Origin of the sequence: Mycobacterium sp. (genome assembly GCF_044223235.1) — a bacterium.
Classification (GTDB): Bacteria; Actinomycetota; Actinomycetes; order Mycobacteriales; family Mycobacteriaceae; genus Mycobacterium.
This window is the reverse complement of the sequence record NZ_JBGAME010000029.1, coordinates 1-51,083: the sequence shown is the minus strand read 5'-3', so window position 1 is coordinate 51,083 and position 51,083 is coordinate 1. Positions and strand designations below refer to the sequence as shown.

The 51,083-nt window shown below is 68.5% G+C and carries 39 protein-coding genes and 6 pseudogenes; 26 read left to right on the top strand and 19 right to left on the bottom strand.

Features of this window, described 5'->3' with window-relative positions; all coding sequences use genetic code 11:
* A partial coding sequence (locus ADBZ6K_RS23630; RefSeq protein WP_526351270.1) for a peptide chain release factor 3 occupies positions 1-1,616 on the bottom strand: 1,616 nt, incomplete at its 3' end.
* 232 nt (positions 1,617-1,848) lie between these two features.
* Between ADBZ6K_RS23630 and ADBZ6K_RS23625 the strand changes: the two are divergent.
* Together ADBZ6K_RS23625 and ADBZ6K_RS23620 are read left to right on the top strand one after the other, a co-directional pair.
* Positions 1,849-2,555: pseudogene (locus ADBZ6K_RS23625) on the top strand (ANTAR domain-containing protein).
* A gap of 27 nt (positions 2,556-2,582) precedes the next feature.
* Positions 2,583-3,345 (top strand): annotated as a pseudogene (locus ADBZ6K_RS23620) (GAF domain-containing protein).
* Positions 3,346-3,355: 10 nt separating this feature from the next.
* Here the strand turns inward: ADBZ6K_RS23620 and ADBZ6K_RS23615 are convergent.
* The 4 genes and pseudogenes from ADBZ6K_RS23615 to ADBZ6K_RS23600 all read right to left on the bottom strand — a co-directional run.
* Positions 3,356-4,141: pseudogene (locus ADBZ6K_RS23615) on the bottom strand (ANTAR domain-containing protein); the annotation flags it as partial.
* Between the two features lie 48 nt (positions 4,142-4,189).
* Complete coding sequence (locus ADBZ6K_RS23610; protein ID WP_526351268.1) at positions 4,190-5,824, bottom strand: fatty acyl-AMP ligase; 1,635 nt, start codon at positions 5,822-5,824, stop codon at positions 4,190-4,192.
* A 280-nt stretch (positions 5,825-6,104) separates the two neighbouring features.
* On the bottom strand, positions 6,105-7,400 hold the full coding sequence (locus ADBZ6K_RS23605; RefSeq protein WP_526351266.1) for a DEAD/DEAH box helicase: 1,296 nt from the start codon (positions 7,398-7,400) through the stop codon (positions 6,105-6,107).
* Between the two features lie 377 nt (positions 7,401-7,777).
* Entirely contained in the window at positions 7,778-8,398 is a 621-nt protein-coding gene (locus ADBZ6K_RS23600) for a hypothetical protein (protein ID WP_526351264.1), read from the bottom strand.
* A 298-nt stretch (positions 8,399-8,696) separates the two neighbouring features.
* Here ADBZ6K_RS23600 and ADBZ6K_RS23595 point away from each other — a divergent pair, with 298 nt between their 5' ends.
* The 4 genes from ADBZ6K_RS23595 to ADBZ6K_RS23580 all read left to right on the top strand — a co-directional run bounded on the left by ADBZ6K_RS23595 (position 8,697) and on the right by ADBZ6K_RS23580 (position 13,092).
* Positions 8,697-10,406, top strand: a complete 1,710-nt coding sequence (locus tag ADBZ6K_RS23595) for a DEAD/DEAH box helicase (RefSeq protein WP_526351262.1) — start codon at positions 8,697-8,699, stop codon at positions 10,404-10,406.
* Positions 10,403-12,307 carry a hypothetical protein gene (locus tag ADBZ6K_RS23590; RefSeq protein ID WP_526351260.1) on the top strand — a complete coding sequence of 635 codons (1,905 nt, stop codon included), beginning with the start codon at positions 10,403-10,405 and terminating at the stop codon, positions 12,305-12,307. Before ADBZ6K_RS23595 ends, ADBZ6K_RS23590 begins: the two co-directional genes overlap by 4 nt.
* 141 nt (positions 12,308-12,448) lie before the next feature.
* A complete protein-coding gene (locus tag ADBZ6K_RS23585; RefSeq protein ID WP_526351258.1) occupies positions 12,449-12,703 on the top strand; it encodes a type II toxin-antitoxin system VapB family antitoxin in 255 nt (84 codons plus the stop codon).
* Positions 12,703-13,092: a type II toxin-antitoxin system VapC family toxin gene (locus tag ADBZ6K_RS23580; RefSeq protein ID WP_526351256.1), complete on the top strand. Its 390-nt coding sequence runs from the start codon at positions 12,703-12,705 to the stop codon at positions 13,090-13,092. The genes ADBZ6K_RS23585 and ADBZ6K_RS23580 overlap by 1 nt, the downstream gene beginning before the upstream one ends.
* A 123-nt stretch (positions 13,093-13,215) precedes the next feature.
* Here the strand turns inward: ADBZ6K_RS23580 and hepT are convergent, their stop codons facing one another.
* Complete coding sequence (gene hepT, locus ADBZ6K_RS23575; RefSeq protein WP_526351254.1) at positions 13,216-13,605, bottom strand: type VII toxin-antitoxin system HepT family RNase toxin; 390 nt, start codon at positions 13,603-13,605, stop codon at positions 13,216-13,218.
* A gap of 16 nt (positions 13,606-13,621) precedes the next feature.
* A complete protein-coding gene (locus ADBZ6K_RS23570; protein WP_526351252.1) occupies positions 13,622-14,002 on the bottom strand; it encodes a nucleotidyltransferase domain-containing protein in 381 nt (126 codons plus the stop codon).
* Between the two features lie 229 nt (positions 14,003-14,231).
* Here ADBZ6K_RS23570 and ADBZ6K_RS23565 point away from each other — a divergent pair.
* Positions 14,232-14,708 (top strand): annotated as a pseudogene (locus ADBZ6K_RS23565) (hypothetical protein); the annotation flags it as partial.
* 600 nt (positions 14,709-15,308) lie between these two features.
* Here ADBZ6K_RS23565 and ADBZ6K_RS23560 read toward each other — a convergent pair.
* The 3 genes and pseudogenes from ADBZ6K_RS23560 to ADBZ6K_RS23550 all read right to left on the bottom strand — a co-directional run.
* Positions 15,309-15,723: pseudogene (locus tag ADBZ6K_RS23560) on the bottom strand (YdcF family protein); the annotation flags it as partial.
* 109 nt (positions 15,724-15,832) lie between these two features.
* Entirely contained in the window at positions 15,833-18,454 is a 2,622-nt protein-coding gene (locus ADBZ6K_RS23555) for an SEC-C metal-binding domain-containing protein (RefSeq protein ID WP_526351250.1), read from the bottom strand.
* A 43-nt stretch (positions 18,455-18,497) separates the two neighbouring features.
* Positions 18,498-19,580, bottom strand: coding sequence for an aldo/keto reductase (locus ADBZ6K_RS23550; protein ID WP_526351248.1), 1,083 nt, complete (start codon positions 19,578-19,580; stop codon positions 18,498-18,500).
* Between the two features lie 153 nt (positions 19,581-19,733).
* Between ADBZ6K_RS23550 and ADBZ6K_RS23545 the strand changes: the two genes are divergently transcribed.
* Complete coding sequence (locus tag ADBZ6K_RS23545) at positions 19,734-20,657, top strand: helix-turn-helix transcriptional regulator (protein WP_526351246.1); 924 nt, start codon at positions 19,734-19,736, stop codon at positions 20,655-20,657.
* A 236-nt stretch (positions 20,658-20,893) separates the two neighbouring features.
* Here the strand turns inward: ADBZ6K_RS23545 and ADBZ6K_RS23540 are convergent, their stop codons facing one another.
* Genes ADBZ6K_RS23540 through ADBZ6K_RS23530 form a run of 3 tightly spaced genes read right to left on the bottom strand, consistent with a single transcriptional unit; the run spans position 20,894 to position 22,912 of the window.
* Complete coding sequence (locus ADBZ6K_RS23540; RefSeq protein WP_526351244.1) at positions 20,894-21,556, bottom strand: FMN-binding negative transcriptional regulator; 663 nt, start codon at positions 21,554-21,556, stop codon at positions 20,894-20,896.
* A 1-nt stretch (position 21,557) separates the two neighbouring features.
* Complete coding sequence (locus tag ADBZ6K_RS23535; protein ID WP_526351242.1) at positions 21,558-22,301, bottom strand: B3/B4 domain-containing protein; 744 nt, start codon at positions 22,299-22,301, stop codon at positions 21,558-21,560.
* An 8-nt stretch (positions 22,302-22,309) separates the two neighbouring features.
* Positions 22,310-22,912: a helix-turn-helix domain-containing protein gene (locus ADBZ6K_RS23530; protein WP_526351240.1), complete on the bottom strand. Its 603-nt coding sequence runs from the start codon at positions 22,910-22,912 to the stop codon at positions 22,310-22,312.
* A 118-nt stretch (positions 22,913-23,030) separates the two neighbouring features.
* On the opposite strand from ADBZ6K_RS23530, the gene ADBZ6K_RS23525 reads away from it, so the two are divergent.
* The 13 genes from ADBZ6K_RS23525 to ADBZ6K_RS23465 are packed head-to-tail and all read left to right on the top strand — an operon-like array spanning position 23,031 to position 36,590.
* On the top strand, positions 23,031-23,828 hold the full coding sequence (locus tag ADBZ6K_RS23525; protein ID WP_526351237.1) for an IclR family transcriptional regulator: 798 nt from the start codon (positions 23,031-23,033) through the stop codon (positions 23,826-23,828).
* Positions 23,829-23,833: 5 nt separating this feature from the next.
* The gene (locus ADBZ6K_RS23520) at positions 23,834-24,268 is read left to right on the top strand and encodes a MaoC/PaaZ C-terminal domain-containing protein (protein ID WP_526351272.1); all 435 of its coding nucleotides are present in this window, start codon (positions 23,834-23,836) and stop codon (positions 24,266-24,268) included.
* Positions 24,265-25,383 carry a substrate-binding domain-containing protein gene (locus ADBZ6K_RS23515; RefSeq protein WP_526351235.1) on the top strand — a complete coding sequence of 373 codons (1,119 nt, stop codon included), beginning with the start codon at positions 24,265-24,267 and terminating at the stop codon, positions 25,381-25,383. The genes ADBZ6K_RS23520 and ADBZ6K_RS23515 overlap by 4 nt, the downstream gene beginning before the upstream one ends.
* A gap of 13 nt (positions 25,384-25,396) precedes the next feature.
* Positions 25,397-26,422, top strand: coding sequence for an ABC transporter permease (locus ADBZ6K_RS23510; RefSeq protein ID WP_526351233.1), 1,026 nt, complete (start codon positions 25,397-25,399; stop codon positions 26,420-26,422).
* Positions 26,419-27,951, top strand: a complete 1,533-nt coding sequence (locus ADBZ6K_RS23505) for a sugar ABC transporter ATP-binding protein (RefSeq protein WP_526351231.1) — start codon at positions 26,419-26,421, stop codon at positions 27,949-27,951. The genes ADBZ6K_RS23510 and ADBZ6K_RS23505 overlap by 4 nt, the downstream gene beginning before the upstream one ends.
* Positions 27,944-28,654, top strand: a complete 711-nt coding sequence (locus ADBZ6K_RS23500) for an SDR family NAD(P)-dependent oxidoreductase (protein ID WP_526351229.1) — start codon at positions 27,944-27,946, stop codon at positions 28,652-28,654. Before ADBZ6K_RS23505 ends, ADBZ6K_RS23500 begins: the two co-directional genes overlap by 8 nt.
* Positions 28,651-30,216, top strand: coding sequence for an acyl CoA:acetate/3-ketoacid CoA transferase (locus ADBZ6K_RS23495; protein ID WP_526351227.1), 1,566 nt, complete (start codon positions 28,651-28,653; stop codon positions 30,214-30,216). The genes ADBZ6K_RS23500 and ADBZ6K_RS23495 overlap by 4 nt, the downstream gene beginning before the upstream one ends.
* A gap of 3 nt (positions 30,217-30,219) precedes the next feature.
* Entirely contained in the window at positions 30,220-31,365 is a 1,146-nt protein-coding gene (locus tag ADBZ6K_RS23490; protein ID WP_526351225.1) for a Zn-dependent alcohol dehydrogenase, read from the top strand.
* Positions 31,365-32,519 carry an acyl-CoA dehydrogenase family protein gene (locus ADBZ6K_RS23485; protein WP_526351223.1) on the top strand — a complete coding sequence of 385 codons (1,155 nt, stop codon included), beginning with the start codon at positions 31,365-31,367 and terminating at the stop codon, positions 32,517-32,519. Before ADBZ6K_RS23490 ends, ADBZ6K_RS23485 begins: the two co-directional genes overlap by 1 nt.
* A gap of 9 nt (positions 32,520-32,528) precedes the next feature.
* Positions 32,529-34,004, top strand: coding sequence for an aldehyde dehydrogenase family protein (locus tag ADBZ6K_RS23480; RefSeq protein WP_526351221.1), 1,476 nt, complete (start codon positions 32,529-32,531; stop codon positions 34,002-34,004).
* Complete coding sequence (locus ADBZ6K_RS23475) at positions 34,001-34,711, top strand: enoyl-CoA hydratase/isomerase family protein (protein WP_526351219.1); 711 nt, start codon at positions 34,001-34,003, stop codon at positions 34,709-34,711. The genes ADBZ6K_RS23480 and ADBZ6K_RS23475 overlap by 4 nt, the downstream gene beginning before the upstream one ends.
* Positions 34,711-35,433: an SDR family NAD(P)-dependent oxidoreductase gene (locus ADBZ6K_RS23470; protein WP_526351217.1), complete on the top strand. Its 723-nt coding sequence runs from the start codon at positions 34,711-34,713 to the stop codon at positions 35,431-35,433. Before ADBZ6K_RS23475 ends, ADBZ6K_RS23470 begins: the two co-directional genes overlap by 1 nt.
* A complete protein-coding gene (locus ADBZ6K_RS23465; protein WP_526351215.1) occupies positions 35,433-36,590 on the top strand; it encodes a DUF993 family protein in 1,158 nt (385 codons plus the stop codon). The genes ADBZ6K_RS23470 and ADBZ6K_RS23465 overlap by 1 nt, the downstream gene beginning before the upstream one ends.
* Positions 36,591-36,638: 48 nt before the next feature.
* On the opposite strand, the gene ADBZ6K_RS23460 is transcribed toward ADBZ6K_RS23465, so the two are convergent.
* Together ADBZ6K_RS23460 and ADBZ6K_RS23455 are read right to left on the bottom strand one after the other, a co-directional pair.
* Positions 36,639-38,156 (bottom strand): putative alpha/beta hydrolase, encoded by a 1,518-nt coding sequence (locus ADBZ6K_RS23460; protein ID WP_526351213.1) that lies wholly within the window; start codon positions 38,154-38,156, stop codon positions 36,639-36,641.
* Between the two features lie 5 nt (positions 38,157-38,161).
* Entirely contained in the window at positions 38,162-38,473 is a 312-nt protein-coding gene (locus ADBZ6K_RS23455) for a DUF2563 family protein (RefSeq protein ID WP_526351211.1), read from the bottom strand.
* Positions 38,474-38,877: 404 nt separating this feature from the next.
* On the opposite strand from ADBZ6K_RS23455, the gene ADBZ6K_RS23450 reads away from it, so the two are divergent.
* The 3 genes from ADBZ6K_RS23450 to ADBZ6K_RS23440 are packed head-to-tail and all read left to right on the top strand — an operon-like array spanning position 38,878 to position 42,247.
* Complete coding sequence (locus ADBZ6K_RS23450) at positions 38,878-40,614, top strand: GMC oxidoreductase (RefSeq protein WP_526351209.1); 1,737 nt, start codon at positions 38,878-38,880, stop codon at positions 40,612-40,614.
* The gene (locus ADBZ6K_RS23445; protein ID WP_526351207.1) at positions 40,611-41,207 is read left to right on the top strand and encodes a hypothetical protein; all 597 of its coding nucleotides are present in this window, start codon (positions 40,611-40,613) and stop codon (positions 41,205-41,207) included. The genes ADBZ6K_RS23450 and ADBZ6K_RS23445 overlap by 4 nt, the downstream gene beginning before the upstream one ends.
* A complete protein-coding gene (locus tag ADBZ6K_RS23440; protein ID WP_526351205.1) occupies positions 41,204-42,247 on the top strand; it encodes an alpha/beta fold hydrolase in 1,044 nt (347 codons plus the stop codon). Before ADBZ6K_RS23445 ends, ADBZ6K_RS23440 begins: the two co-directional genes overlap by 4 nt.
* 7 nt (positions 42,248-42,254) lie before the next feature.
* Here the strand turns inward: ADBZ6K_RS23440 and ADBZ6K_RS23435 are convergent, their stop codons facing one another.
* The 3 genes from ADBZ6K_RS23435 to ADBZ6K_RS23425 form a co-directional block, all read right to left on the bottom strand.
* The gene (locus ADBZ6K_RS23435) at positions 42,255-44,882 is read right to left on the bottom strand and encodes a helix-turn-helix transcriptional regulator (protein WP_526351203.1); all 2,628 of its coding nucleotides are present in this window, start codon (positions 44,880-44,882) and stop codon (positions 42,255-42,257) included.
* 188 nt (positions 44,883-45,070) lie between these two features.
* Positions 45,071-46,426 carry a flavin monoamine oxidase family protein gene (locus tag ADBZ6K_RS23430; protein WP_526351201.1) on the bottom strand — a complete coding sequence of 452 codons (1,356 nt, stop codon included), beginning with the start codon at positions 46,424-46,426 and terminating at the stop codon, positions 45,071-45,073.
* A 56-nt stretch (positions 46,427-46,482) separates the two neighbouring features.
* On the bottom strand, positions 46,483-47,964 hold the full coding sequence (locus ADBZ6K_RS23425; protein WP_526351199.1) for an FAD-dependent oxidoreductase: 1,482 nt from the start codon (positions 47,962-47,964) through the stop codon (positions 46,483-46,485).
* 91 nt (positions 47,965-48,055) lie between these two features.
* On the opposite strand from ADBZ6K_RS23425, the gene ADBZ6K_RS23420 reads away from it, so the two are divergent.
* Both ADBZ6K_RS23420 and ADBZ6K_RS23415 read left to right on the top strand, forming a co-directional pair.
* Positions 48,056-48,613, top strand: coding sequence for a TetR/AcrR family transcriptional regulator (locus tag ADBZ6K_RS23420; protein ID WP_526351197.1), 558 nt, complete (start codon positions 48,056-48,058; stop codon positions 48,611-48,613).
* Between the two features lie 234 nt (positions 48,614-48,847).
* On the top strand, positions 48,848-50,884 hold the full coding sequence (locus ADBZ6K_RS23415) for a glucose PTS transporter subunit IIA (RefSeq protein WP_526351195.1): 2,037 nt from the start codon (positions 48,848-48,850) through the stop codon (positions 50,882-50,884).
* A gap of 4 nt (positions 50,885-50,888) precedes the next feature.
* Here ADBZ6K_RS23415 and ADBZ6K_RS23410 read toward each other — a convergent pair.
* A pseudogene (locus tag ADBZ6K_RS23410) lies at positions 50,889-51,083 on the bottom strand (TVP38/TMEM64 family protein); the annotation flags it as partial.

Here is a 51,083-nt window from a genome sequence, read left to right as displayed (position 1 = left end):
GCCGCCACCAGCGACCGCAGCTTCACGGCGGGGTTGTCCCGCTGGAACCCTTCCAGCCGCCACGGGGTGGAAAACAGCACGAGCATCACCCCGTCGGTGCGGGTCAGGACTTCGGCGGACACCTGCTTGTTCATGAACTCGGCGTCCTCGGGGTCCACGATCCGCGCGACTTGGTAGGGCAGTGGCTCCAGTGCGATCGGTGCGCTGAGCTCGGTGGCCATCCGGTGTGCTGCCACCTCGAACTGCATCGGTCCGACCGCTGCGAAGACGGGGGCCTGCTCACCGCGCTTATCCGAGCGCAGCACCTGCACGACGCCTTCCTGCTCCAGCTGTTCGATGCCGCGGCGGAATTGCTTGTGCTTACTGGGATCGGTGCCGCGTGCCACCGCGAAATGCTCGGGGGAGAAGCTCGGAATCGGCGGGTATTGCACGGGGGTATCGCGATACAGCGTGTCGCCCGGGCGCAGCGCGGTGGCGTTGGCCAACCCGATCACATCACCCGGCCACGCGGTGTCCAGGGTGGCGCGTTGCTGGCCGAACACCGATTGTGCGTACTTGGTGACGAAGGGCTTGCCGGTGGTGCCGTGGGTGAGGACTTCTCCGCGTTCGAAGGTCCCTGAGCACACCCGCGCGTAGGCGATGCGATCGCGATGGGCGGAGTCCATCCCGGCCTGCACCTTGAAAACGAAAGCGCTGAACGGTGATTCGGTGGGGCGCCGAGCCCCGTCGACATCCGTCCCTCCGCTGGGCGGCGGCGCCAGATCGACGAGCACATCGAGGAGCTGATTCACCCCGAAGTTCAACGCCGCGGAGGTGAACAGCACCGGTGTCGCCGCACCGTCGAGATACTGGTCACGGTCATAGTCGGCGCCGTCGGCGCTCAGCAGGTCGGACTCTTCGACAGCCGTATCCCAATCGTCGCCGGCCGCAGCATGCCCATCGGCGGCGGCGATGTGTTCCTCGGGAGCCGCGGTCGCACCCCCCGCGGTACGGGTGAACCGGATGAAGTTTCCGCTGCGGCGGTCCAGCACGCCTTTGAAGTCGCCGGCGATGCCGACCGGCCACGTCAGGGGAGTGGGGCGCAACCCGATCCGCGCCTGGATCTCGTCCATCAGTTCCAGGGCGTGGCGACCGGGGCGGTCCCACTTGTTGATCACCGTGATGATCGGGATCCGACGGTGCCGGCACACCTGAAACAGCTTGAGCGTCTGCGGCTCAAGGCCTTTCGCGGCATCGATCAGCATCACCGCGGAATCGACGGCCGTCAGCACCCGGTAGGTGTCTTCGGAGAAGTCGGCGTGGCCGGGAGTGTCGAGCAGGTTGATGACACAGGTGCGGTACGGGAATTGCAGCACTGTCGAGGTGATCGAGATGCCTCTGGCCTTCTCCATCTCCATCCAGTCCGACACAGTGGCACGGCGACCCGCCTTGCCGTGGATCGCACCGGCTTCGGTGATGGCCCTGGCATGCAGCGCCAGAGCCTCGGTCAGCGTGGATTTGCCGGCGTCGGGATGGCTGATGACGGCGAAGGTTCTGCGGCGGCCCGCTTCAGCGGAGATACGACCATTTGGCGGGGTATCGGCGGTGGCGGGCGCAGCCAGGGCGTTGTCGGTCATTTCGCCAGCGATGGTATTGGCCCCGGGAGCAAATCAACGCGAGCGCCACCACGCATATGAGTTGGTGACCACCATCGCCGCGATCGCCATGCCATCGAGACGGTACTGAGCATCCTTGTCGCGTCATAGGCGTCACTCGCAAATTGCCCGTCACCAGTGGAGGCTGGAGGTATGACCCGCCACCACGACCCCCGGGCAAGCCCACCGCTGCCCGACTCCCGTCCGGTTAAATGTGGCGATCCACGAGCAGCTCCTCGCCGCGGTCGACGGTCGGCGGGGGGTAGCGGCCGCCGACAGTCTGTGCGAGGCCTGCGTGCTGCTCTTCGACGTTGACGCTGCGGCCATCTCGCTGGTCTTCGACGGCACCAGCAGCGGAACCCTCGGATCCAGCGGGGGACCCGCGCGCATCTACGACGAACTCCAATTCACCCTCGGCGAAGGGCCCTGCCTCGACTCGTCGCACAGCGCATCCCGATCCTCGCCGCCGATCTCACCGACCCCGGCGAGGCGCGGTGGCCCGTCTACGCACCCGCCATGCTCTCCCACCACATCCGCGGTGTGTTCGCCATGCCCGTCGTCGTGGCCGGTGAGCACGTCGGCGCCCTCGACCTTTTCCGCGCCCAACCCGGCCGCCTCGGGGGCGAGCAGTTCGCCGGTGCCATTGCCGCGGCCGAACTGGCCGGTATCCCGTTACTCGACCTGCTGGACGCTGACCTGCTCGCCGCCGTCAACGATCCCTACAGCAACGCCTGGGCCGAGCTGAACGCGCTGTCCCGCGCCGAGGTCAGCCAGGCCACCGGCATGCTGGTGGCACAACTCGGCGTCGAACCCGCCGAGGCCTTGGTGCGCCTTCGCGCCCACGCCTACGCCACCGGCCGCATCGCTACCGACGTCGCCCGCGACATCCTCGACCGTCGACTCCGGCTTGAAGCCGATTAATGCATGCAACCAGGGACGGAGTGTGAAATGACCGAAACGCCTCGTGAAACCCGCGTGCTGGACGCGGTCGGATCGCTTGTCGACAGCCTGCTCTGCGACTTCGACGTGGTTGACCTGCTGACCGAGCTCACCGAACGTTGTACCGAGCTGCTCGATATCGAATCCGCCGGATTCCTGCTGGCCGATCCGCTCGGGCAGCTCCGGTTGTTGGCCGCCACCTCCGAGCGGCTCCGCGAACTGGAACTCTTCCAGTTGCAGTCCGACGAAGGCCCCTGCGTGGACTGCTATACCTCCGGCCAGCGCGTCTCCGTCGCCGACCTGCACACGGCGGCAGAACGGTGGCCGCGGTTCGTGCCCGCCGCGCTCGACGCCGGATTTGCCTCCGTGCACGCGGTTCCCATGCGGGCGGCCGGCATCGTGCTGGGGGCGCTCGGCTTGTTCGGCACCCGCCCCGGCGACCTGGACGAAGCCGACCCTGGTCGGCCAAACGCTAGCCCACATCGCGTGTGTGGCGATCTTGCAGGAGCAGCCACCCACGCCCGTAACCGTGATCCCGCGACTGCGCGCCGCGCTGACCCGCCGCGTCGTCGTCGAACAGGCCAAAGGGTTCCTCCGCGAATCCCTCGACATGTCCGTCGAGGATGCCTTCACGCTGCTGCGCACCTACGCGCGCGCCAATGACGACCACCTGACCGATGTTGCCCGGCGGCTGATGTCCGATCCGCGATCCCGCCCGGTCCTATTGGCGGCCATCGCCGAATTCGCCACGGCGCCACCGCATCAAGGATGATTCCGCGCGCGGCGCGCCGAACCGCCTCTTCGATGAGCCGCTCCGCCACGAGGTACAGCTTGATGTTCTCGGCCTGGCTCATCCGGACCAACCGGTCGAACGCCTCCTGCGCGTTGCCACCCGAACGGCTACGGATGATGCCGATCGCCTGATCTATCACCGCTCGGCTCCGAAGCGCCTGCTGCAGTTGGTGCGTCCGCTCTTGCGCCTCCGCCAGCAGTTGGGCGTTGTAGACCGACACCGCCGCGGGCGTGGCGAACCGTGAACCCAGTTGCACGGCGTGCTCGGCGAATGCGTCGCGGCGGTACGCGTAGGTGTTGATCGCACCGATCACCTGGTCGCCGACCAGCAGCGGCAGCGCCAGGGCGGAATGCACGCCCATCCGCGCCACCCGGCCACCGAAGCGCGGCCAACGGCTGTCACCTCCCAGCGATCCGCTGACGGTGGCACGCCGCGACTGCATACACGCGATGCAGGGCCCCTCGCGCAGATCCACATATTGAACCTTGTCGATGTCCTCGACGAAATCCGCCGTCACCGCCCAGGTTTGAATAGACGGCACGGCTTGGCGGGGGTCGATCAACGTGACACCGGCGCCGTCGACGCCGGGGATGGCCTGAACCGCGAACTCGGCCACCTCCGCCAGCACCGCGATCACGCCGCGTGCGCCGGCCACGATCCGGGCCACCCCACTCAGCCCGGCGTGCAGATCGACGTCGTCCGCATCCCGTTGTGCACGGGACAGTTCGGGCTCCGGTGGCGCGTCGCGCCCGGGCTGGGCGTCATAGTCGGCCATGATGCGCACCAATGTACTCACTGTTGGGCGACCTGTAGACCCGTTGGATCAGGTGACGAGCGACAGGGCGTGCGCGCGCCGCAACTTTCCTGACGGCGTCTTCGGGATCATGCCCGGCTCCAGCACCACCACGTTGCGGGGCCGGACGTCGACCTCGGCGAACACCTCGTGGGCCACCTGGCGCTCGATGCGGCGCACCTCGTCGTGGCTCTCATAGTCCTTGGACTCCACGGCGACGGCGAACGTCTCCCGCGAATGCCCGGCATCCAGCCGCACCGCGACGGCACAGCCCGGCCGCACCCCCGGGACGCGGGCGGCGGCGCGCTCGATGTCGGTGGGGTAGATCTTGCGGCCGGCCATGATGATGACGTCCTTGAGGCGCCCGCAGACGACGACGTTGCCGGCCTCGGTGAGGTAGCCCAGGTCGCCAGTGTCGTACCAGCCCTGGTCGTCCTGTGCTGCGACGAATCCGGCCTCCGTGGTGTAGCCCTGGGTGACGGGTTCCCCGCGGACTTCCAGGACGCCGACGCCGCGGGCCGAGAGCACGGCGCCGTCCTCGTCGACGACGCGGACCTGCAGGCCCGGCAGCGGCGGGCCGAGGGAGACCAGCCGCCGGGTGTGGCCGCGGGTGGCGGGGACCGCACGGTGCAGGAGGGCCAGCAGGTCGGCGTCGACCTCGTCGATGACCATGCCGCCGCCGCACTCGGAGAAAGACACGGCCACCGTCGTCTCGGCCATGCCGTAGGCGGGGATGATCGCCTCGGGGCGCAGGCCGAAGGGCGCACCGGCGTCGCAGAGGTCTTCGACGTCGAGCGGGTCGACCTGTTCGGCACCCGACAATGCCCATCGAAGCGAGGACAGATCGAACTGGCCCGGCGTGGCCTGTCTGCGCAGCCTCTTGGCGAACAGGGTGTAGGCGAAGTTCGGTGCGGCGGTCATGGTGCCCTGGTACTTGTCGATCAGCTTGGCCCACAACAACGTATCCCGCAGAAAGTCCAGCGGGGTGACCTTCACCAGCTCGGCGCCGAAGTACATCGGCACCGTCAGGTAGCCCGTCATACCCATGTCGTGGAAGCACGGCAGCCAGCTGATGATGACGTCGGTGTCGACGTCGAAGTGGCAGCCGACGGTCATCGCCTCGGCGTTGGCGACGATGTTGGCGTGGGTGATCTGAACGGCCTTGGGTGATCCCGTCGATCCCGACGTCAGCTGCATCAGCGCGACATCGTCGTCATCGGTGTGGATCGGCGCGACCGCAGCGCTCGCCAGGAGTTCGTCGATGGTCAACACCGTGATGCCCAGCCCGGACAGCACCGGTGCGGCGGCCATGAACGGATCCGAGATGACCACGGCCTTGGCCGCGATCATCGTGATGATGTCGGTGGTCTCCTCAGCCCAGCGCGCCACGTCGGTGCGGGGTGTCGGCTGATGGAGCATGGTCAGACTGGCTCCGCGCATCCAAATACCCTGGGCGGTCGGCGCGATCTCCACTGGGGCGCCTGCCAGCACCGCGACCGCGTCCCCGCGCCTGATCCCCGCGGCGGCCAGCCCGCCCGCCACCCGGCTGGCGCGTTCGTGCACCTGGGCCCAGGTATGCCGCACGGGCGTATTCGGCTCACCGGTGGTCATCCCGTTGAGACTCCACTGGGCGTTGCTGAACATCGTCTCGGTGAATCGGCTCACGACAACCCCTTTGGGATGTGAAGCGACGGTGCCGGGCGCCGGGCCCGAGAAAGTCGCAGGCCCGCCAGGCCTTGATGGAGCCGCTGGGGTGCGACCGTCGTGCCGGGTGGTGGACCACGACCGACCGCGGAAGTGCTTACCCCCCTTGGTTAAACCCCAGATGTTCCCCGCTCCGGCTGAAGCGGGGAAGAAGCACATCAGACGCCCAAACTGTACTGTCCGGGGCGCACAACAGTAGCGCGGCACGCCGGGAATGGCGTGCCGCGCATCGTGCTGACTGTCAGGCGGATCGGGCGTCGCCGTGCCTGCGGGCGGGACGGCGGCCGCCGCTGCGTCGGCGAGACGAACCCGACCGGGGAGCCTGCTGGGCGGGCGGCGGCGGCGTCACCTTGGGCGCGGGAGCCCGGTAGGGCGCCACCTCGCCGGCCACGGCGTGCACCGCAGCCGAGTCGGCGGTGACCTGCTGCGGGGCGACATGGATGCCGGCGCGGCGCAGCAGCGCCTGGGTGTCCTTGCGTTGCTCGGGAAGCACCACGGTCACCACGCTGCCGGCGTTACCCGCCCGCGCCGTCCGTCCCGAACGATGAAGGTAGGCCTTGTGTTCGGCGGGCGGATCGATGTGGACCACCAGTTCGATCCCGTCGACGTGCACACCGCGAGCGGCGATGTCGGTTGCCACCAACACCCGCGCCTCACCCGTGCTGAACGCGGCGAGGTTGCGGTCGCGGGCCGGCTGAGACAGGTTGCCGTGCAGGTCGACCGACGGAATCCCCGATTCGGTGAGCTGTTTGGCGAGCTTGCGTGCGTGATGTTTGGTGCGCATGAACAGGATCCGGCGGCCGCTGCCTGAGGCGAGCCGGTGGACCAGCTCCTTCTTGGCCTGGGCCCCGGAGACGTGGAAGACGTGATGGGTCATCGCAGGCACGGGGGACTCGGAACCGTCGACCGAATGTAGCACCTCGTTGCGCAGGAACCGCTTGACGAGTTTGTCGACCTCGTTGTCGAGCGTCGCCGAGAACAGCAGCCGCTGTCCACCGGCGGGTGTGGCGGCCAGGATTCGGGTGACGGCGGGCAGGAAGCCGAGGTCGGCCATGTGATCGGCCTCGTCGATGACGGTGATGTCGACCGCGTCGAGGCTGATCAGGCGCTGCTTCATCAAGTCTTCGAGCCGGCCGGGGCAGGCCACCACGATGTCGATGCCGGATTTCAGCGCCGACACCTGCCTGCCCTGCGGGATGCCGCCGAAGATGGTGGTGACCCGCAGGTTGTTGGCGGCGGCGAGCGGCTCCAGCGTCGCGGCGATCTGGGTCGCCAGCTCACGGGTGGGGGCCAGGACCAGACCGGATGGCCGCGACGGGCGGCGCGCCTGGCCGCGCAGGCGGGAAACCAGCGGAATCGAGAATGCGAGGGTCTTGCCGCTGCCGGTCTTGCCTCGGCCGAGGACGTCGCGGCCGGCGAGTGAGTCGGGCAGGGTTTCGACCTGGATGGGGAAGGGTTGGGTGATCCCGCGGTTGGCGAGCACCTTAATCAGGGGCTCGGCCACGCCGAGATCGGCGAACGTGCTTTCGTTGGTCATCGGTTCGGTGCCTTTCGGGCATCGGGTGTCTCGACCGATCCGCGATGGTGTGCGCTCGATCGACACAAGGTGGCGAGATTGCCGGTGGGCAAAATCGATCGCCGCGATACGAGCTGTGCTGGGGCACGGGGTCATCTGAATCGGCTGCGGCCACGATTTTCGGGGCGGCGCCGGAACGATGAACGAGCGTTCCACGACGTGTTGGCCGCTGTCAGGCAGCCAACGTTGCGCTCAGCATATCTCACCGCACGCTCGGGGACGTCGTCGTGACCACGAACTGCCCAGACAACGTGGTGGTAATGGCGCGACACCTGAACGCAGACGAGTGTGACGGGCCGCGCCGTCGGCAGGCCCGGCGGGATGACACGCCTGCGCGGTCAGGCCATCTCGGGGACGCGCAGGTGGGCGATTGCCAACTCGAACTCGCACTCGTCGAGGATCTGGGCGCCGGCGTCCTGAGAGGTCGCTTCCCGCAGCCGGTCCAACTGGTCGCGGTTGCGCTCCATGGCCGCGACGGTGTCGTAGGCCGCCGAAGACACGGCATGGCCGGATGCGCGGTCCACCAGCAGGCTCGCGCTGCAGAGCCCTTCGAGATCCTCCAGCGCGGGCAATACGGTCATCCTGAAAATATCGATGCCCCGCTCGACCTGGTTCGGCTCGACCTTGACCCAGGTGACTCGGACGCAGGTGTTCTCACGGGCCTGATGTTCGCGATGCATCACCGCGATCTCCCATTCGGCGACGTCGGGGCTGCCACCGAACGCCTCCGCCGCGCGGTTACGGATCTGTCGGACAGCGCCGGCGCTGGCGCGCATCGCCTCCTCGGAGCGCCATGCGGTGGTGGCAATGCAGCGGCCCGATGACCGGTCGACCAACAGGGACAGGCCGATGTATCCGTCCAGGGCTTCGACCGCGGGCATCACTGTGTCGCGGATGTGGGCGATGCCGGCGTCGATCGACGATAGCTGGGCTTGGATAGTGGTGGTTCGTGCATACACGTCTGCCTCCTCGGTGACGGGGCAGCGTCTCGACGGCGCCGCCGTCAGCGTTCATCGTCCTCTCCCCGAAGGTGTGCGGCAATGGCCGATCGGAGCTCAGCCGAGGGCGCCGGGGGCTTGCTCGAGTTCGGTCGTCGGCGGCCTGCCGGGTGTGTGCCCGTCGAGGGCAGGATTGCGCGCGTCGCGCCAAATCGCATCCGCACCATTCGTAACACATCGGCGTGGGCCTTCGGCCGTGTCGGTGGTGGGCGGTAGCGTGCGGCCCACTCGCATCCGGACCAGGCCGTTGGGAGGCCGAATGACCGTCACGATCGCCGCGGGCAAGACGTCGAATACCGACCTGTCAGCCTACCTGCCGTTGTTGGCGCGTCTGCGCAATGGCGTACGGGCGCGGCCGGATTGGTCCCCGATCGTCGATGACGCGGTCCGGGTCTGGGCACGGCCAGGTTTCGATACCTTCCTGGCGCTACCGCAGCTGCGGTTCGAGCCGTTCGACTATCAGCTCCAGGCTGCACGGACCGTGCTGCGGCGGATGCGCGGCCGCGGCATCCTGGCCGACGAGGTGGGTCTCGGCAAGACGATCGAGGCCGGGTTGGTGCTGTCCGAGCTGCGGATGCGCGGGCTGGCCAACCATGCGCTCGTGATCGTTCCGGCGGGACTCGTCGACCAATGGCGCGACGAGCTCGAGCGGAAGTTCGGGTTGCCGACCACGATCGCTCGATCCGGACCGACACCTGCCCCCGAGACGGGGATAGACCGGCCGGTGACCATCGTCTCGCTTGCCGCCGCCCGCCGCGAGCCGCTATTGGGTCGGCTGACCGACGCCGAATGGGACCTGGTGGTCTTCGATGAGGCGCACCGGCTCCGCAATCCGCGAAGCGCGTCGGGCAAGCTCGCGCGCATGCTCCGTGCCCGCTATCTGCTGATGCTGACCGCAACCCCGGTGGAGAACAGGCTGTCGGACCTCTACCAGCTGATCAGCCTTGTGGCGCCCGGACTGCTCGGGACACCTGCCGAGTTCCGCGCCAAACACGGTGCGGCGTCGTTGGACTCGCGGCCGCACAACGTCGAGGAACTGCGGGCACGGACCCGAGACGTGATGGTCAGACATCGCCGCAGCGAGGTTGCCGTGATGCTGCCGCCGCGCCTGGCCGAGACGATCTTGGTGACACCTGACATCGACGAGGCCGCCCTGTACAGCCACATCATCCGCCGAGTCAGAGGGGCGGCAACCGGGGCGGAACGCACCCGGTTGACCCTGCGCGGCCTGACCCGGCTGGCCGGTTCCAGCCCCGCCGCCGCGGCGCCGACGCTGGCTAAGCTCGGCTGGAACGACCTCGCTGAACGCGCCCGAGCCATCGGGGAGCCGGCCAAGGTGGTCGTGCTCGTCGAACTGCTTCGCCGCCACGTCGACAGGGGCGAGAAAGTGCTGGTGTTCACCGGATTTCGGCAAACCCTTGATGCGCTCGTCGCGGCGGTTGAGCGCGCCGGGCTGTCGTCGGCGGTGTATCACGGTAGCCTCACACGGGCGCAGAAGGAGTCGGCGATCGCGGAGTTCCGCTCCGAAACACCGATCCTGCTGTCGACCGAGTCGGCGGGTGAGGGTCGCAACCTTCAGTTCTGTCACATGATGGTGAACTTCGACCTGCCGTGGAATCCGATGCAGATCGAGCAGCGGGTCGGCCGGCTGCACCGGGTCGGGCAGGAACACGACGTGACGCTGACCAACCTGGTCTGTCGGGGCAGCATCGAACAGCGGGTCATGCACGTGCTCGAGGCGAAGATCAATCTGTTCGAGCTCGTCGTCGGTGAACTCGACATGATCCTCGGCCGGGTCGACGACGACTTCGATTTCGAGAACGAGGTTTTCGATGCGTTCGTCGATGCCGTCGACGATGACGAGTTCGAGCGACGACTCGACGCTTTGGGCGACGCGCTCGCCGAGGCGAGACGCAGCTATGTTCGGAGCAGGGAAGGTCTCGACCTCCTCGTCGGTGAGCCGTCATGACGAGCACCGAGGTGGGGCTGCACTTCTGGCTGCGGTATGTCGAGGCCAGCGGCGGGCTCACCGAAGTCGGCATCGACACCACCACGGTGATGCTTCCCGCCGCCCTGCAGACCATGTTGGAGCTGCCGGAGGTGCTGCAGGTCACCGCCGATCCCGATGTCGCTCGAGAGGACGGCGCGGCCTTCCTCTCGGCCGGGCATCCCGCGCTGCGTCGCTCCGCCGACGAGGTGTTGGCGGAGGGCGACGTCGCCGCGATGGCCGTTCCGGTGGCCGCCACGCCGCCACCCCCGGCCGAGCAACTGCAGGCGGTGGCGCGCGACCAGTTCGTGGTCGACCACGGCCGGATCGACGCCACGGGCGCACCCACCCGGTCGGTTCGCGCGTTTCTGCGAGTCGGAGCGCTGGTCGACTACACGCTGTCCAGCGACGACCACTACCAGGAATGCGCCGAGTGCTGGGTGGATGTGCAGTCGCAACGTCAGCTCGCAACCCACGTCGGTACGAAGCTCGGGGCGCTGCCGACGGTGCACAAAGACGGTCCGCCGTCGCTGACCGGCCTGACAACTGCGATCGGATATGCGGACCGGGTTATCGAGCAGCGCGCCGAGCGGCGGCGATCCGAACTCGGTGATGGGGTCGACAAGGCGCGAGACGCGGAGCTCGATCGCGTCGAGGCGTACTACCGTGACGCGCTCGCGACGATGGAACGTCGGCGCGAGCAAGCACCAGCGGATCGTCGGGAACTGCTGGACGCACGCGTCAACAGCGTACGGAACGAGCGCGCCCGGCGGATCGGGGAGACGCGGGAGAAGTACCGGGCGAGCCACCAGCTCCGGCCCTACCGGCTACACCTCTACGAGGTGCCGGTATGGCGCTTGCCGGTCGACGTTCGCCGCGGTGACCGGCGCTACCCGCTCACGCTCGACTGGCTCATCCCGCTGCACCGTTTCGCCGACATCAGCTGCCCACACTGCGGCGCCGACGGGCGATTGGTCGCGACGAAGACACGGCTCGGGTGCGCAGGGTGTGTTCTCCGCCCGACTGTCCCGCTCGCGCCCGAGCCGACGAGACCGACGGCTGAACCGAAGTCCGGGCCGGCGGTGGGCACGAAACACGTTGTCGCGCAACCATCGACACCGAAGACACGCCCGTCGCCGGTGCGTACCGCACCCCGCGCGATACCGGCCGACGTCGGCAAACGCGGAGACAAGCTGATCAGAAAGGTGTGGGACGCGGTGGCCCGCAACGACCGGCGGTTGGCACGTCTCTGCGCGCCCGATTCACCCGCGGCCGCGGCGATTCGGCTGTATGGCCCGTCGGGCGCCGCGTGGGCCGTCGGTATATCGCCGGCCGAGGACCTGGTCGCTGTCGCCGCCCGCGTGACCACGGTTTCGTCGGGAGTACGCCATGCGTCCAACGGCTATGTGGAGACTGCGGCGGGACATCGCTTCCCGTTCTTGCTGCGGTGGCAGGCGCTCGGGAGCGCCGCGCTTATCGACGAGATCCTGCCCTACGATCGGCCGCTCGAACCGGCGCACCTGAACCGATGGCTGCTGGGACCGGGCTGGACGGGTGTGCACGCACCGCCGGAACCCCGGATCCCGTTCGGCCCTGTCGGCGAACTGCTGTGGCGGCGCGTCAATCCGCTGTTTGGGATGCCGTGCGTGCTGCGCTGCCTCGCGGCGCTGTGGCGGCTGCCGAACGAAAGCCTGTTCCTCGATTCGCACGGCCCCGCGGCGGTCGCGGCCGGAATCGAACGAATGGTGTGCCACCGAGCGAATCTGTCAACGGGCCGTTTCGCTGAGGTCGCCGGCGCCTACCACGTCAAGGAAGCCGCGCTGCGTGTCGCGGGCGCTGATCTGCAGAAGTTCCTCCGACTCGGCCCCGAGAGGTGGTGGTAGCCCGCGACAGCACCGCCATCTGTCCGTGAGCTCAACACGTTCACCGGCGTGACGATCCCAGGACGGCGGGCAGAAGCAGCGCTGTCGGTGAGCAACGAATGTGCGCCGTCTAGAATCCAGAACCACGTATATAATCTCGACATGGCGCTGAGTATCAAAGATCCCGAAGCCGACCGCCTCGCCCGAGAGTTGGCGGCTCGGACAGGCGAGACCCTAACGGAAGCAGTAGTGGTAGCGCTGCGTGAACGGCTCGCCCGCGAAACGGGGCGTGCAAGGGTCATCCCGATGCGTGAGGAGCTGGCCGCAATTCGCCGCCGGTGCGCTGCGTTGCCGGTCATCGACAGCCGACACGCGGACGAGATCCTCGGCTACGACGACCGCGGACTGCCCACGTAATGGTCATCGACACGTCGGCGCTCGTCGCGATGCTCACCGATGAGCCGGACGCCGAACGGCTCGAGGCCGCAGTCGAACGGGACGCCGTGCGGCTGATGTCAGCCGCCTCGTACCTAGAAACGGCAATCGTGATCGAAACGCGATTCGGCGAACCCGGTGGACGCGAACTGGACCTGTGGCTCCATCGCGCCGCAGTCGATCTTGTTGCGGTTGACGCCGACCAAGCCGAGATCGCACGGGTTGCTTATCGCACGTATGGCAAAGGAAGGCACCGTGCCGGCCTTAACTATGGTGATTGCTTCTCCTACGCTCTGGCCAAAGTCAGCAACCAGCCTTTGCTGTTCAAAGGTGACGACTTCGCAAATACGGACATCGGCAGAGTTCAGTAGATCTGGTGCTCCCTGCCCGGCATCGCTTCCGATCGCCTGGACGCCACCGGGCGATCGGCGTCGGCGCAATTGGCCGGCACGTTGGCCCTTGCTGCGCACCGCGAAGCTGCTGCCGCGGGGACGTCATCGGCGCGCGACGAACGCCGCCACCTGCGCAACGAATTGGTCGATGTCGCTGAGATCGTCGAGCCGGCCGAGGACGATCTCGTCCGAAACCTGAATGTACTCGTGCACAAGCACATTGCGGAAACCGACCGCCTTGCGCAGTGCGGCCGCGAGGTCGGCCGTTAGTACGCCGTGGGTGCCGAGGAGGCGCATCGTGTCGCCGTTGTCGGCGGGCGGTCCCCAACCTTCCGATGAGCAGATGTGCTGTGCGATATCGATGCCGGCCTCGATCGCCGTCACGAACGTGTACTTGACACCGCGCAACCACATCGGATCCGCCCGGCGGGACTCATCGGCGGCGGATTCGCGACGAAGAACTGCCAGGTCGTCGGTGATAGCCCGCAGCAAACGAAGGATACGGGTCTCATCGACCACGGCGCACCGCGTCTGCGAACTCTTGATGAGCCCGGGTGATCCGCGGGAGTTCGTCGAGGTAGATCTTGCGGGTGGTCGCCTCCCACACCACCCGGGCCCTGGGGTCAGCTTCGAAGAGGAGCTTTCCGTGGAGCGCGACACGGCCGGCGAGTTCGAGGGGAGCGTCGTCGAGGACGAGCAGGTCAATCCCCGGGGGCAGCAGAATGTCGAATGCCTTCGGGGGCGGCCCGCCGAAGAAGGCGGCGATATCGATGTCGGACGCGGGCCGATGGGTGCCGGCCGCCTGGCTCCCGTGCAGGTAGGCGAACAGCGCCCCCTGGCGGCGCAGCGCCTCGATCGCCTCGGCGGTTCGAGTCGCGACATCGGTCACGGGCAGATTGTCTCATCGTTATCCCGTGCACGACGGAAGGACGACCTCACACGCGTCGATGGGGCCAGGGACACAACTCCCGCTCGCCGCGGGTTCACTGCGCAATGGCCCGCTCCACCGGCAGATCACCGCGACGCGCCCGGCGAAACGCACAACCTGACACGCACGGGCTTCGGCGTGTCGCGGGCGTACCGCCACGCCGAACGGGGTTGTCGGCATAATTCCCCTGATGCCGGCCAAACGGATGGACCGCGAGCAGTTCTTTCGGGTAGTGGCCTCGTTCGACGAGGAGCGCCTGCAGAAGGCGCTGTGGAACGTCTACTGGCGCGGCACGGCCGACGTGCGGGAGCGGATCGAGGGTGAGCTGGCCAGTGACGGGCGCGCTCGCCCGCCGCGTCGGGTGTCCACCCCCGTCGATCCGGAGACGGTGCGATGGGAGGTCGACGAGTTTGTGTCGCTGGCCCGATCGGGGGCGTACCTGGCAGGGGACCGGCGGGTCTCGCCGCGCGAGCGAACACGTTGGCGGTTCACCTTCAAGCGACTCGTCGCCGAGGCCCAGGAAGCCTTGCGCGCCGAGGACGCCGGGCCCGGCGCACACGCGCTGGAGCAGCTGATCGATCTCGCGTGCGCGGTCCACGGCTACGAATACTTCCGCTCCGAGGACCCCGTGGCGGCGGCGGGCTTCGTGGTGTCCGATGCCGTAGCGGTGTTGTGGGCATCGACGTGGGAACGCCATGGCTTCCAGGCGTTCGCCGAAACCGCCGCGCCGCAGTTGATTCGATGGGAGTCGCGGTACGGCTGGACCCGCTACGGCGATGGGCCGGTCGCAGCGAAGGAGACCTCACTCGCCGTTGTGCTGGCGCGCGTGCTGCGCGTTGCGGATACCTGGGAAGGCTTCGCCGATCAGTACGCGCGGGCGCTGGACGGACTGGTCGAGCGCAGCTCATCGCATCGCTTTGGCGTACACGACCGGGCCAGCGCATTGGCGGAATGGCACGGCCTGTTGTTGGAGAACCTGGTGGACAGTGAGGGCGGTCCGCTCGACAGGATCGCCGGGCATGGCGCCCTGGGCGGCCCGGAGCAGATGTTTCTCGCCGCGCGACTCGCGCACCGACGCGGCAATACCCGCATTGCTCGCGATCTGGCGACACAGTGCTTGCGAAAGCTTCCCGGTCACAATGGTTTCCGTGCGTTCGCCGCCGAGATCGGTGCGACGGCCGCGCCATGAGCACCGCCAAGTGGCGACACCGGCCCCTACCGTAACGTTGACGAACGGGCTGATGGCATCACGCGCAAGGGATGAATCGGAGGTACTGGCCTTGCGGGCCAACGGGCCGAGAACTGCGCGTTTTGGATGGTGCTGTTTTGCCTTGTCCTCCACAATGATTCGGTTGTCCGGGAAACTGAGAAGCAGGATTCTGCGCATCTGGCCTGCTTCCGTCTGCCAGCTCTGCGGGTTCCCGCCGGTCACGATGATCGGCGATTGCGGAAAGGCCTGCGCGACAGTCAAACCGTGAGGACGCGACGGTGCAGGATCGTACGCATGGTGCCGTCGGGCTTGAGCCCGTAGCCGAGGACAACGATGGCAGGCCTCGAGAAGCCTTTCACCGCGATAGCGGGCTCGGCTGCCGACACAGCGGGGGAACGGGGGACAGCCCGCCCAGCACGGTGGCGACGGCGACGGCCAGTGCACCGGCTGCGGCTCTCCATCGACGTCGCATGCGTTCTGCACCTTCTGTGACCAACGGGTGGCGCCGCTGCCCGTGCGATTGTGCCGATATCGCCGCATGTTACGTCGGAAGCGGCATCATCGAGAATGGCCCTACGCCCTCAGCGCAGGCCGAGGGCGGCGCGCAGTCGGTCGACGTCCATGGCGCCACCGGGGAACGTGTCGAGGAGCTTGATCAGGTCGCCGCGCCGGGTGGGGTCGTCGGCGGCCTGCCTGGGCGTGTGACCGTCGAGCGCGGGGATCGGTTCATCGAGCCACCGGGTCTCGTAGCTGCGGATGAAATCGTCGAGAGCGGCGGCCATCACGGGGTCGTTGGGATCGACTTCGCCCTCGCTGGCGGGCGGCATCAGCGCGGCCAGTGCGGCCGCCTCGCGTGCGTCGCGCACCGGCCGGCGGGTTTGGTCGAGCACTGTCGCCGACGGGTCGAGGCGTGCCAGCGTGACCAGCACCCGGTCCATGCGCTGCTCACTGTTGGTTTCCACCTGCAGCGTGTCCCCGCGGAGAACCAGCGTGGCCCGGATGTGCGGTATGCCGTGGGTGGCGACGTGCTCGTGCCACCGCGGCGGCTCCTCCCCATCGGCCCGGTCGTAGGCCTCGTCGAGGGCTGCCTCGATCTCTGAGGCCTCGCCGATGCCGACGGTGGCCTCGCACAGGGCCAGCGGCTCACCCTCGGTGTTGGTCAGCGTGGGCGGTGCGAACCGGCGGCTGAGCTCCGCCACCAGGACCTCTGGGTCGGAGCCCTCGTCGAGCAGGTCGATCAGCGCATCGCGCTGGTGCAACGCGACCGGTTCGATTCCACCGAAGAACTGCATCGAGTCGCCTGCGGGCAACACGCGGGTGCAGACCAGCATCCCCGGCTTCAGCTGGCGGCTGGCGGTCCTCTCCTGTACCTCGTGGACGTCGCCGCTGCGCACGTCCCGCACCGTCATCCCGTGGCCTCGCCGAACCTGCTCGACCTCGAACACCGACCGCTGCGCCAGTAGCCACTGCTGCGCCAGCAGCCGCTCGTCGTCCGGCAGCAGCGAACCGCGGACGTCGAGGAAGTCGGCCAAGGCGCCACCCTCGAACAGCACGGCATCCACCACCAGGGGATCGTTCATCGCCGTGTCCAGCGCGTCGTCGACACCATCATCGAAGTCGTAACGCGCACGTTCGTAGGCCACCTCGGTGGTCAGATCCCGCCAGTTTCCATCCATCGCGTGTTGGGCGGCCTTGGTGTAGAGCCAATTCACCCGCTCGGCCAGCGGCAGCTCCTCGCGCCCGAGATGGCACTTCTTGTACTTGCGACCCGACCCGCACCAGCACGGTTCGTTGCGGCCGATATCGCCGCGCGGCTGGGCACGGTGCCGCTCGAGCAGCGTCACGAGTGGGTGATTGGGCGGCATGCCGGCGCGGCGCAGCAGCGACAACCCGCGCTCGGCGTCGCCGCGGTCGCTCGCGTAGCGGGCCAGGCCGACCAACGGCAGCGGCCAATCCGGATTCATCGTCTCCGCGGCCAGCAGCTCGCGTTCGGCGCCGGCGATGTCGCCGAGGCGTTCCAGCGCTACGGCTTGGAGCCATCGAAAGGCGACCCGCGCCGCACGGGGCACCTTCGGCTCCTGCGACTCCGCGAACATGCCCAGTGCGGCGGGGCGGAAGTGGCTCTTGCCGACCGTCTCGAGGGCCAGCAGGTCGGCCAGCAGCGGGTCGGCGAGGCTGGCGCCGACATCGGCGACCAGGTCGCTGAATGCACCGTCGCCCTGCGCGACCTCGGCGGGTTCGGCCCACGCTTCGTCTGCGCCTTCGGCGTCATCGGTGTCTGTGATGTCGGTGACCGTCAGCGCCTCGGACAGCTGGTTGCACACCTGAACCAGCGTGTACAGCGCGAAGGCGTCGTCGGGATCGAGGCCGTGACGCAATGCCAGCCGCGCGCATCCGTTCTCGAATTGCCAAGCGTCGATATCGAATCCGGCCGGTGCCAGCCAATCACCGTGGCGAGTCAGACCCTGCTCGTCGGCGATCTCGCTCAGCGGCGGCAGCGGCTCGGTGAACGCCGCCGGGTCCTCGACGCACACCGTCCACACCGCGGCGTCGAATAACTCCGGTACTGGCATGTGTTCGGCATTGTCTTCGGGGTCGTCCCCCGAGTCCTGCCCCGCGTCTTCCCCCGTGTCCACCACCGCGGCCAGCCGGGGGCCGACCGCGGCCTGCGCGGGCGCGGTGACCCGTTCGAGCACCAGTCCTTCCGCGCTCAGCCGCAGCGCGATCAGGTCACCTTCGGCCACGCCCAGCGCCGCCAGCGTCCCCGGCTCCAGCAGCAGCCCTCCGGCCCGGTCGACCGCCTCATCGGGGATGCCCCGCGCCTCCAGCAGCTCGTCGTCGAACCCGGCCAGCACGATCCGCACCGACGATCCATCGGCGAGCGACCGGTAGGGATCGTGGTCGCACAGCGCGGTGATCGGGTCCAGGTCCGGCGTCACGGCGAGCAGATCGTGGGCCGCCTCGCCGGCCGACAGGCGATGGGTGAACACTCGTCCGGCCAGCACCGCCGGCAGCCAGATCCATCGCTCATCGACCAACTGACCTGCCGGACAAGATATTTCGTCGAGAGCCTGCTCCAGAGCACCGGCCGGGTCGGCCACTCCGGCCTCGCGCAGTCGTTGCGCGATATCGTCCTCGTCCAGTGGGCCGTATTCGCTGAGCACCCGCTCGAGCGCCTCCACCGGGTCGATAGCATCTGCCACGGCGACCACCTTATGCCCCCGCTTCTGCTGCGCGAGGACCGCGTCAATACACATTCTCGCGCAGCAGAAGCGGGGGATAGACGCCGGATGACTGCCCGTCGACGGTTGTGCCTGCGAATTGCAGCGTCGCCCGCATCTCGCCGTTCAGGTCCGCCGGATAGTTCAGGGTGGGGGTGGAGACCTCGTCGAGGGCACGGAGCTGCTCAGGGGTCAACACGACGCCGAGGCTGTCGAGGTTGTCCTCGAGCTGCTGGACGCGCCGGGCCCCCAGGATGGGTACCACGGTGCCCGGCCGGGCTTGCAGCCACGCCAATGCCACTGCAGCTGACGATGTTTCGAGTCCATCGGCGATCCTTGTCACCAAATCGATGACGGCGAAATCGGCTTCGGAAGGCCCGCCGACGAACGCCGCACGGGCGGAGTCGGTGACGCCGCCGTCGCGGCGGTACTTGCCGGACAGGAAGCCGTTCTTCAACGGACTCCACGGCACCAGGGCCATGCCCTGATCCAGTGCGAGCGGCCCGATCTCACCCTCGACAGTCCGCGCCAACAGCGAGTACTCGACCTGCAGGGCGATCAGCGGGGTCCAGCCCTTCAGCAGCGCGGTGGTCTGGGCCTGACTGGTGACCCATGCCGGGGTGTTCGAGAACCCGATGTAGCGGATCTTCCCGGCGCGCACGAGGTCGTCGAGCGTGCGCATGGTCTCCTCGATCGGGGTGTGGCGGTCCCAGTTGTGCAGCCAGTACAGGTCCAGATAGTCGGTCTGCAGGCGGCGCAGCGATTCGTGCAGCTGGGCGATGATCGACGAGCGGCCCGCCCCGCCGCCGTTGGGGTCGCCCGGGAACATGTTGGCGAAGAACTTCGACGCCACCACGACGTGTTCGCGCCTGCCGGGATTGCGGGTGAAGAAGTCGCCGAGGATCTTCTCCGAGTGCCCGTTGGTGTAGAAGTTGGCGGTGTCGACGAAGTTTCCGCCGCGGTCCAGGTAGCTGGTGAGGATCTTCTCGGAATCCTCGACGCTGCAGCCTGCCCCGCCCGGATCTTGCCCGAAGGTCATCGCTCCGAGGGCGAATGGGCTGACCCGCAGACCCGAGCGGCCGAGTGTGACGTAGTGCTGGAGTGACATGGCAGGTGTCCTTTCTTTCTGTGTTCATGACACTTTCATCGAATCAACCGGCAGGCTCCTTGGGTAGATCGATCAGCGCGAGCTATTGCATAATCCTGCTCGATTCGGCTGGATTGGATTGTCTTGGATGACCGGACCTGGTTTGGTCGAACCATGAACACAGTCGACGGCCTGCTGGCCGAGATCCGTGACCGCGTCGCGGCGCATGCCCGGCCGGATCTGCGCACACCGATCGACGGGCTGCTGCTGTCCCGGGTTGTGACGCCGTCGGAAAGCCCGGAGTATTCACTGACCGAGCCGCTGCTGGTCGTCATGGCACAGGGCGGCAAGCAGCTGCTGCTCGGCGAGCAGGTCCACGAATACCATTCGGGGCAATGCCTGGTGGTGACCGCCGACCTGCCCGTCACCGGGCACTACATCGACGTCGAACCGGGCGCGCCGGCCCTGGGAATGGGTCTGGTGCTGCGGCCCGCCGCGGTCGCCGCCCTGGTGCTGCAGGCACGCATGGGACGCCTCTTGCGCGGCTGGCCGAGTCCGCCTGCGATGGCGACCGCCGATGCCGACGCCGAGTTGCTCGATGCCGTCGCGCGGATGCTGCGGCTACTCGACCGCCCGGCCGACGCGGTCGTGCTTGCCCCGCTCATCGAGCAGGAGATTCTCTGGCGGTTGCTCACCGGTCCACTCGGGGAGACCGTCCGGCAGATTGGGCTCGCCGACAGCGATTTGTCGCAGATCAACGTGGCCATCGGATGGATCCGGGACAACTATGCCGAGCCGCTGCGCATCGACGACCTGGCGCGGCTGGTCGGCATGAGCACCTCGGCCTTCCACCGGAGATTTCGGACCGTCACCGCGATGAGCCCGCTGCAGTTCCAGAAGCGGATACGGCTGCAGCAGGCTCGCTCGATGCTGCTCGCCCATCCGGGGGATGTCGCGGGTATCGGGCACTCGGTGGGCTACGACAGCCCCTCGCAGTTCAACCGTGAGTACCGCAGGCTGTTCGGCAGCCCGCCGGGGCAGGACGCCGCACGGCTACGCGGCCTGGCCGAAGCGCCGGGACTCGCGGCACTGGCTTGAGCCCGGAAACTTCCGCTAGGGTCACGCCCGCCCAACGAGACGGCCGCTGCCGACCCCTCGCCGAGGGTGACGCCACGGCGAGATGCCCGCGGCCAACCCTTCGCCGACGGTAACGCTACGGCGAGATCTCGGCGAAAACGGCGCCCTCACGTTACTTTCGCGACAGCGGAGGGGTGAGGGAGCGGGCGACAGAGGAGGGACGGGCGGGCGGCAGAGGAGGGACCGGCGGGCAGCGGCTACGACCCCCGGTGGGTCTTCCAGTCCCCGATCGCGGCGAGGCGTCTGCGCTGCTGGTTCGCGACGCCGATGTCCAGACCGTGATGGCGTTCCTCCAGGCGGCCGATGACGCGCTGCCGGTGCTCCACGGGATTGGCGTCGTCGTACTTGAACTTGGCCTCCACCCTCAGCACGGCGAGTCGGATTCCGCGGATACCCGACAGCATCCGCCCATAGGGATCTTCCCCGACGGCCACGGTGGCGTGCCCGCCCTCGGGTTGGAAGTCGTTGAGCTGGGCCGTCAGGATCGCCACCTTGTCCTCGGGATCGTCGACAATCGTTGGGCGGCAGACGAACTGCACCGCGGAGTAGTAGCTGGTGGGCACGCCGTCCTCGTCGGGGCCACCGGCCTTGGCCCGCCAGTAGGTGGGAATATAGGCGTAGTCGCCGATCACCGCGAGGCGGACCTCGGTGGCGGCTTCAAGATGCGCCCAGACGGGGTTCGGGCGGGCCAGGTGCAGCAGCAGTTCCTCACCGGCGGGGGTGAAGTGCGTTGGCAGCAGCAGCGGGGCTTGGGCCGGATCGACATTGTTGACCGCGAGCAACCCGAATCTGTCCGTACCGGTCAGCCAGTTCTGCCATTCGGCGGTATCCAAGGCGGCGTCCCACGGGTGGATGAGCACGTCAGCCTCCTCCGGTATGCATCGGGCCGCCGTTGGCCAGCAGCCTGCTCACGAGATGGACATCGGGGCCCAGCCGGCGCAGGTGGGTGGCCAGGTCGTCGGCGGCGGCGTTCATCTGTCGATCGGTCATCGGATCCAGGACGTCCAGGATGAACAGGGCGGTAGTGGTGTCCTCGCGCAGTTGGGTGCGGCGGGCCTGGCGCCAGTTCCACCGCCGGCACGTTACGCCGGCGTCGTCACACCACACCACCTCACCGGCTTCGGGGTGGTCGACGATGTCGGCACCGTCCGCGGTGGTGTCGAAGGGCTCTGTGCCGGTGGCCCGGATCAGCTGTGGCGCACCGGAATACCGGGTCAGATCCTCCCCGCCCACGGGCAGTTGATGCAGGACAGAGATCGCGTTGTAGATGTCGGTGAGCCGGTTGACCCGGGGCAGTTCCGCCTCGGCGCGACGGGTCAGTGCCTCCACGCTGTTGCGGGTGCGTTGTGGTTTGGCGCCGAACGCGCGGTAGGCCTCCCGCCAGGCCGCGATGTTCGGCAGCTGTTCGACCGGTTGTTGTTGAAGTGCTTGTCGCGCAACAAATTCAGCCTCGCGCAGCAGCGCGTCGCTGTCATCGGTGCCGGGTCCGGGCTTCACGCCGTCGACCGCGATCAGCAGGGCACGATAGTCCGGACGCAACGCGAACACGGCGTCGTCGACGCGCGCTTGGCCGAGGAACGCCTCGAGTGTCGTTGTGTCAGTCATGAGTTGTGTCAGTCATGCGTTGCCTCCGCTCTCGGCGAGTGTCGCCCGGGTTCGAACACTGTCAAGGAGAAGCGTGCGGGTTCCTCACCGGGATTGGAGTAGGTGTGGTCGACGTCGCCGGGGAAGACGACCGCGTCACCGCAGTCGAGGGTGACCAGCTGATCGTCGACCTCGATGGTCATCGAACCCGCGAGGACGTGCACGAGCTCCTTGGTGCCAGCGGCGTGGGCCTCGCTGGCGTGCCGGTCGCCGGGCCCCAGCGACCAATCCCACAACTCGACGACATCCGGTCGGGCAGTGGCGGCCACCAGCACTCCGCGGCTACCGGCCGAACCGCTCCACAGCTCTGCGCCCTCACCGCTGCGGGTCACCTTCACCCGATTGGATCTCGGCGGTTCGACCAGCGCAGGGAGCCCTACGCCGAGTGCGTCGCTGAGCCGAAGCAGTGTTCCCACACTGGGATTGACTGTCCCCTGTTCGACGCTGACCACCATGCGGCGACTCACCGCGGCCGCAGCGGCGAGCTGATCCAACGTCCAGGCCCGCGCCAGGCGCTCCTGCTTGACCCGCGCGCCGATCGCGGTGGCGAGCTTCGCGGCCTCCTGATCCACGTGGTGCACTATAACGCATTTCTAGTGCGGCACGGGACGACAGTTGGTGTCTTGACGCGAACGACGAGGGCGCCTATGGTCTAGCTCACATCCACAATATGGATAGGAGCTCCACAATATGGAGATCTCTGGTGCCCAGAGCGCTTACCGGGTCCTCGACATCCTTACCGAGGTGTCGCTGAACCCCGGCGCGACCGCGGGCGAAGTCGCCAAAGCGACCAACCTCACCGCGCCGACCGCGCACCGGCTGCTGCGGGTCCTCTGCGACCGCGGCTTCGCGGTGCAGAACGACGAGGGCAAGTACGTCCCCGGTCCGCAGATGCGTGTCCTCGTCGGCGACGGTGTCGACCACACCGTTCTGGAGGAGATCGCCCGGCCCCTGTTGGCCCAGCTGCGCGACGGCACCACCGAGACCGTCTTCCTCTCGGTCCGCGAAGGCCTGCAACTGGTCTACCTGGTGGTGATGCGGGCCCCGCACTCCGTTCAGATGTACGGCGAAGTGGGACAACAGCTTCCCTTGCACGGCACCAGCCAGGGCAAGGTCATCCTGGCCTTCCTGCCACCTGGTGTCGGTGACCGCATCATCGACCAGCTCGCGATGCCCCGCTACACCCCGTCGACTATCACCAGCCACGCCGAACTCCATGAGGCCATGTACGGAATCCGCCGCGACGGCTACGCACTGAACCTCGAGGAGCGTGAGCTCGGCGTGCGGTCCGTCGCGGCCCCGGTGCTCGACGCAGCGGGCAATGTGGTGGCCTCCGTGTGCGTCGGCGGCCCCATATTCCGCGTGACGGAGGACGATCTGCGCGGAAAGTTCGCCGAACAGGTCACCTCCACGGCGGCGGCCATCAGCGCCGAACTGCTGCGCCGCTACCAGCCCGTCGAGCCGACCGACCAGCGCGAGGCGCAGTGACCCCGATGATCCAGGGCATCAAGCACTTCGACGACATCCGGCTCGGCGCCAGCGCGACCCACACCGTCACCGTGGGTGCCGAGGCCATCGCCGCCTACGCGGCCCTCACCGGCGACCACAACCCGATCCACGAAGACGCCGCGTATGCCGAGGCGACCCCATTCAAACGCCCGGTCGCCCATGGGCTGCTCGTCGCCGGCTACGTCCAGACCGCGCTGACGAAGATCGTCGCACCGGGCGGTATCTCGACGACCTACGAGATCCGGCTCACCGCCCCCACATTCGAGGGCACCACCATCACCGCGCAGGCCACCTGCGCCGAGCTCGACCGGGTGACCCGACGGGCCACCTTCACCATCACCGTCGTCGACGACACCACCCGCGCCACCCTGATCAGCGGATCCGCCGTCGTCGCGTTCGCCAAAGGAGAGAACCGATGAAGATCCGTGCCGTCCTGCCCACCGTCGTGTGCGCTGCGACCGCTGTCGCGGTGAGCGCATGCAGCGCCGGCGTCAACAACAACGCCGACGCGTCCGGCACCGCCGCCCCGGCCGACGTTCAGGTCGATGACGGCGGCTGCACCAAGAACCACGACCAGATCGCCTCGATCCAGCAGGATCTCGCCAAGAACCTCTACGGCATCGCCGCCGCGAACTCGGACAAGGGGACCAGCACCAACCCCGACCCGAAGGCCCCGGGCGACCCGATCACGATCACGTTCTCCGTCGAGGGTCTCAGCCATCCATTCCTGGTCAAGCAGAAGGAACTCGCCGAACAGGCCGCGGAGAAGCACGGCGTGAAGATCAACGTCGTCAGCGCCAACGACGACGTCAACCAGCAGTTCAACGACATCCAGACCGCCGTTGCGCAGGGCACCGACGCGTTGATGATGATGCCCGCCACCACCCAGGGTCTCGATGCGGTACTCAAGCAGGCGCAGGACAAGGATGTCCCGTACTTCTTCACCCAGAAGGGCATGCTCGGCGTCGACCCGGTCTCCCAGGTCCTCGCCCCGTACGCCAACGAGGGTAAACAGCTGGGGGAGTGGGTCGTCGAGCATTACCAGGGTCAGGACAACGTCAACGTCGCCGTGATCTCCGGCATCCCCGGTGACCAGTCCAGCGACGCCCGCGTCAACTCCTTCCTGCTGCCGCTGCTGCGCGCCTGCACCTTCAACGTGGTCGCCAACCAGCCGGGCAACTATCGGCGCGGCGACTCCGAGAAGGCCGCGCAGAACATGATCGCCGCCAACCCCGACATCGACCTGCTCTTCGGCGCCAACGACGAGGCGGCGCTCGGCGGCATCGCCGCCCTGACCTCCAGCGGTCGCACCGGCGTGGACGTCGTCGGTCTGGACGGCGAGACCGACATGTTCACCGCCATCAAGAACGGCCAGGCACTGGCCACCGTCATCCACAAGCCCACCGCGGGAATCGTCGTCGACGAGATCGTCGAATACCTGCAGGGCAAGCCGGTCCCGGAGTACAAGGTGCTGCCCGAGGATCTGGTGACCAAGGAGACCATCGACGCCGGCTCCGCCGAACCGGCGTTCTGACATCGGAGAACTGATGACCACCACCACGGCACCGCCTCAGCCGGCCGGCACCGCAGAACGGCCGGAGCCCCGCTCCGGCCTGCGGGGCCACAGCCTGCGCGAACTCGCCCAGCTCGGGCCGGTCGTCGCACTGGTTCTGCTCGCCACGTTCTTCGCCTTCGCGGCGCCGAATTTCACCTCGGGGAGCAACCTCACCAACGTCCTGCAGCAGGTGTCGATCACTGCCGTCGCCGCCGTCGGCGCCACCGTGGTCATCCTGGTCGCCGGCATCGACCTGTCCGTCGGCTCGGTCGTCGCGCTGACCGGCAGCGTGGCGGCCCTCTACCTGCAACACGCGATCCTGTCGACCGGCGCGTCGGCCCTCGTGGCCGTCCTACTCAGCCTCGTCGTCGGCACGGCCTGCGGGTTCGTCAACGGCCTGCTGGTCACCGTTGCCAAGGTGCCCGCATTTATCGCCACCCTGGCCACGCTGACGGCGCTGCGGGGCATCGCGTTGCTGGTGACCAACAGCTATCCCATTTCGATCAACAACCCGGCGTTCACCACCATCGGCATCGGCAAGGTCGGTCCCGTACCGATCCCGGTGATCATCATGGCGGTGACGTTCGCGGTCGGCTACGTCATCCTGCACCGGCTGAAGATCGGCAGGCGCATCTACGCGGTCGGGGGCAACCGGGAGGCGGCCCGCCTGTCGGGCATCCGGGTGTCACGAGTCCTGCTGTTCGCCTTCACCTTTGCCGGGCTGTGCGCCGGCATCGCCTCGGTGATCCTGACCGCGAAACTGTCCTCCGGGCAGCCCGCCGGCGCGGTCGGCTTCGAGCTGGACGTGATCGCCGCAGTGGTCGTCGGCGGAACGAGCCTGTTCGGCGGCCGCGGCAGGCTCGCAGGCACGTTCCTCGGCGCGCTCGTGATCGCCGTGCTCGGCAACGGGCTCACCCTGATGAACGTCCCGTTCTACTGGCAGCAGATCGTCACCGGCGCCGTCGTCGTCGCCGCGGTCGTGCTGGACCGGGTCACCCGAGGGGAGCCGGGCGAATGACACCGGCAGCGGTGGCCACCGCACCCTCGCGCACCGGTCTGCTGACGGCGGAGGGCGTCTCGAAACGCTATGCCGGGGTCGCCGCCCTGGAGGACGTCTCGATCATCCTGGAGCCGGGCAAGATTCACGCCCTGGTCGGCGAGAACGGCGCGGGCAAGTCCACCCTGTCGAAGATCCTCTCCGGATTCGAGACGGCCGACGCGGGTGCGATCACCCTCGACGGAGAGCAGGTCCATCCCAAGAACCCGTCGCAGGCTGCCGCCCTCGGCATCGCGATCGTGCACCAGGAGCTGTCGGTGATCGGCAGCATCTCGGTGGCCGAGAACGTCCTCGTCGGTGCCGAACCCTCCCGGTGGGGTGTCATCGACCGCCGGGGTATGGCCGACCGGGCCACGGACTATCTGCGGCGGGTCGGCCTCGACATCGACCCGCGACGGAGGGCAGGTGAGTTGTCCATCGCCGAGCAGCAGCTCGTCGAGATCGCTCGCATCCTCGCCCAGGACGCCAGGGTGCTGTTCTTCGACGAGCCGACCTCCTCACTGCCGCACGATGATTCGCTGCGACTGCTCAACCTGCTTCGCGAGCTGCGGGACGGCGGCGCCGCGGTCGTGCTGATCAGCCACGACCTGCCGGAGGTCCTCGAATACGCCGACACGATCAGCGTGCTGCGCGACGGCAGGCACATCATCACCGGTCTGGCCGCCGAATTCACCGAGGAGTCGTTGATCAAACACATGATCGGCCGGAACCTCGACGTGCTCTACCACGGCCACGGTGAGCACCCGCAGGCCTCCGCGCCGCTGTTCACCGCCGAGAACATCAGCGCCCCCGGAGTCCGGTCGGCGTCGCTGAGCGTGCGCCCTGGCGAGATCCTCGGTATCGGCGGCCTGGTCGGCAGCGGGCGAAGCGAACTGCTCGCCGCCGTCTTCGGCGCCACCCGAACCACCGGTGGTGCAATGCAACTGAACGGAAAGCCCCATCGACCCCGCCACCCCGGCGAGGCGCTGGCCGCCGGGGTGGCGCTGGTGCCCGAGGACCGCAAGAACCAGGGTCTGCACCTGCGGCTACCGATCGGCACCAACATCGAGCTGGCCAGCCTCGCCGAGATGAGCAGCGGACCGTGGCTGCGCCGCCGCCGCGGTACGGCGATCGTCGATCGCTTCTTCACCGAGCTGCGGATCAAGGCGGCCAGCCCGGCCATGCCGGTCGGCGCGCTGTCCGGCGGCAACCAGCAGAAGGTGGCGCTGGCGAAGGTGCTGGCCACCCGGCCGAAGGTGCTGCTGCTCGACGAACCCACCCGCGGTATCGACGTCGGCGCGAAAGCCGAAGTGCACCGCCTCATCCGGGGTCTGGCCGACGACGGCATGGCCATCGTCATGGTGTCGTCGGTGCTGCCCGAACTGCTCGGCGCCTCCGACCGCATCGTCGTGATGCGTGCCGGCCGCACCGTCGGCGAGCTCGACCGCGCCGAAGCCAGCGAGGAGTCCGTCATGAAGCTCGCCTTCCAGGGGGCGGTGTCCGATGACTGACCGCGTCGCCGTGCTCACCGGCGCCGACGGCGGGCTGGGGCGCGCGGTCGCCCAGCGGCTGGCCAAGGACGGCTACCGACTCGTCCTCGGCTACCACCCGGGCAGCTCCGCCCCGGTCGCGGGCGACGTGGTGACCGTACCCGCCGACGTCACCTCCGAAGCCGATGTCGCACAGCTGATGTCGGCCGCCATCGACGAGTTCGGCAGCATCGATGTGCTGGTCACCCTCGCGGGCGTGATGGAGCAGTGCTTCGTCGACGAACTCGACCTGGCCACGTGGAACCACACCATGGCGATCAACCTCACCGGGACGTTCCTCTGCGTTAAGGCCGCCGCCGACGCACTTCGCAGGGCGCGTGGCGCCGTCGTCACCATCGGCAGCCAGCTCGGCTACACCGGCGGTGTCAACTGCGCCGCCTACACCGCCTCCAAGGCCGGTGTCGCCGGCCTGACCCGCGCGCTGGCCCGCGAGCTCGGGCCCGACGTCCGCGTGAACTGTGTTGCGCCAGGGCCGATCGAGACACCGATGACCGCCGCGCACGCTACACCGGAGTGGGTCGCGCAGAAGACAACGAACCTCGTGATGGGACGGTTCGGCACCCCCGACGAGGTCGCCACTGCGGTGTCCTGGCTCGCCGGGCCCGAATCGAGCTTTGTGACGGGTCAGACCGTCAACGTGAACGGCGGAGGGGCAATGCCATGAGAATCAGCGGAACCATCGCACCCGAGTTCCTGTCCGCCGCCGACGCGGTCGCACGCATCCCCGGCGGGGCGCGCATCCTGGTCGAGGCGTCCGGTGGCGGGGTCATCGAGCCGTCGGGACTGCTCGACGCGCTGGCCGAGCGGTTCCGGCGGACCGGGGCGCCGTCGAACCTGTCGGCCTACTTCTGCAGTGGCATCGGCGACCGCAACGGATCGGGCATGGACGTGCTGGCCCAGCGCGGCCTGCTGCGCCGGGCCGTGGCGGGACACTGGGCGATGACGCCGACGCTGTCGAAGATGGCCCACGACGGTGACATCGAGGCCTACAACCTGCCGCAGGGGGTGCTGGCGCAACTGCTGCGCGAAAGTGCGGCCAAGCGACCGGGATTGGTCACCAGGGTCGGGCTCGGGACGTTCTGCGACCCGCGCCAGGGCGGTGGTCGGCTCAACGCCAACACCACCGACGACCTGGTCGAGGTCATCGACCTGCGCGGCGAGGAATACCTGTTCTACCCCAGCCCGTGCTTCGACGTCGCCTTCATCCGTGGCACCACCGCCGACGAGCACGGCAACCTCACCCTGGAACACGAGACCGCCAAGCTGGGTGTCCTGGCCGCGGCCACCGCCACCCGCAACAGCGGCGGGCTGGTCATCGCCCAGGTCAAGCGGGTCGCCGCCGCCCACACGCTCAACGCCAAGAGCGTGGTCGTGCCCGGGCACCTCGTGGACGTCGTCGTCGTGCAGGAAGACCAGTGGCAGACCGCGATCAACCAGTACAACCCGGCCTTCTCCGGTGAGGTGTACGTGCCGTTCGGGATGTCGCCGCCGATGCCGCTGTCCGAACGGAAGGTGGTGGCCCGCAGGGCGCTTGACGAGATCAAACCCGCGTCGGTGGTGAACCTCGGCGTCGGCATGGCCGACGGTGTCGCGACGGTCGCCCTCGAGGAGGACAGGCTGCGGGAGATCACCCTGACCGTCGAGCAGGGCATGATCGGGGGCGTGCCCGAGCGCGGCGTGATCTTCGGCGTCTCCTGGAACCCTGAGGCGGTGATCGAGCATGCCTCGCAGTTCGACTTCTACGACGGCGGTGGGCTGGACGTCGCCTGCCTGGGCTTCGCCGAGGTCGACCAGCACGGCAACGTGAACTCCTCGCTGGTCAACGGTCGCATCTTCGGCGCGGGCGGCTTCATCAACATCTCGCAGGCCGCCAAGAAGGTGGTGTTCTGCGGCACCCTGACCGCCGGGGGACTGCGGCTTGACCTCGCCGACGGCCAACCGCGGGTCACCACCGAGGGCAGGCACCGCAAGTTCATCGAGCGGGTGCACCAGATCACGTTCAACGCCGCACTCGCCCGTCAGCGCGGCCAGGAGGTCATCTACGTCACCGAACGCGCGGTGTTCGTGCTCGGCGACGACGGGCCCGTGCTCGTCGAGGTCGCGCCCGGCTGGACCGCCGAGCAGATCGTCGCCCTGATGGACTTCCGGCCCAAACTCGCCGATGACATCCGGGTGATGTCGGCCGGCCTGTTCACCGCCACCCGCCAAGCAACCAAGGAGAACTGAGACATGCGTACCAGGGCAGCCGTCACCTACGGACTCAACACCCGCTTCCAGGTCAAGGAGATCGAACTCGACGAACCCGGTCCCAACGAGGTTCTCGTGCACCTGGTCGCCTCCGGGGTGTGTCACTCCGACATGCACCACGTCACCGGCGACCAGATCGCGCGGCTGCCGATGATCTTCGGCCACGAAGGCGCAGGCGTCGTCGCACAGGTCGGTGCCAACGTAACCCACGTGGTTCCCGGCGATCACGTCGTGATGTCCTACCTGCCGTCCTGCGGCACCTGCCGGTGGTGCACCAACGGGCAGACCAACCTCTGCGACCTCGGCGCGCACACCGTGGAAGGGCCGCAGCTGGACGGCACGTACAGGTTCCGCGACGACGAGGGCGTCGAACTCGGTCAGTTCTGCCTGGTGTCGACGTTCAGCGAATGGACCGTTGTGCCCGGGCAGTCCGTGGTCAAGGTGGACAAGCACTACCGCCTGGAACGGGCCTGCCTGGTGGCCTGCGGGGTGACCACCGGGGTGGGCACCGCGGTGTACCGCGGCGGGGTCACCCCCGGTGACGACGTGATGGTCTACGGCGTCGGCGGCATCGGCATGAACATCGTGCAGGGTGCCCGCATCGCCGGCGCGAAGCGGATCATCGCCTGCGACATCAACGACTGGAAACTTGAGCAGGCCAAGATGTTCGGGGCCACCCACACGGTCAACCCGACCGTCACCGACCCGGTGGAGTTCGCCACCGAACTCACCTGGGGCGTCGGGGTCGACAGGGCGTTCGAGGCCATCGCCACCGCGGAGACCATCGGTCAGGCGGTGCGCTCGGTCCGCAAGGGCGGTGTGGTCGCCGTCGTCGGGCTCACCCGGTACGACCAGCCCGACATCCCGGTCAACCCATCGGATTTCGTGCTGTGGCAGAAGACGCTCACGGGTTCGCTGAACGGCGGCTGCAACCCGCGCAACGACATCCCGAAGATGTTGCGGCTGTGGGATTCCGGCCAGCTCAACCTCGACGGGCTGGTCACCCGCGAGTATCGCATCGAGCAGATCAACGACGCGTACGACGATCTGCTGGCGGGCAGGAACCTGCGTGGCGTGATCCGTTACGAGTGGGCCGACGGTGGGGTCGACAGCGGGGTGGGGGCCTGATGACCCTCGCGTACCATCTCGACGCCGACGCCCAACAGTTCCTCGGCGTCGTGACCGACTTCTGCACCAGCCGGGTCGCACCACGCGCCCAGGAGATCGACCTGACCGGCGAGTTCTTCCCCGATCTGCTCGAGGATGCGGCCGAAATCGGTTTGCAGGGGCTGATCTTCGACGTCGACGGCACCATCGACCCGACAATGTTTGCGCTGGCGCACGAAACCACCGAGATCGTCGCCTCCTACTCCGGCGCGGTCGCTCTCGGCATCTCCATCGCCCGGCTGCACGGCTATCTGCTGGCGGCGTACGCACCGCCGGCCGTCCTGGACCGCTGGCTGCCCGGGCTGATCGACGGCACCGTACGCGGCAGCTTCGCGCTGAGCGAGCCGCACTCGGGCACCGACATCCGCGCCGGCCGCACGGTGGCAATCGACGCCGGGGCCGCCACCGTCAGCATCACCGGCGAGAAGGCGTGGATCACCCAGTCGCCCGCGGCGCAGTTCTGCATCGTGCTGACCAAACTCGGATCATCCGATCGGGATGCGCCGACCGCGGCATTCGTCGTGCCGATCGACACCCCGGGGGTGACGGTCGGGCAGGACGAGCCGATGTCCGGGTTCCGCGGAATGCCCATGGCGAACGTCCATTTCGACGACTGCCGGATCCCCGCGGCGTGGCGGCTGAACGTCGACGGGTTCCGCGGCATGCTCGAAGGCCTCAACCTGGCCCGCCTCGACGCGGGCTGTTACGGAGTGGGGTTCATGCGGGCGGCGCTGCGGGAGACCGGCGCCTACGTGCGCGACCGCATCGCGTTCGGCAAACCGCTCGCCGAGCTGCAGATCGTGCAGGAGAAGCTCGGCCGTATGCACGCCGACTACCTGGCCGCGCGCGGGCTGCTCCAGCAGGGGGTGAGCAGCTTCGCCACCGGCGGCGGCGGAGACTCGCATCTGATCTCGGCCGCCAAGATGTTCGCCACCGACGCCGCGATGCGGCACACCACGGAGGCCGTGCAACTGCACGGCGGCTACGGTGTCCACCTGCACTATGCGGTGCAACGGTTGATGCGTGACGCCAAGATCACCCAGATCATCGACGGCACCAGCGAGATCCACGCCCTGATGCTCGGCCGGGCCGCGGCGCGTGCCGACTGGTCCTGAGGAGGAACCATGACAGTGTCGATCACCGAATCCGGATCCGGCGTCCTCGCCGAGTCGCTGCAGCGGGCGGTGTTCCTCGACGGCGACTTCATCCCCGCCGAGGGCGAAGCGTTACCGGTCACCGACAAGGCGACCGGTGAGATCCTCGGCCACGCCGCGATCGCCTCGGCTGCCGAGGTCGACCGCGCGGTGTCGGGAGCTGTTGCCGCACAACGGGACTGGGCCGCACTGCCGGCCACCGAGCGGTCGGCCATCCTGCGCCGCGGCGGCGCGGTCCTCGAACGGGAGGCCGCACGCTTCAAGGAGGTGCTGATCCGCGAGGGCGGCGCGGTCGGAGCCAAGGCCGAGGGCGAGATCGCCGCCAGCGTCATCGAGTTCTACCAGGCCGCCGAACTGGCGACGACACCGCTCGGCGAGATCATCCCGTCCGGGCAGCGCGGCAGGATCAACATCCTTGAGCGGCGACCCGTCGGCGTGGTCGGGCTGATCACCGCATGGAACGCGCCGGTGCACATCGCGATGCGGGTGCTGGCCCCGGCCATCGCGCTGGGCAACGCCGTGGTGCTCAAACCGGCGCCGGAGACACCGTTCACCGGCGGACTCATGCTCGCCGACGTGCTCGCCGAAGCGGGCCTACCCGCCGGGGTGGTACAGGTGCTGACCGGCGGTCCGGCGGGACCTGCGCTGGTGACCCACCCCGGCGTCGCGATGATCCACTTCACCGGATCGGAGGACACCGGCAGGCGCATCAACGAGGCCGCGGCGCCCTTCCTCAAGCGGGTGGCGCTGGAGCTCGGCGGCAACAACGCCAGTGTCGTGCTGTCCGACGCCGACGTCGACCTCGCCGCACGCTGCGGCGCGGCGTCGTCGTTCGGGCATCAGGGGCAGGTGTGCATCGCCACCGGCCGCCACATCGTGCTGGCCGACGTCGCCGAGGAATACATCGCATCACTGGCCGGGCACGCGGCGGACCTGACGGTCGGTGACCCCTTCGCGGCCGACGTCGACCTGGGTCCGATGCTGTCGCTGCGGCAGGTGGACAAGGCGCTGGCGATGATGAACGACAGCATCGCCCTGGGCGCCCGCCTGGTGGAGGGCGGCACCGCCGACGGGGTGTTCCTGCGCCCCACCGTGGTCGACCGGGTCCACCCCGGCATGCCCCTGCACGACGAAGAGGTGTTCGCGCCGATCGCGCCGGTGACGGTCGTCGACACCGTCGACGAGGCGCTGGCCATCGTCAACGGCACCCGATTCGGGCTGTCCACGGCTGTATTCGGCGGCGACCTGGACCACGCATGGGCTGTGGCCGACCGGGTGCGTGCCGGCATGGTGCACGTCAACGACGGCACCGCGCTGCACGAATGCCATGTGCCGTTCGGCGGCACCGCCGCGTCCGGGCTGGGCGACGACCTCGGCGGGCGCGCCAGCATCGACCTGCTGACCGAGCGGCGCTGGACCAGCCTGCAGCGAAACGCCGCACCGTGACCGACGGGCGGGTTGTGTTCCGGCGTTGCGGCGCCGTCGGGCGCGTCCTCCTGGACCGCGCGGACAAGCGCAACGCGCTCAGCACGGCCATGCTGACCGAACTGGGTCGCGTATTCGACGATGTCGCCGGCGACGCCGACATCCGGGTGGTCACCGTCCACGGCGCGGGACCGGTGTTCTGTGCCGGTGCCGACACACGCGAATTCAGTTCCGCGACAGCCGAAGTCATTCGCGGGCGGTGGACCCGACTGGGACAGCGGGTGTTCGCCGCACTGTCCGAGCTACCCCAGACGACGGTTGCCGTGCTGACCGGCGGGGCGTACGGGGGCGGCCTGGAGCTGGCCATGCACTGCGACTTCCGGATCGCGGCCGCCGACGCGGTCGTCGCGCTGCCCGAGTCGGGTCTGGGCACGGCGCCCGGGTGGTCCGGTCTGGGCCGCATCGTCGAGACGGCAGGCCTCGGCGCGGCACGCATGCTGGCGCTGACCGGACGTCGGCTCGGCGCGGCGGAGGCGTTGCGGCTCGGCCTGGTCGACGCGGTCGCCGACGACGTGTCCGCCGCCGTCGACGCGCTGGTCACCGACATTCTCGCCACCGCGCCGGTGGCGCAATCGATCATCAAGCGCGCGTTGACAAATCGGCGGCCTTCGGCGTCGCTGATCGACTCGCTCGCGGGAGCATACCTCACGACAACAGGGAGACCATGATGACCAGAACCGTTCTGATCGCCGGATCCTCGCGCGGGATCGGCGCGGCGGCAGCGAAGATCGAGGCGAAGACCGGATCGCGGGTGATCCTGCACGGCCGCAGCGACTCACCCGCGCTCAGGGACCTCGCCGCCGAACTGGACGCACCCGCCTACAGCTGCGACGGCCAGGACGCCGCCGCGGTCAACGCACTGGTCGAGACGGCCGTCGGCGAGCACGGACCGATCGACGCGCTGATCTGCACGCTGGGCAGCGTGACCGCCACCGATGCGCTGGAAGGACCCACCGACGCATGGCTCGACGAGTACCGGTCCAACGTGCTGGCGCCGGTCAACTTCATCCGCGCGGTGGCGCCGTCGATGCTGTCCAACGGCGGCGGCCGCATCGTCACGGTGTCGTCCATCCGCGGCCGCGACAACCTCGCCAGTCCGGAGGTGACGGCCTACTCGGCGGCCAAGGCCGCGCTGGAGAACGTCACAGTGTCCTTCGCCAAGGCGCTCGCGCCGAGTATCACCGTCAACGCCGTCGCGCCGGGATTCGTGCTGACCGACATGGCCGACACCTGGTCGCAGGAGGTACGCAATGAGGTGGCGACGAACCTGTTGGGCCGCGCCGCGCAGCCGGAAGAGATCGCAGCGCTGCTGTGCTTCCTGGCCGGCGACGGCGCGAGTTTCATTACCGGCCAGACCATTCTGGCCGACGGCGGATTGGACGCCCGCTGATGGCACGGCTACGCCTTCCCGCCGCCGACGGCGCACTGACCCCGGTCGAGCTGGCACCCCCCGCGGCGCTGGTGACGTCGTCGGCGCCGCCGCCCAGCCGCGCCGTCTACGCCGCCGCCCATGTGGTGGCCGATCCGCTGCGCGCGTGCACGTCCGGTGGACTCGACCAGATCGATTGGGAGGCAACGCTGCAACTGCGCCGAGACCTGTGGTCGCTGGGACTGGGGGTGGCCGAGTCGATGGACACCGCGCAACGCGGCATGGGCCTGGACTGGGCCGCCGCGCGTGAGCTGGCGCTACGGACCCTGGCCGAGTCAGAGGGGGCCGGGGGCGGCGTGGCCGTCGGGATCAGCACCGACCAGCTCACCGTGACCGATCCGACGCTGGACCAGATCCGCGACGCCTACCTCGAACAGATCGGCGACATCGAGGCCGCGGGTGGCGACGTCGTGATGATGGCGAGCCGGCACCTCGCGCGCGTGGCAACCGGGCCCGACGACTACGTGACCGTCTACGACCAGGTCCTGGCGCAGGCCACCCGGCCGGTGATCCTGCACTGGCTGGGAGCCGTGTTCGACCCCGCATTGGCCGGGTACTGGGGCTACGACGAACCCAAGGCGGCGATGACCACCGTCGCCGACCTGATCGGCGCGCACCTGGACACCGTGCGCGGCATCAAGGTGTCGTTGCTCGATCCGGCATTGGAAATGCAACTGCGCGAACGCATTCCGTCGCCGGCCCGGGTCTTCACCGGCGATGACTTCAACTATGTCGACCTGATCGCCGGCGACGGCACCCTTACCAGCGACGCGCTGCTCGGCGCGTTTGCGGCGATCCCGCGGTTCGCCTCGGCGGCCTTCGCACGCCTCGACGGCGGCGACGAGGAGGGCTTCCGGGCCATCCTCGGACCGACGGTGCCGCTGAGCCGGCTGATTTTCGAGTCGCCGACGCAGTTCTACAAGGTCGGCGTCGCGTGGCTGACCTATCTCGACGGGCGACAGGACCACTTCCGCATGGTCGGCGGATTCGAAACGGGCCGCAGCCTGCTGCATCTGGCCCAACTGGTGCGCGCCGCCGGTGCGATCGGACTGTTCGCCGACCCCGAGTTCACCGCCGCGCGTGCGTCGGCATACTTCGCGGTGCACGGGTTCGGTTAGTTCCAGTACGACAGGCGGTGTGCTACGAGGGCCGTGACCCACGCGCCGTCAACGATCCAGGACACGGCCCACCTCCCCGCCCAACCATTCGCCCGTCATCCCCAACACAACGGCGCCGACCAGACCCGCCACGAGTGCGCCCTGGGGTCCGACGTATGAGCCCGCAAGCGCCCACGCGCCAACGCCGGCAAGGTAGTTACCGGCCGCACCCCCCGCGAAACCCCCGGCGGTCTCCCAGAACCCCGTGCCGTGGGCAAAATCGTTGACGCCCAGGACGATGCTGCCGAGAGTGCTCACGCGGCCCAGGTTCTTTCCGAGCCGCTCGATGACCTCGAGGTCGGCTTCAGTCAGCACACCAACCCCGTGGGCGCCGGGCAGGCCGGCGGCCCGATGGGCCGCCGTCAGCCCGGTACCCGCCGCGCCCGACGCGGTTGACGCATCCGCCAGGACGTCCCACGGAATGCCGCCGGAGAGGGCAGCGATCGCCGCGGCGGCGCCTTCGATCGACATCCCTTCACGCTGAAGCGCCTGTGTGGCTTGCCGAATCACGAGCTGCCGGGCCTGCGCCTCGGCACGATCGAGCAGTGCGGTGGCCGCGTCCGCACTCATCGGCGGCACGCCGAGCAAGCCCTGCTGCAGCTTCCGCTGCCAGTCCTGCCGGAACTGGGCGCGGGTGGCGGCGTTTCCGCCGAGGATCGGGTCGACCGGGAGAGGACCCGTCAGCTGGGCCGTGTGGTAGTCGTCGAGCCGCGCGGCGGCGCGGCGGAATGCCTGCGGGTCCGCGTTGGGGTCGGTCAGGACGGTGTAGTCACGCAGCCGATCCTGTGCGGCCTGCTTGTCAGGTGTCCAGGGGCCGGGGGAGGTGACCAACCTCTGGTCGGTGGCGCGCTGCTCGGCCGCGTATTTCGAAGCGTCGGCACTGGCCTGGGCCGCCGGTGAGACGCTGCCCGTGCCGTCGGCGCCGCCGAGGGGGTCGGGGGTGTAGCCCGCCGCGGCCATATCCAGCCGGGCGGCGTCGAGGTGGTCGGCGTAGGCGCCGCGGACCGAGGTCACCTCCAGCAATGCGGTCGCGGTCCGCTCGACGGCGGCACGCTCGAGGTCGGTCCAGTCGGCCGGTCGACCCTCGGCCCAGGCGAGCGCGATCGCGAAATCGATCTGATTGTCGATGAAGGCCAACGCGGATTCCAGGTTGCCGATGGCGATCTGGCCGCTGCGCTGCGCCTCGGCCAAGGCTGCGGCGATGTTCTCCAGATCGGCGGCCACCCGGGTGAGTTGGTCGCGGTTGAGGTGCAGTCCGTCCTCGGCGTCCTGGACTTCGGCGGCGTCGTTGATCGGGTGATCGCCGCCAGGGCCCGGGCCGTGGCGGTCCCACGCCGCCTCGAAGCGGTTCTTGGCGCGGGTGAACTCGTCGAGAGTGTCGCCGACGCACACCCCGGCGTCACGGAACGCCGAGGCCAGGTCGTGGATCTGTCCTGGGCAACCGGCCTGGATGGTGTCGTTGACGCGCCAGGGGTCACCCCCGGCGGCCGCGCAAAGCTCCCCGGCGCGCAGGTGTCGCAACAACACGGCCGTCAGGCGACCCGTCTCGCGGCCAGGTCCAGCGCCGCCTCGCCGGCATCGTCCTGGGTGTCGAAGGAGGTGGCCGCGTAGTGGGCTTTCTGGGCCAGCAGGTCCAGTCGGGCCTGGTGGCCCTGCAGTGCGGCGGCCTGGCATTCATGCTCGTTTGCCAGGTTCCGGTGGAACGTATCTGCGGCGCCGAAATCGCCGAACAACTTAGCTGGCAGCGATGCCGAGCCGAACCGGTCGGCGCCCCGCTGGGCGAGAACGCCGGCGCTGCGCGAGAACTCCGCACCACAACGCAGCAAGTCACTGTCAACGAACACCGAAGTACCCCCTTCTCTCTGGCCAGAAGCTTACCGGCGCCTGTTTGCTGTTCAGTTCACCAAAATCGGCTGCCACCCGCCGCGGACATAAACAGGTAGTCACTACGCAGGTCAGCGGCCCACCCGCCGCTCTACCGTTCAGGCGTGGGCACAGGGGACGGCGGTCGGGGGGTTGACCGGTTCGACTGTGTGACGAGGGGTCGCAGTCTGGCCGAGCGGCGGTTGTTCCCGGTGCCTGCACACCAGCGGGACGCGGCCGCGACGCCGACACGCCAAGTGACACGCCGCAGTTCGCCGCATTCGCTGTTGCCGGTGCGCGACGCAGGCTAATTTCGTCGGCACTGATCAGTATCGGGGGAGCGTGTCGTGGACAAGCGTCATCCCGCGCGCCCGGCGGGGGAGCTGTGAGCCTGCGGGTCGGGGAGGTACCCGACCGGATCGACGTTGCGGTGATCGGCTCCGGGTTCGGCGGTGCGGTGATCGCCGAGAAACTGGCGGGCGAGGATCTGACGGTCTGTGTGCTCGAGCGCGGCAAGGCCTATCCGCCGGGGACGTTCCCGAGGGCGCCGGGCCGGGTCGCCACCAACTTCTGGGATCCCCCCAGTGGGCTCCACGGGCTGTTCGACGTGTGGTCGTTCCGCGGTATTGACGCGATCGTCGCCAGCGGACTGGGCGGCGGTTCGCTGATCTACGCCAACGTGATGCTGCGCAAACCCGAGACCTGGTTCAGGCAACCGCACCCCTACCGTCCGGGTGTCGAGGAGACGTGGTCGTTCACCCGTGCGGACCTCGAACCGCATTACGACGCCGTCGAGCGGTTCCTCCAGGTGCAGTCGCTGCCGACGGCGGGCGTGTCGAAACCGTTGGATCCCGCGTTCGCCATGGCCAAGGTGACGCACTTCCACGCCGCCGCGACCGGTGACGTCAGAGCGGCCTACGCACCGCTGGCCGTGCGGTTCCGCGATGCCGCAGACGAGCCCGCCATAGGTGCACCCGTCCCAGATGCGGCGTACCCCAACATGTTCGGACGGACCCGCCGCACCTGCAGGCTGTGCGGTGAATGCGACACCGGCTGCAACGACGGCGCCAAGAGCAGCCTCGACCACACCTACCTGTCGGCGGCGAGTCACCGCGGTGCTTCGCTGCACGAGCGCACCGAGGTGCGCAGCATCGCACGCCGCAGCGACGGCAGATTCGATATCGGGGTGGTGGTGCGCCGCCCCGAGGACGAGGGTTGGCAGGTCCGCACCCGCACGCTGCCGGTCGACACGATCGTCGCGGACCGGGTGGTCGTCGCCGCGGGGACGCTGGGCAGCACACACCTGTTGTTGCGCAACGCTGAAGCCCTCGGCATCAGCAATCCCGCGTTGGGCACGCGGTTCTGCGGGAACGGTGATCTGCTCGGATTCATCCTCAACGTCGCGGGCCAACTCGACGGCTGGACGGGGCCGGTCATCACCTCCTACCTGGAGTTCCCCGACGAATCCGACACCGGTTCACCCGATGACTACGGCATGTACATCCAGGACGCCGGCTACCCGGAGTTCGCCGCCTGGCTGGTCGAGACGGCGATCGGCATCCGGCGTATCCCGAGCGTGGCGAAACTTGCTGCTGCAGTCGCCATTTCACGACTGAGGGGTCGTCAGGACACGTCGTTGTCCGGTAAGGTCAGCGCATTGCTGGGCCGCCCGCTGGTGACCACCCGGGGAATGCCGGTGCTCGGCATGGGGATGGACGTTCCCGACGGCACCCTGTACCTGCGCCGCGACGACGACGGAATGCTCGAGAGCACCTGGAGTCGTCAAACCTCGCTGAAGTACTTCGAGACGCTGCGCCGTCGAATGGAGGCCCTCGCCGATGCGCTCGGCGGCGACTTCGTGGTCAATCCGACCTACCACCTGAACCGCGTCGTCACCGTGCACCCGCTGGGCGGCTGCCCGGCCGACACCGACAAGTCCCGCGGCGTCGTCGACGGATACGGCCGCGTCCGCGGGGTTCCCGGTCTTCGGGTGGCCGACGGCTCCATCTTCCCCGGTCCGATCGGGGCGAACCCGTCGCTGACCATCGCGGCGTTCGCCGACCGGGTGGCCCAGGACATGCTGACCGAGGGAGCCGGCCGCAACGGGTGGCCCGACGGATGAAAGTCCGGTTCACCGAACGGATGACGGGGTTCTACGGCGTCGGTGCACCCGGCTACGACACCGGTGAGGTGATCGGCCGCCGTGACGGCATCCGGCTGGGCTTCCACCTCACGATCGGCACCGACGACGTTCGCGACGTCCTTCGCGACCCGCACCACACCATGCACGCCCGCGGCGTGGTCCTCTGCAAGGAGTTCGCACCGGTCGGCATCGTCACCGACGGCAGCTTCGAGGTCTTCGCGCCGGCCGAGCATGGGCGGTACTCGATGCGCTACCGGCTCCCGTTCGACACCGCGGACGGGCCGATGACCCTGCTTGGCTTCAAAGACGTCGGCAACGACTGGGGTTTCGACATGTGGCCGGACACGACGACGCTGTATACCCGGCTGGTCCGCGGCCGTGCCGAATGGGGCGCGGATGACGGTGGGCGGGATCATGCCCGTGGCATCCTGCGGCTCAACGCCGCGATGTTCGCCCGCCAGCTCGCCACATTTCATGGAAGACCAAGCGGTATAGGTCTTTTCGGATTGTTCTTCCTCGAACGCCTGCTGGCCGCCTATACCGGACCTCGACACAGGAGCCCGCTGCGATGAGCGAACCCGAACTTCTGACCACCACCACCGTCGAGTTCACCGCGGGCGACGGGATGGCACTGAACATGCAGCGCGTGCGCGGACACGCCGAACCGTGGCGCGGTCCGGTACTGCTGGTGCCCGGTGCGGGGGTGCGGGCCAACCTTTTTCGTGCGCCGGAGCGGGAGAACATCGTCGACGCACTGGTCGCCGATGGCTGGGACGTCTGGCTGGAAAACTGGCGCGCAAGCATCGACGTCGCGGCCAACGAGTGGAACCTGGACGAAGCGGCCGTGTTCGACCATCCGTTCGCGGTGCGGCGGATCATCGAGGAGACGGGCGCCGACACCGTGAAGGCCGTGATCCACTGCCAGGGGTCGAGCAGTTTCGCGCTGTCCGCGGTGGCGGGCCTGGTGCCGCAGGTGGACACCATCGTGTCCAATGCGATGTCGCTGCACCCCATCGTGCCGAGGTGGTCGCGAATCAAGCTGTCCCATCTGGTGCCACGGCTGGCCCGGGCGCTGCCCTACGTCGACCCCCGATGGGGCGACCGTGACCACAAACCCGACGGGTGGCTGGCCAAGGCAATGGTCGCCGCGGTCAGGGTGAGCCACCGGGAATGCACCAACCTGCCGTGCCGGATGATCAGCTTCACGTACGGCGCGGGGTTTCCGGCGCTGTGGTCCCACGAGAACCTGTCGAAGCGGACCCACGATTGGCTGCGCGACGAATTCGGGCCTGTGCCGATGACTTTCTTCAAACAGATGGCCGCCTCGATGCGGGCGGGCCGTCTGGTGCCCACCGGACGCTTCCGCGAACTGCCCGTGGACCTGCTGTCCCGGCCGCCGCAGACCGACGCCCGCATCGCGCTGATCGCGGGGAAGGACAGTCGCTGCTTCCTGCCCGCCAGTCAGGAACGCAGCTTCGAGTATCTCGAGAAGCACCGGCCCGGCAACCAGTCGCTCGGCATCCTTCCCGGCTACGGGCATCTCGACATGTTCCTTGGCCGCTACGCCGCCCGCGATGTGTTCCCGCACATTCTGGCGAAGCTGAGGGGCTGACGGCGTTTCAGCCCGTTCCCCGACGGCCGGGGGACACCACGCCCTCCGAGGCCGGTGTCGCCACCCGATCCGACGCCCGCGTCTCCACCCGATTCGACGCCCGCGTCTCCACCCGATCCGACGCCCGCGTCGGTGAGCTGATCGCCGTGGCCAGCGATGCGCGATCGGCAAGCCCGAGTTTGGTGCACGCCCGATAGATGTGGCCCTCGACGGTTCGCACCGATACCGAGAGCCGGTCGGCGATTGCCCTGTTGCTCAACCCCTCCGACACCAGCCGGGCGACCTTGCGTTCGCTGCCCGTCAACGGCAGCGGCGTCAGCGCCTGTTCCAGGGCCGGAGTAGACGGCGAGCCGCATTCGGCGGCCCACTGTGCGGCCTTGTTGCGGGATTTCAGCCCCGCGCCGTGGTGGCCCGCGGCGGCGTGCAGCACGGCGGCCTGCGCGGCCGCGTCCGCTGCGGCGAGTGTGCGGTGGTGGGCGGCCAGCGCGTCGGCGACCTCATCGAGCCCGGCCGCATCCCGTGCGGCCAGGCAGCGGGCGTGGGTGACGACGAGGGGAGGCAGTGCGCCTCCCAGGGCGGCCCCTACTCGTTCGACCGTGTCGGCAATTCGGTTGTCTCCCAGTCGAACCGCGTCGTGCAGGGCCAGCAGTGCGATTCCGAGCTGGCCGGCGTCCTCGGCGACGGTCGCCGCCCGCCTCGCCGCCTCGATCGCTTCGGGCATGTCCCGCGCGGCCGCCAGCGTCCAGGCCCGGGCCAACTCCAGTTCGGGTGCATACATCGCCGAGCGCATCCCGTGCGCGGCCTGGGCGCGCGGCAGCTCCCGGGCGGCCTGCCCGTGATCGCCCAGCTGGCCGAGCGCCGTGACCAGCTGGATCATCGCCAGCGGCCCCCAGGAGTAACCGGTTTCGGCCAGCGCCGCGGCGGATTGGTACAGCAAGCCCGACGCCTCGCCCACCCTGCCGCGGGCCATCAGCACGTGCGCCAACAGAATGTCGCTGATGGCACGCCCCGGTTGTGCGATACCGGCGAAGCCGACGTAGCTACGGGCGAGAGTCTCCGCGCCCGCCAGCTTGCAGTCGAGCAGCGAGACGGTGAGCTGGCCAAGACCGATGGTGAACCGCAGCAGCCCGGATTGTGACGTGCGCATGCCACGTTCGGCCAGCCCTACCGCGCGGTCGATACGACCGAGTCGGGCGCTGGCAAGTGTGGCCGAGGCGGCGGCCCAGGCGATGGCAAGCTCACCTGCGGTGTCGGACACCAGCACGTCGGATGCGATCCGCGTGACGCGGTCACGGATCTCGGCCAGCAACTCGCGGGCCCGCGCCGAATCGCCCCGCATCCAGAACTGGTTGGCCGTCTTGGGCAGCGCCCAGGCCACCAGGTCGCCCTCGGGCAGGGTGCGCTCGTCGACCGCGGAGAGCACCTCGTCGGCTTCGTCTCCCCGGCCCTGCCAGGCCAGCGAATGCGCCAGCGGCAGCCGGGCGTACAGGCTTTCCTTGTTGGCCAGGGCGCCGCGGGCGAGCAGTTCGCCGAGGGCCAGGTCGCCCATCCGCATCGCTTCCCATGCAGCGGTGATGAGTTCGTCGGATTCCAGCGGGGTTTCGGTATCCAACGACAGCGCCGCCAGCCGAAGCCGGTCGCTGACGTGCTCGGGTCCGCGAGAGCCGATCTGGGCCACCAGATCGGCACTGAGCCGGCGCCGGGTCAGCCGGGGCATGTCCGCCCCGATGCATTCGGTGTAGAGCGGATGGCTCGGCTGGACAACGGTTTCGGCGCCGCGCTCGGCGATGGTGACCGCCCCGCCCGCCTCGGCCCGTTCGATGGCCGCCATGCCCGTCAGCTCGGTGAGATCCTGCAGCGCCAGCGGCTGATCGATGGCCAGGTACTGCATCACGCCCCGGGTCTCGGGCGGCAGCAGGTTCAGCCGATGCCGGATCAGGGTGGCCAGGTGCGGCGACAGCGTCGTCTCACCACGAAGCTGCCACACTCCCCGGGCGCACCGCAGCGCGTCGGACGCGGTCGCCTGTTCGACCAGGTGGCGCAGGAACAGCGGATTGCCCCGGCTGATCGAGTAGAGCTGGTCGGCGCTGCTGGTCTCGAGCGGGCCGCCGAGGACCTGTTCCACAAGGGCGGTGGTCTCGGTGGCGGTGAGGGGTTCGACGTCGATGCGGACCAGCAGGTCGTCCTTCCACAGTGCCGTGATCGCGTCCGGCGTCGGCATCTCGCTGCGAAGCGTCAGGATCAGCCTGCTCTGGGAGTGGAACACGAACTGGTGCAGCAGCGTCGCCGAGAGTTCGTCGAGATGCTGCGCATCGTCGACGGCGATGAGCATGCGCCGCTCATCGGCGTCTTTGCTCAATGCCAGCCGCGCGGCCCGCAGCACGGCCGCGGACTCCTCGCCGGGGGCTACCTCCAGGAGATGGCTGAAGGCCCCGAACGGGATGTGGCTGGCCGAGGCGGTGGCGGCCACCCAGCGGACGACCGCCCGACGGTCCTGATCGGTGTGGCGGCGCGCCAGCGCCCGGGCCAGGGCGGTCTTTCCCGCGCCGGCGGGGCCGACCAGAACAACTCCGCGGTGACCCGACTTGAGCAGGGCATGGTCGACTCGCGCCCAGATCGAAGGGCGCGGTGCCATTCGCCAACCAACGTCCTCCACATTCTGAGACTAATTCGTGAACTGCAGAATTTCTTTCTTCCGACCCGGTTGCATACGGGTTCCTTTGCAGGTGCGAGGACCCGGCCGCGTCTTTGCCGCGTACCCGGTCAGCACAGGTCGTCGAGCGAGGCAGTCGCCCGTCGGCCCGCGGGTCCCCGATCAGCCGCTCACAGCGACCGAATGACCTCGGACACAGCACGTTCCGCGGCGTCGACGGCGCCCTCCATGTACGCGCTCCACTGGGTCGCGGTGTCGGTGGACGCCCAGTGGATCGGGCCCACCGGCGGGCTCAGTGCCGCACCGTAATTCGTCCACACCAGTGGGCCGGGGTTCGCGTTGTAACACCCACGCGTCCATTGCCGGTCGCCCCACTCGCCGTCGGCGTAGGCCACGGGATCGGCGGCCTTGGGCCCGAAGATCCGGACCATCTGCTCGGTGAGCGCCGCGCGACGTCGCTCGTGCGGCCATCTGCTGGCGACGCGAGCCTGCTCACCTTCGAGGAACGCCAAGATCACCCCGGCGTCCTGTCCGGGAATGCAGGTGTCGTTGGACATCCGCGCCGGGCCGACGTCCGAGATGAACTGGCCGTTCAATCCGTCGGCACGCCAGAACGGTTCGTCGTAGATGAAGAAGGCCTTCATCGCCGAACCGTTCGGCATCCGCTGGGTCAGCTGGTCGCGGACCCCGGGCATCGGCGGGTCGTACAGGATGCGCGACGCGAGCTTGGGTGCGATCGCCACGATCACCCGCCGCGCCCCAAAGGTCCGTCCGCCGCGGCAGTGCACGGTGATGGAATCGGCGGTGTACTCGATGGTCTGCACGGGCGCGTCGAACACGATGCGATCGCGCAGCTGCGCGGCCAACCTGTCGGGGATCTGCGCCGTCCCGCCGACGAACCGAGCTGTCTGGGCGCCGCCCTCGGCTTCGGAGAACAACGCCGCGCCCACCCCGCAGGTCTGGATGGTGAACAACAGGTGCAGCAGTGATACCTCGACGGTCGGGACAGCCAGAATGCCCACCGTGCAGATCTCCAGCAGCGTCCGCCCGATCGGGCTCAGGCCCTGCGCGTCGTACCACGCCCCCGCGGTGATGGCGTCCCATTCCGCGGCCCGCGGCGCCAGCCACGGCGCTTCCGCCGAAACGGTGGCGGCCAACTCGTCGAGTTGGGCCAGCGCCTGGTTGACCGCATCGACGTCGGCGCCGAACCGGCGGTAGAACTCGGTCTGGCCCAACACCCCGCTGCCGCACAGCTCGTACTTGGTGTCGCCGTCGTCGTACTGGGCGAAGGTCTCCACCCCGAGTTCGGCGGCCAGCCGGTGCATCCGCACATGGGTGTCGCCGATCCACTGGGCACCGATCTCCAGCGGAATCCCCGGGATCGGCGACTCGGTGAGGATCCGTCCACCAGTGCGGTCACTGGCCTCGAGGATGAGCGGTTGCAGGCCTGCCCTCTCGAGCTCGCGCGCGGCGTAGAGGCCCGACAGACCCGCACCCACCACGATGACATCGGCGTCGCGTTCCACGACACCGCACACTAATCGCCGGCTATCGCCGCGACCCGGGGGACGACGGATACGGGTCAGGCCACCGGCACCGGCCGCCAATGGGTCACCGCCGACGACCACGCCACCCGGTCGGCGGAATCACCCGCCCACGCGATGTATCCGTCGGGACGCACCAGCACGGCGGGTCCGTCGTCTGTCCGCTCCGCCTGCACCACTTCCGCCGTGTCGGCCGTGCCCGCCGCGGCCGCCAGGGACGAACCGCGCTCGCGAATGAGCACGAAGTCGCCCGAGCGTTGCAGCACCGTCAGACGGCCTTCGGCCAACGGGATCTGCGTCGCCCGGGTGCCGACCAGACCGCGCCGACCGTAGCGCAACGTGGTGCCCGCGAAGCTTCCCGCAATCGCATCGCGCACCCACGGCAGCCGAAGAAGGGTGGGCGCGAACAGGTTTCGCAATAACACCGCTGGCAGCGGATGCAGCGTGACGCCGCGCATCATCAGACCCGACTGCAGCAGTACACGTTTGCCGATGGGATGGCGTTCGTCGTGGTAGGTGTCGAGCACGGACTCGTCGGCACCGCCGAGCACCGCGTCGATCTTCCACGCGAGGTTGGCGGCGTCCTGGATGCCGGTGTTCATACCCTGCCCGCCCATCGGGGAGTGCTCATGGGCCGCGTCGCCGGCGAGGAACACCCGGCCGTGCCGGTACTGCGTGACTTGTCGTTCGTCGCAATGGAATCGGGACTTCCAGCCGATCTCGACCACGCCGAAGTCGACCTTCAGCGCCGCCTCCAGGATGGTCGCGACCTCGGCGCGCCCGATGGGTGCACTGTCGGGCACCCGGCGATTGCGGTCCCACACCATGGTGCGGTACCAGGACCCGTCCGCATCGTGCCGGTGGTAGGGGGCGAGAAAGCCGAACGCCTCGCGGGTGCTTCCCACCGTCAGTCCACTGCCCGCGGGTGGGCGGGCCAGCTTCACGTCGGCCAGCACCACCGCGGACAGCACCGTCTTGCCGGGGAAGTCCGCACCGACCAGCGCACGCACGGTGCTGTGCGCGCCGTCGGCGCCGATCACATACCGTGCGCGGAAGCTCACGCGGCCCCGAGGTTCGTCGCTGTTGCGCGGCCGGGCGGTCACCGTCACCCCGTCGGCATCCTGGTCGATGTCGATGACCTCCAGGCCCCGGCGGATGTCGGCGCCCTGCGCGACGGCGTAGCGGCCGAGGGCCCCATCGACGTTGGTCTGCGGCGTGATCATCACGAACGGGTAGTGCGAGTCCAGGTGGGTCAGGTCCAGGCCGGTGTTGGCGAACAGCGTCGCCCCCGGCGCCCGGTGCGCACCCGCCAGCAGGTCGTCGGCCAACCCACGCGCGTCGAGCACCTCCAGCGTGCGGGCCATGGTCGCGAACGCCCGGCTGGACGGATTGATCGTCGCCCAGCGTTCCAGCACGACGACGGACCGCCCTGCGCGCGCGAGGTCGCCCGCGGCGGTCAGTCCCGTCGGCCCTGCACCGACGACCAGGACGTCCACCGCATGTTCGGTGTTCGGTGTCATGTGATCCTCCTCGTTGAGTTCAACAACTGTTGAACTCAACCGTAGAACGGCATGCTGGTCATGTCAACAGTTGTTGAATAGAATCCCGGCCATGGCCGCGAAGACACGCGACGGGGAGACCACCCGGGCGACGATCCTGGCAACGGCGCGATCGCAGTTCGGGGAGAACGGCTTCGAACGCACCACCATCCGGTCGATCGCATCCGCGGCGGGCGTGGACCCCGCGCTGGTCATGCATTACTTCGGGAACAAGGAAAAGCTGTTCGGCGCCGCGTCCCGGATCGACATCGCGTTTCCCGACCTTTCCGGGGTCGCGCCCGAGGACATCGCCGACGTTCTGGTGCCGCTGTTCCTCCAGGTGTGGGCTCCGGACGGACCATTCCTGCCGCTGCTGCGGGCCGCCACGACCAACCGGGCCGCGGCCGATGCGCTGCTGGGGATCTTCACGGACCGGGTCACGCCGGCGCTTGCGGTCGTGAGTCCCGACCGCGCCACCGAACGCGCCGCCTTGGTGGCGTCGCAGGTACTGGGGATTGCGATGGCGCGCTTTGTCGTCGGGGTTCCGTCATTGGTTGACATGGACGACGCGACGCTGACCGAATGGCTGCGTCCGGTGCTGGTCAGATATCTGGGCGCACCCGCGCCGTGACCTAGTTGTGCGCGGGCCGATTTCGAAGCGAACCCAACAGAAACACCGATATCACAACATATTTCAAACCTCAGCGGACATTCCGCGTAGCCGCGACGCCGGAGGCGGTGCCGAGATCGCCCATCTGGCCATAGGATGCCCACGGCAGAGATACCATCTCGGCACGACGGAGGTCAGGCCCGTCGGTGGGTGAGATCGCCTTGGCAGTGCCGGGGCCGCGTAAAGGAGATGGCCATGTCATCCAAAAGTGCCGCCGAAATCGTCAGAAGTCTTGGTGGCGCCGCCAACGTCGAGAGCCTCACCCACTGCGCGACGCGGCTGCGCTTCCAGCTGCGCGATGCCTCGGGCGTCGACCAGTCCGCCGTCGAGGCGGTTTCTGGCGTGATGGGCGCTGTGCCGCAGGCGGGCAACCGCTACCAGGTGGTGATCGGTGGAGCGGTGCAAAGTGTCTACAACGACATCATGGCGCTGCCGGATATGTCCAAAGGCGGTGCGGCGCAAGACGCCGCCGCGATCAAGGCCGCCGCCCGCGCCAAAGGCCCGCGTGGCAAGTTCGCCTGGCTGGACTCGTTCTTCGAATTCCTGTCCGACTCCTTCCGCCCGATCCTCGGCGCGCTGCTGGGCGCCTCCCTGTTCATCACCTTCATGGCGCTGATGAGCACCCTCGGCGTGATCCCGAACTGGGCCGATCCACGCACGGAGCTGTCACCGTCCTGGCAGTTCATGAATCTGTGCTGGCAGTGCGTATTCGTCTTCCTGCCGCTGATGGTGGCCTACAACGCGTCGAAGAAGCTCGACGCGGATCCCTGGGTGGGCTTCGCCATCATGGCGGTGGTGATGCTGCCCGGCTTCGCGGCCTTCCTTGACGTCGCCGAGCCGCGTACCGTGTTCGGGTCCGAGGTCAACATCGTGCATATCTTCGGGCTGCCGCTCACGGTGTTCAACTACAGCTCGCAGGTGTTCCCACCGCTCCTGATGGCCGCCGTACTCGGGCCGCTCTACAAGCTGCTCAAGAAGGTCATCCCGGACAACATCCAGCTGATCTTCGTCCCGTTCTTCTCGATGCTGATCATGATCCCGCTGACGGCCTTCCTGATCGGGCCGATCGGGGTGTACGCCGGCGCCGGTCTGGCCAACGTGCTCAAGGCCATCAACGACTTCTCGCCGTTCATCTTCGCCATCATCATCCCGCTGGCCTACCCGTTCATGGTGCCCCTTGGCCTGCACTGGCCGATCAACGCCATCATGCTGCTGAACATCCAGACGCTGGGCTACGACTTCATCCAGGGACCGATGGGCGCGTGGAACTTCGCCTGCTTCGGCGCCACCGCCGGCGTGCTGTTCCTGGCCTGGCGCGAACACGATGCGCAGATGGAGCAGACGTCGATCGGCGCGCTGGCCGCCGGTCTGCTCGGCGGCATCTCCGAACCGTCGCTGTACGGCATCCATCTGCGGTTCAAACGGATCTATCCACGCATGCTCGTCGGCTGTCTGGTCGGCGGCATCATCATCGGCATCGGCGGCGGCGTCAAAACCAACGCCTTCGTGTTCACCTCCCTGCTGACCATCCCGGCGTTCGACAACATGGCGTTGTACGCGCTGGCCGTCACCGCCTCGTTCACCACTGCGATGCTGCTGGTCATCTTCTCCGGCTACAAGACACCGGAGCAGGCGGCCGAATTCGCCGCGGCGCACGTGCCGGTGGCTGATCTGGAGACCGCCCCGGCGGGCGCCAGCGCAGCGTCGGTGATCGCCGCGTCGGAGGCCAAGGCCGCCGTCGAGCGGGGGCTGGTCACCGAGATCGTCTCGCCGATGGACGGCACCGTCATCCCCCTGGCCGAGGTGCCTGACCCCGTGTTCGCCAAGGGCACCATGGGTCCGGGCGTCGGGGTGCTGCCCTCCGGCGATACCGCGTATTCGCCGGGCAACGGCATCGTGGTGGCGGCCCAGCCCACTGGCCACGCGTTCGGCCTGGTGCTCGATGGCGGCATCGAACTGCTCATCCACGTGGGCATCGACACCGTCCAACTGAAGGGCGAAGGCTTCGACGTCAAGGTCAAGAAGGGTGACAAGGTCACCGTCGGTCAACCCCTGGTGACCTTCGACCGCAAGATCATCGAGGACGCCGGCTATTCGCTGGTCACGCCCGTCATCGTGCTGAACGGCAAGAGGTTCGCCGCCGTCGACCCGATCGCCACGGGTGAGACGACTGTGGGTGAGCCGATCCTGGCGGTGGCGGCCAAGGCGGCGCCGGCCAGCGCATCCCTCTGATTCCCTATCCGGCCGGGTCGTGCTCGGGCCCGGCCTGGGTGGGCCTGTCGGCGTGTCCGCGCCACCGCCGGTATCCGTGGTGCGCTGCGAAGGCCCCGACGACGGCGGTGGCGCACCACACCGCGACGGCGGCGTAGGCCAGCGGCGACGACAGGTCGTCGATCGACGCGCCGAGCGCGGTGTAGACGAACGCCCTCGG

Excerpts from the sequence above, each read along its gene's own strand:
- ADBZ6K_RS23480 (WP_526351221.1), top strand. The coding sequence starts at position 32,529 with ATGACAGTGTCGATCACCGAATCCGGATCCGGCGTCCTCGCCGAGTCG.
- ADBZ6K_RS23500 (WP_526351229.1), top strand. The coding sequence starts at position 27,944 with ATGACTGACCGCGTCGCCGTGCTCACCGGCGCCGACGGCGGGCTGGGG.
- ADBZ6K_RS23580 (WP_526351256.1), top strand. The coding sequence starts at position 12,703 with ATGGTCATCGACACGTCGGCGCTCGTCGCGATGCTCACCGATGAGCCG.
- ADBZ6K_RS23435 (WP_526351203.1), bottom strand. The coding sequence starts at position 44,882 with ATGGCACCGCGCCCTTCGATCTGGGCGCGAGTCGACCATGCCCTGCTC.
- ADBZ6K_RS23490 (WP_526351225.1), top strand. The coding sequence starts at position 30,220 with ATGCGTACCAGGGCAGCCGTCACCTACGGACTCAACACCCGCTTCCAG.
- ADBZ6K_RS23520 (WP_526351272.1), top strand. The coding sequence starts at position 23,834 with ATGATCCAGGGCATCAAGCACTTCGACGACATCCGGCTCGGCGCCAGC.
- ADBZ6K_RS23470 (WP_526351217.1), top strand. The coding sequence starts at position 34,711 with ATGACCAGAACCGTTCTGATCGCCGGATCCTCGCGCGGGATCGGCGCG.
- ADBZ6K_RS23545 (WP_526351246.1), top strand. The coding sequence starts at position 19,734 with ATGAACACAGTCGACGGCCTGCTGGCCGAGATCCGTGACCGCGTCGCG.
- ADBZ6K_RS23505 (WP_526351231.1), top strand. The coding sequence starts at position 26,419 with ATGACACCGGCAGCGGTGGCCACCGCACCCTCGCGCACCGGTCTGCTG.
- ADBZ6K_RS23485 (WP_526351223.1), top strand. The coding sequence starts at position 31,365 with ATGACCCTCGCGTACCATCTCGACGCCGACGCCCAACAGTTCCTCGGC.
- ADBZ6K_RS23605 (WP_526351266.1), bottom strand. The coding sequence starts at position 7,400 with ATGACCAACGAAAGCACGTTCGCCGATCTCGGCGTGGCCGAGCCCCTG.
- ADBZ6K_RS23445 (WP_526351207.1), top strand. The coding sequence starts at position 40,611 with ATGAAAGTCCGGTTCACCGAACGGATGACGGGGTTCTACGGCGTCGGT.
- ADBZ6K_RS23440 (WP_526351205.1), top strand. The coding sequence starts at position 41,204 with ATGAGCGAACCCGAACTTCTGACCACCACCACCGTCGAGTTCACCGCG.
- ADBZ6K_RS23420 (WP_526351197.1), top strand. The coding sequence starts at position 48,056 with ATGGCCGCGAAGACACGCGACGGGGAGACCACCCGGGCGACGATCCTG.
- ADBZ6K_RS23415 (WP_526351195.1), top strand. The coding sequence starts at position 48,848 with ATGTCATCCAAAAGTGCCGCCGAAATCGTCAGAAGTCTTGGTGGCGCC.
- ADBZ6K_RS23465 (WP_526351215.1), top strand. The coding sequence starts at position 35,433 with ATGGCACGGCTACGCCTTCCCGCCGCCGACGGCGCACTGACCCCGGTC.
- ADBZ6K_RS23535 (WP_526351242.1), bottom strand. The coding sequence starts at position 22,301 with ATGACTGACACAACGACACTCGAGGCGTTCCTCGGCCAAGCGCGCGTC.
- ADBZ6K_RS23495 (WP_526351227.1), top strand. The coding sequence starts at position 28,651 with ATGAGAATCAGCGGAACCATCGCACCCGAGTTCCTGTCCGCCGCCGAC.
- ADBZ6K_RS23525 (WP_526351237.1), top strand. The coding sequence starts at position 23,031 with ATGGAGATCTCTGGTGCCCAGAGCGCTTACCGGGTCCTCGACATCCTT.
- ADBZ6K_RS23510 (WP_526351233.1), top strand. The coding sequence starts at position 25,397 with ATGACCACCACCACGGCACCGCCTCAGCCGGCCGGCACCGCAGAACGG.
- ADBZ6K_RS23595 (WP_526351262.1), top strand. The coding sequence starts at position 8,697 with ATGACCGTCACGATCGCCGCGGGCAAGACGTCGAATACCGACCTGTCA.
- ADBZ6K_RS23590 (WP_526351260.1), top strand. The coding sequence starts at position 10,403 with ATGACGAGCACCGAGGTGGGGCTGCACTTCTGGCTGCGGTATGTCGAG.
- ADBZ6K_RS23550 (WP_526351248.1), bottom strand. The coding sequence starts at position 19,580 with ATGTCACTCCAGCACTACGTCACACTCGGCCGCTCGGGTCTGCGGGTC.
- ADBZ6K_RS23585 (WP_526351258.1), top strand. The coding sequence starts at position 12,449 with ATGGCGCTGAGTATCAAAGATCCCGAAGCCGACCGCCTCGCCCGAGAG.
- ADBZ6K_RS23425 (WP_526351199.1), bottom strand. The coding sequence starts at position 47,964 with ATGACACCGAACACCGAACATGCGGTGGACGTCCTGGTCGTCGGTGCA.
- ADBZ6K_RS23515 (WP_526351235.1), top strand. The coding sequence starts at position 24,265 with ATGAAGATCCGTGCCGTCCTGCCCACCGTCGTGTGCGCTGCGACCGCT.